The sequence below is a fragment of the Streptomyces himastatinicus ATCC 53653 genome, from assembly GCF_000158915.1.
Taxonomy (GTDB): Bacteria; Actinomycetota; Actinomycetes; order Streptomycetales; family Streptomycetaceae; genus Streptomyces; species Streptomyces himastatinicus.
On the sequence record NZ_GG657754.1, the window covers coordinates 7,100,220 to 7,156,122 of the forward strand.

Sequence of the window (55,903 nt, forward strand, 5' to 3'; positions counted from 1 at the left end):
TGCGTCCAGGGCGTGGAGGCCGGTGGCCACCAGGGCGGTTTCCGCAACGACCCGGCCGACGACGCCCCGGGCGCCGTGCTCGGGCTGCTGTCGCTGGTCGCGCTGGTGCGCGAGACCGTGCAGATCCCGATCATCGCGGCGGGCGGGCTGATGCGCGGCTCGCAGATCGCCGCGGTGCTGGCCGCGGGCGCGGCCGCGGGGCAGCTGGGCACCGCGTTCCTGGTGTGCCCCGAGTCGGGGGCGAACGGCCTGCACAAGGCGGCCATGACCGATCCGCTGTTCGGCCGGACCGAGCTGACCCGGGCGTTCTCCGGCCGCCCGGCCCGCGGCCTGGTCAACCGGTTCATCCGTGACCACGGCCCGTACGCCCCGGCCGTCTACCCCCAGCTGCACCACCTCACCTCCGGGCTGCGCAAGGCGGCGGCCAAGGAGGGCGACCCGCAGGGCATGGCGCTGTGGGCCGGGCAGGGGCACCGGCTGGCGCGCGAACTGCCCGCCGCGCGGATGGTGGAGACGCTGGCCGTCGAGCTGAGCGCGGCGGGGTCCGCGTACGGGCTCCAGGCGCCGCGAGGCGTGGTGTCGTGACCGCCCCGGTGTTCGTGGCCGACTCCCTCGCGGGAGCGGCCACCGGGGCCCGTATCGCGCTGGAGGGCCCCGAGGGGCGGCACGCGGTGTCGGTGAAGCGGCTGCGGGCCGGCGAGGCGGTGATCCTCACGGACGGCGCCGGTACGGGCGTATCGGGCACCGTGGCGGCCGTCGAGGGCAAGGACCGGCTGCTGGTCGAGGTCGACGGCGTACGCCATGAGGCGGCGCCGAGCCCGCGGATCACGGTCGTCCAGGCGCTGCCCAAGGGCGACCGCGGCGAGGTGGCCGTGGAGACCATGACCGAGACGGGCGTCGACGCGATCGTCCCGTGGACGGCCGCCCGCTGCATCACCCAGTGGAAGGGCGAGCGCGGGCAGAAGGCGCTCGGCAAGTGGCGGTCGACCGCGCGCGAGGCGGGCAAGCAGTCCCGTCGGCTGATCTTCCCCGAGGTCGCGGACGCGATGACGACCAAGGAGGTTGCTCGACTTCTCGCCGATGCCGACCTCGCGGCCGTGCTCCACGAGGAGGGCAGCGACCCCCTGGCGACGGCTCAACTGCCCCACGAGGGCCATATCGTGCTCGTCGTGGGCCCCGAAGGGGGCGTCTCGCCGGAGGAGTTGGCGGCCTTCGCCGCGGCGGGCGGGCGCCCGTACCGGCTGGGCCCGAGCGTCCTGCGCACCTCCACGGCGGGAACGGCCGCCGCCGCACTGCTGCTGGGGCGCACCGGCCGCTGGGGCTGACCCTCCTCGGGGAGCCGCGAGGTGGCCGACGATGGTCTTCCGGTTCGCCGTGGGTGATGGGAACCTGACCCCTATGGGGGTATTGAGCCATCATGTACGGCATGGAAGGCCGCTGCTGGCGGCCGTGGCCGCGGTCGCCGCGGCCTTCGCGGTGACGGGGTGTGAGCCGAGGGACGGCGGGGTCACCGCGATCGCCGTCTCGATCACCACGGACAAGGTCTCCACCTCCGCCCTGGAGCGGGGCGGCATCGGGGTGCGCTGGCTGACCTGCAACGCGGATCTGAAGACCGGCCCCACCGCCGGGGCCTCGGCCTCCCGCGCCGGTGACTCGGGCACGACGGACGCCTCCGTGGACTGCCGGGGCAGGACCGAGGACGACAAGGCCATCGGGATCCGCGGCAAGGTCACCTATGTGCGGGAGAACCACTGCGTGCGCGGCGATCTGACCGGCACGGTCGAGGGCCACAAGGTCTTCCGGGCCGATGTGATCGGCGAGTGCGACGGCGGCGACGCCACCGAGAGCCCCACGGCGGAGCGCACCCACCCCTGGGACGAGGCCACCAGCTCCCGCCACACGTACGACGCGAGGACCACCGCACCCGGGAAATAGCGTCCGCATAAGCTGTGGCCCATGTCGGACGAGTCACCGCTGATCCAGAGCCTGCGCACGGCCGTCGCCGCCGCACCGGACGATGTACCCCTGCGGCTGCACCTGGCGGGGCTGTTGCTGGACGGCGGGCGCGGGCAGGAGGCGATATCCGAGGTCGCGGCGGCGCTTCAGCGCGACCCCGGGAACGCCGAGGCGCAGGCCCTGATGGCGCGCGCCGTGGCGCCCCCTGCCCCGCCCGCCCCTGCCACCGCCCCGGCTCCGCCTGCCGCCCCTGACGCTCCCGGCCCCGCGTCCGGAGCCGGTTCGTACGATTGGCGGCGGGCCGAGGGCGAGTTGGCGGACGTCGTCCCACCGCGTTTCGTGGAGTCCCCTGACGACCCCGGGGACTCCGAGCACCGTGACGAGGGTCCGCAGCCCCACAAGCCGCTGGCCGCCGACGGCTCCGACGACCCCGGCGAGACCTCCGCGTGGGAGGTGGAGCGCACCGGTGTGCGCCTGGCCGACATCGGCGGCATGGACGAGGTCAAGGAACGCCTCGACGCCGCCTTCCTCGCCCCCATGCGCAACCCCGAGCTGCGCAAGCTCTACGGCAAGAGCCTGCGCGGCGGGCTGCTGATGTACGGGCCGCCCGGATGCGGCAAGACGTACATCGCGCGCGCCGTGGCCGGGGAGCTGGGCGCCCACTTCATGTCGGTCAGCATCAGCGACGTTCTCGACATGTGGATCGGCAATTCCGAACGGAACATGCGCGAGCTGTTCCAGACCGCCCGCCGCAGCGCCCCCTGCGTGCTCTTCCTGGACGAGCTGGACGCCCTCGGCGCCAAGCGCAGCCAGCTCCGCCACAGCGGGCTGCGCACCACCGTCAACCAGCTGCTGGCCGAGCTGGACGGGGTCGACGCGGCGGCCAACGAGGGGCTGTTCGTGCTCGCCGCCACCAACCACCCCTGGGACGTGGACGGCGCCCTGCGCCGCCCCGGCCGCCTCGACCGCACCCTGCTGGTGCTGCCGCCCGACCAGCCCGCGCGCGAGGCGATCCTCCGCCACCACCTGGCCGACCGTCCCATCGCGGGCGTCGACGTGCGCAAGCTGGCCAAGCGGACCGATGGCTTCTCCGGCGCGGACCTCAAGTACTTGTGCGAGACGGCGGCCGAGCGCGCGCTGATGGACTCCGTACGGACCGGGCAGGCCCGGATGATCGGCCAGGACGATCTGCTGGCCGCGCTGGGCCAGGTGCGGCCCTCGACCCGCCCGTGGTTCGACACCGCGCGCAATGTGGCCCAGTTCGCCAACGAGGGCGGCACGTACGACGATCTGCTGGCCTACCTCAAGAGCAAGCGGATGCTGTGAACGCCGCGAACGGGGACCGTACATGAGCGAGACAGGAACCGAGCACCCGCTGACCGCCCAGGCGGCCGCGCTGATCGAACTCGATCGGTACGACCAGGCGAAGGAGCTGCTGGCCCGCCGTCTGGCCGGTGATCCGGACGACGTCCGGGCCTGGGCGCGGCTGGCCGTCTGCCACAACCACGCCGAGGACTTCGAGGACGCGCTGCACGCGGCCCAGGAGGCGCTGCGCCGCGCCCCGGAGGACTTCGCCACGCACCGGATACGCTCGTACGCCCTGCGCCGGCTCGGACGTGCGGACGAGGCGGTCGCCGCCGCCCGTGAGGCCGTCCGCATCCTGCCGGACCACTGGGCGGGGTACGTGACGCTCTCCGAGGCGCTGATCGGGCAGCGTGAGTGGTCGCAGATGTACGAGGCGGCGGTGACCGCGGTGCGGCTCGGTCCGGAGGAGACCGAGACCCACCACGGCCTGTGGCGGGCGGCCCTGGTCACCGGGCGGCAGGACGTATGCGACCAGGCGGTGCGCGAGGTGCTGCGCCTCGACCCGTCCAACGCCTGGGCGCTACAGCAAGTCGCCACCCGTAAGGCCGCCGCGAAGGACGCCAAGCTTCCGGAGGTCGCCCAGGGCTACGCCCAGGCACTGGCCGCCGCCCCGGGCAACGAGGGGCTGCGCAAGGGCCTGGAGGGGACGCTGTTCCGGATGGTGCGCGGCACCCGCTGGCTCGCCCTGCTGTGTCTGCTGATCGCCGTGCTGACCGCCAGGGTCTTCCCCACCGAGGACGATCCGACCGCGCTGCCCGCGCCCCTCGGTACGAGGCTCTACGCGCTCGTCCTGATGGGGGTCGTCTGGGCCGTGGGCGCCTGGCGCGCGTACCGCAAGCTGCCGCAGGGCGCCAAGCTGGGCGTCTGGTCGCTGGTGCGGCGGGAGTTCTGGGTGAAGGTCTCGTTGTACGAGGCAGTGTGGAGCATGCTGTGCGCGGTGCTGATCGTGATCGTCCCGTGGACGGACCGGCTGTTCCTCCAAGTGCTCACGCACGCGGGCTGGGTGCCGCCCTTGATCACCATATGGTTCGAGCGGGCTGCCCTGAGGGAGGCCCGGTAGCATCCCGTGCGAAGGCGTTGATGATCCAGAAGTGCCGATGATCCAGCCGACGATCCGTAAGGAGCCACCGGTGGCGGGAGAACCGCAGGCCGACTGCCTGTTCTGCAAGATTGTCTCGGGGGAGGTGCCGGCGACCGTCGTCCGCGAGACGGACACCACCGTCGCGTTCCGCGACATCAACCCCCAGGCACCGACGCATGTCCTGGTGATCCCCAAGGTGCACTATCCGGACGCCGTGTCCCTGGCGGCCGCCGAGCCGCGGATCGCCGCCGACGTGCTGGTCGAGACGGGTGCGGTCGCCGCCCACGAGAAGATCGACGGCACGGGCTACCGGGTGGTGTTCAACACGGGCTCGGGCGCCGGGCAGACCGTTTTCCACACGCATGCCCACGTCCTCGGCGGCCGTGGTCTCAACTGGCCCCCCGGGTAGTTCCGTTGTCCGCACGGGAACTGGTCGTCCTCGGCACCGCGAGCCAGGTGCCCACCCGGCACCGCAACCACAACGGCTATCTGCTGCGCTGGGACGGCGAGGGCCTGCTGTTCGACCCCGGCGAGGGCACGCAGCGGCAGATGCTGCGGGCCGGGGTGGCGGCCCATGACATCAACCGGATCTGCGTCACCCACTTCCACGGGGACCACTCGCTGGGGCTGGCCGGGGTCATCCAGCGGATCAACCTCGACCGGGTCCCGCATCCGGTGACCGCGCACTACCCGGCCAGCGGACAGCGCTTCTTCGACCGGCTGCGGTACGCCACGGCCTACCGCGAGACGGTCCGGCTGACCCAGCGGCCGGTCAGCGGTGACGGCGGGGTGATCGCCCGTACCCCCGCGTACACCTTGGAGGCGGTCCGGCTCTCGCACCCGGTCGAGTCGTACGGCTACCGCCTGATCGAGCCCGACGGCCGCCGGATGCTGCCGGAGCGGCTCGCGGCCCACGGGGTGCGCGGGCCCGAGATCGGGCGGCTCCAGCGGGAGGGCGCGATCGAGCGGGACGGGCGCACGGTCACGCTGGAGGAGGTCAGCGAGGCCCGGCGCGGCCAGCGGTTCGCGTTCATCATGGACACCCGGCTGTGCGAGGGCGCGCACGCGCTGGCGGAGGGCTGCGATCTGCTGGTGATCGAGTCGACGTTCCTGGACGAGGACGAGCCGCTGGCGACCGAGCACGGCCATCTGACGGCCGGGCAGGCGGCCCGGATCGCGGCCGGGGCGGGCGTACGCCACCTGGTGCTGACGCACTTCTCGCAGCGGTACGGCGACCCGGCCGAGTTCGAGCGCCAGGCGCGCTCGGCAGGCTTCGACGGGGAGCTGACCGTCGCCCAGGACCTGATGAGCGTGGCCGTGCCGAAGCGGCGCTAGCGCCGCCGCGGGACGGGCGCCATCGGGCACACTGGCCGCATCCGCCCCAGCGGCAGCGAGGCGGAACGAAGCATCAGCAACGGAACAAACCGGTAGTAAACGAACAGAACGGTCCGACCTGGGAGCACACGGTGACGACACACGACGCTGACCAGCCCTCGGCGAGCCGCCCCCTGCTCGATCCGCTGGCGGCCGTCCGCGGCCCCGGCGACCCCGGCTGTGACGTCTATCTCACCGGCACCGTCTTCCTCGACATCATCTTCACCGGCCTCGACTCCGCGCCCGTCCGCGGCACCGAGTCCTGGGCGCGCGGCATGGGTTCGAGCCCCGGCGGCGTCGCCAACATGGCCACCGCGCTGGCCCGGCTGGGGCTGCGCACCTCGCTCGCCGCCGCCTTCGGCGACGACCACTACGGCGACTACTGCCGGGACGCGCTGGAGCGCGGCGAGGGCATCGATCTGTCGCTGTCCCGCACCATCCCCGGCTGGCACTCCCCGGTGACCGTCTCCATGGCGTATGAGGGGGAGCGCACGATGGTCTCGCACGGCCACGAGGCGCCGCCGCCCGAGGAGCCCGCGCCCAGCTGTCCGCCCCCGGCCAGGGCCGCCATCGCCTCCCTCGTTCCCGGCCGCCGGGAGGAGTGGGTCGCCGAGGCCGCCCGGCGCGGCAGCCGGATCTTCGCGGACGTCGGCTGGGACGACACCGGCCGCTGGGACCCGGCGGACCTCGCCGACCTGGAGCACTGCGAGGCGTTCCTGCCCAACGCGGCCGAGGCGATGTCCTACACCCGCACCGACTGCCCCCGGGCCGCCGCCCGCGCGCTCGCCGAGCGGGTGCCGCTCGCCGTGGTCACCCTGGGCGCGGAGGGGGCGTACGCGGTGGACGGCCGCACCGGCGAGACCGCCGAGGTGCCCGCGATCGCGGTGGAGGCCCTGGACCCGACCGGCGCCGGGGACGTGTTCGTCGCGGGCTTCGTCACCGGCACCCTCGCCGACTGGCCGCTCGCCGACCGGCTGGCGTTCGCCGGGCTGACCGCCGCGCTGTCCGTCCAGGAGTTCGGCGGGTCGCTCTCCGCGCCCGGATGGTGCGAGATCGGTGCCTGGTGGCAGCACGCCCGCTCCTACGACGACCAGTCGCCGAGCGCGCTGCGCCGCTACGCCTTCCTGGACCGCCTGCTGCCCACCGCCGCCCGCCCGAGCCTGCTGCGCCGGGCCGTCCCCACGATCGGCTTCCGCCGGGCGTGAACACCCGTGCCCGGTACCAGGCACGACGCGCCTGCGGCCCGGTGTGATGAAGGGTATGGAGTAAAAGCACTCGGGTCCTGTCGGTGGCCCGTCGTACCCTGGTATCTCAAGGTTGTCGAGCAGCGAGAACCCTTGTCGCAGGAGGTAGGAGCAGGCCGCAGAGCCGAGCCCATGACGCAACCAACCACAGCACCGCAGGCGCATGCGCAGTTCACGGTCCCGACCAAGCACCCGATGGTCATGGTCCTGGGATCGGGTGACTCGTTGCTGCGTGTGATCGAAAAGGCGTTCCCGTCGACCGATATCCATGTCCGGGGCAATGAAGTCAGCGCGACCGGGGACCCTGAGGAAGTCGCCCTGGTCCAGCGTCTGTTCGATGAGATGATGCTGGTGCTCCGCACCGGTCAACCGATGACGGAGGACGCGGTGGAGCGCTCCATCTCCATGCTGCGCGCAGCCGAGAACGGTGAGGGCGAGGCGGCGGAGACGCCCGCCGAGGTGCTCACTCAGAACATTCTCTCCAACCGCGGCCGCACCATCCGCCCCAAGACGCTCAACCAGAAGCGCTATGTCGACGCGATAGACAAGCACACCGTCGTCTTCGGCATCGGCCCCGCGGGTACCGGCAAGACCTATCTGGCCATGGCCAAGGCGGTCCAGGCCCTCCAGTCCAAGCAGGTCACCCGGATCATCCTGACCCGCCCTGCGGTCGAGGCGGGGGAGCGGCTCGGCTTCCTGCCCGGCACGCTCTACGAGAAGATCGACCCGTATCTGCGGCCTCTGTACGACGCGCTGCACGACATGCTCGACCCCGACTCCATCCCGCGCCTGATGGCCGCGGGCACGATCGAGGTCGCCCCGCTCGCGTACATGCGCGGCCGGACGCTCAACGACGCGTTCATCATCCTCGACGAGGCGCAGAACACGAACCCCGAGCAGATGAAGATGTTCCTCACCCGGCTCGGCTTCGACTCGAAGATCGTGATCACGGGTGACGTCACCCAGGTCGACCTCCCGGGCGGGACCAAGAGCGGTCTGCGCCAGGTGCGGGACATCCTGGACGGCGTCGACGACGTCCACTTCTCCCTGCTCACCAGTAAGGACGTGGTCCGGCACAAGCTGGTCGGCCGTATCGTCGACGCGTACGAGCAGTACGACAGCCGCAACGGCAAGTGACCGTCCCCGAAGAGACCCGAGAAAAGACGAACCACCCCATGGCGATCGACGTCAACAACGAATCCGGTACGGACATCGACGAGCGGGCGATCCTGGACGTCGCCCGTTACGCACTGGCCCGGATGCGTATCCACCCGCTCTCCGAGCTGTCGCTGATCGTCGTCGACGCCGACGCCATGGAGCAGCTCCACATCCAGTGGATGGACCTGCCGGGGCCGACCGATGTCATGTCCTTCCCGATGGACGAGCTGCGGCCGCCCGTCAAGGACGACGACGAGCCCCCGCAGGGCCTCCTCGGTGACATCGTGCTCTGCCCCGACGTGGCCAAGAAGCAGGGGGAGGAGGCGCCGACCGGGCACTCCATGGACGAGGAGCTCCAGCTGCTCACCGTCCACGGCGTCCTTCATCTCCTCGGCTACGACCACGAGGAGCCGGACGAGCGCGCCGAGATGTTCGGCCTCCAGGCGGCGATCATCGACGGCTGGCGGGCCGAGTACGGCCTGACCGGGCCCTCCCCGGCCCCCACCACCCGATGAACGGGCAGCTCCTCACGGCGGCCGTCCTGCTGGTGGTGGTCGCCTGGCTGGCGGCCTGCGCCGAGGCGGGCCTCGCCCGCACCACCCGGTTCCGCGCCGAGGAAGCGGTGCGGAACGGGCGGCGGGGCAGCGCCAAGCTGATGCTGGTCGCCGAGGACCCCACCCGCTACCTCAACGTGGCGCTGCTGGTGCGCGTCGCGTGCGAGGTGGCGGCGGGTGCGGTCGTCACGTACGGCTGTCTGCACGCGTTCCCGGAGACCTGGAAGGCGCTGACCGTCGCGATCGGCGTGATGGTCCTGGTGTCGTACGTGGCGGTCGGCGTCTCGCCGCGCACCATCGGTGCGCAGCATCCGCTCAACACCGCGACCGTCGCCGCCTACGTACTGCTCCCGCTGGCCCGGATCATGGGCCCCATCCCGCCGCTGCTGATCCTCCTCGGTAACGCGCTCACCCCCGGAAAGGGCTTCCGGAAGGGCCCGTTCGCCTCCGAGGCCGAGCTGCGCGCGCTGGTCGACCTCGCCGAGCAGGAGTCGCTGATCGAGGACGACGAGCGGCGCATGGTGCACTCCGTCTTCGAGCTGGGCGACACCCTGGTGCGCGAGGTGATGGTGCCGCGCACCGATCTGGTGGCCATCGAGCGCTTCAAGACGATCCGGCAGGCGCTCACCCTCGCGCTGCGTTCCGGCTTCTCCAGGATCCCGGTCACCGGGGAGAACGAGGACGACATCGTCGGGATCGTCTATCTGAAGGACCTGGTCCGCAAGACGCACATCAACCGGGAGTCCGAGTCCGAGCTGGTCTCCACCGCCATGCGGCCCGCCGCCTTCGTCCCCGACACCAAGAACGCGGGCGACCTGCTGCGCGAGATGCAGCAGCAGCGCAACCACGTGGCCGTGGTGATCGACGAGTACGGCGGCACCGCGGGCATCGTCACCATCGAGGACATCCTGGAGGAGATCGTCGGCGAGATCACCGACGAGTACGACCGCGAACTGCCGCCCGTCGAGGACCTCGGCGACGGCACCCACCGGGTCACAGCCCGGCTCGGCCTCGGCGACCTCGGCGAGCTGTACGGCACGGCCCTGGAGGACGAGGACGTCGAGACGGTCGGCGGGCTGCTCGCCAAGTCGCTGGGCCGGGTGCCGATCGCGGGCGCCACGGCCCAGGTCGACATCCCCGAGGGCGGCACCGATCCGGCCCTGAAGGCGCTGCGGCTGACCGCCGAATCTCCGGCGGGCCGCCGCAACCGCATCGTGACGGTGCTGGTGGAGCCGGTGCGGGAGACGGCTGCGGCCGAGTCGTAGGGCGTACGGGGCGCGGGGGCGCCCCGTATCACGCCCGCGCGGGGAGGCGCACGGACGCGCGGGGTCGCGCTGCGCCATACGGATGCATTCACCCTCTGCGGTCTGGCCCATCTGGCGTAGGCAGCGGCTTACTTGCAGATACCGACCGGTGGGCCGCCCATACCCCTGTCGGGGGACAGCCGACTTGTCGTTCCGACGTAGGCAGGTCGGCCGTATGGGCACCCCCACGCAGGGCGAACACGGTCTCCGCGGGCTTGCGCGCGGAGACCCGGGCGGTCCACCCCTCCCCATACCGCACCCCGGGAAGGGGCCGCTCCCATGGCTTCCTCGACCACCACGGTCACCTCCACCCCGAACCCCTCCGTCCCCGGTCAGGCCGTCACCTACACCGCGACCGTCGCCTCTGTTCCACCGGGCGCGTTCACCCCGACCGGCACGGTCGCCTTCACCCTGGACGCCGGTGCGCCGGTGACCGTCGCGGTCGACGCCGCCGGACAGGCCTCCTTCACCGACAGCTCCCTGTCCGTGGGCTCCCACACGGTGACGGCCACCTACAGCGGCGACGCCAACCTGGACCCGTCGACGGGCACCAGCATCCAGCAGGTCAACCAGGGGGCGACGACCACCACCCTGACGGCCTCGCCCAACCCCGCGGTCTGCGGCGAGGCGGTGACCCTGACGGCGACCGTGGCGGCCACCCCGCCCGCCTCGGGGGTCCCGACCGGCACGGTGACGTTCATCATCAGCGCCGACGGACCGGCCCTCACCGCGCCCCTCGACGCGACCGGCCAGGCGTCCGTCACGGTCGCCGATCTGGATGTGGGCACCCATCTGGCGGTGGCCTTCTACGGCGGGGACACCGAGTTCTCCGCGTCCAACTCGGCCCTGGTCCCGGTGACGGTGAACCAGGCGTCCTCGACCACCGCCTTCACCGCCACCCCCGACCCGTCGGTGTGCGGCGAGACGGTGACGCTGTGCGCGACGGTGACCGTGGAAGAGCCGGGGACCTGTACGCCCACCGGGACGGTGACCTTCACCGTCCCCGGAGGCCCGACCCTCACCGCCCCGCTCGACGCGACCGGCCAAGCCTGTGTGACGACCGACGAACTGCCCCTGGGCACCAACTCGGTGACCGCCACCTACTCCGGTGACACCGGTGTCGCGGGCTCCTCGAGCACCGGGACGGTCACCGTCGACCAGGCCACGTCCTCGACCGCCGTCACGGTGACGCCGGCCACGTCCGTATGCGGCGAACCGGTGACCCTCTGCGCGCAGGTGACGGTGGCTCCGCCCAGCGACTGCACCCCGATCGGCACGGTGACGTTCGTGGTCTCGGGCGGTCCGACGCTGACCGCGCCGGTGGATGCCACCGGCCAGGCGTGCGTGACCACCAGCGCCATCCCCGTCGGCACCCACACCGTGACCGCCACCTATGGGGGCGACTCCGGAATCGCGGGTTCCACGGGCACCGCGAGCGTGACGGTGAATCAGGCGGCCTCCACCACCACCGTCACCAGCCCCGCCCCCGGCGCCTGCGGCGAGTCCGTGACGCTCTGCGCCCAGGTGACGACCGTCCCGCCCGGCACCTGCCCCCCGACCGGCACGGTGACGTTCGTGGTCTCGGGCGGTCCGACGCTGACGGCCACGGTGGACGGCACGGGCATGGCGTGCGTGACCACCAGCGCCATCCCGGTCGGCACCCACACCGTGACCGCCACCTACTCCGGTGACACCGGAGTCGCGGGCTCCTCGGGCACCGGGACGGTCACCGTCAACCCGGGCACGTCCACGCTGACGGTCTCGGCCACACCGAGCCCGTCCGTCTGCGGCGAGGCGGTGACCATCTGCGCCCAGGTGACGGTGGCTCCGCCCAGCACCTGCGTCCCGACCGGCACCGTCACGTTCGTGATCACCGGCGGTCCGACGCTCACGGCGACGCTCGACGCCACCGGCCAGGCGTGCGTGACCACCACGGCGGTCCCGGTCGGCACCCACACGATCACCGCCACCTACGCGGGCGACTCCGGCGTCGGGGGCTCGACGGGCACGACCTCGGTGACGTTGAACCCGGCGTCGTCCACCACCACGGTCTCGGTCACGCCCTCCCCGACGGTCTGCGGCGAGTCCGTCCTGCTGTGTGCCCAGGTGACCACCGTGCTACCCGGCACCTGCACCCCGACCGGCACGGTGACCTTCGTGGTCTCCGGCGGCCCGACCCTCACGGCCACGGTCAACGCCAGCGGCCAGGCGTGCGTCTCCACCACCGCCATCCCGGTCGGCAGCCACACCGTGACGGCGACCTACGGCGGAGGCGGCGGCGTCGCGCCCTCGACGGGCACCGGGACGGCCAACGTCAACCAGGCCAGCTCCACGACTGCGCTGACGATCACGCCCAACCCGTCCGTGTGCAGCCAGTCGGTGACGCTCTGCGCCCAGGTGACGACCACGGCGCCGGGCACCTGCACCCCGACCGGCACCGTCACCTTCGTGATCAGCGGCGGTCCCACCCTGACCGGCACGCTCAACGCCGGCGGCCAGGCGTGCGTCACCACCAGCGCGCTGGGCGTGGGAGCACACACGGTCACGGCCACCTACGGGGGCAGCACGGGCGTCGTGGGCTCGTCGGCCACCGGTACGGCCACGGTGAACACGGCCAGTACCACCACCACGATCACCTCCACCCCCAACCCCTCCGCCCCCGGCCAGACGGTGACCTTCACCGCCACCGTGGCCCCGGTGGCGCCCGCGACCGGCACCCCGACCGGCACCGTGACGTTCGTGATCAGCGGCGGTCCGACCCTCGTCGGAACGCTCAACGCGGCCGGACAGACGACCGTGAGCACCAACGCGCTCACCACCGGCTCCCACACGGTCACCGCCACCTACAGCGGTGACAGCTGCTTCAACTCGTCGACCGCGACGCTCACCCAGACCGTGGCGGGCTCGACGACCACCACCCTGACCGCCACCCCGGCCGTCATCCGGCTGCGGATGAACGGCCAGCTCGTCATCCCCACCCTGAGCGCCACGCTCAAGAACCAGGCCAACAACCCCGTCCCCGGCCAGACGATCGTCTTCACGGCCAACACCGTGCTGGGCCCGATCGCCCTGGGCAGCGCGGTCACCAACGCCTCCGGCGTTGCGACGCTGACCAATGTCACCGTCCCGCCCTCGGTCCTGACCGCCAGTACGTACACCGCCACCTTCGCGGGTGGTCCGGGCCTCAGCCCGGCCACGGCGTCGGCCTCGCTGACGTTCCAGCCGCTGCCGCTGCTCCCGTAGCGGATTCCGTACCGCCCGCGCCGGGCCGTCGCCACTGCGGCCCGGCGCGGGTCCATGCGTACAACCGGTGTCACACCCGGTCAGTGGCCCGTCCTATGCTCATCCGTATGAGCGATGCAGCGCAGCTGGACCCCGAAGACCGCAAGATCATCACGCTGGCCCGCTCCGCGCGCGCCCGCAACGGCGTCGCGGAGGGCGCCGCGGTGCGTGACGAGACGGGCCGTACGTACGTCGCGGGCACCGTCGCCCTCGACTCGCTCCAGCTCAGCGCGGTGCGCACCGCCGTCGCGATGGCGGTCGCCAGCGGGGCGAAGTCGCTGGAGGCCGCGGCCCTGGTGACCGACGCGGAGACCGCCACCGACGAGGACCGCGCGGCCGTACGGGACCTGGGCGGGGCCGGGACCCCGATCCTGCTCGCGGGCACCGACGGCACCCTGCGCGCCTCGCTGTCCGTGTGAGCCACCGGCCGGGAAACGAAGCTGTGGACGGCTGGTCGGAGGTGTCCGGGGCATCGGGGAGAATGGTGGCCATGACTGCCGGTACCTCCCCGTCCCCGACCGAGCAGCGGGAGACCCCGCACCGCTCGGGTTTCGCCTGCTTCGTCGGCCGCCCCAACGCGGGCAAGTCGACCCTGACCAACGCGCTGGTGGGGACGAAGGTCGCGATCACCTCCAACCGCCCGCAGACCACCCGGCACACCGTGCGCGGCATCGTGCACCGTCCCGACGCCCAGCTGGTGCTCGTGGACACCCCCGGTCTGCACAAGCCGCGCACCCTGCTCGGCGAGCGGCTGAACGACGTCGTACGGACCACCTGGGCCGAGGTCGACGTCATCGGCTTCTGTCTGCCCGCCGACCAGAAGCTCGGCCCCGGCGACCGCTTCATCGCCGCCGAGCTGGCCGGGATCAAGAAGACGCCCAAGGTCGCCATCGTCACCAAGACCGACCTGGTCGAGTCCGAGCAACTGGCCCAGCAGCTCCTGGCCATCGACCGGCTCGGCAAGGACCTGGGCATCGAGTGGGCCGAGATCGTCCCGGTCTCGGCCGTCGGCGACCAGCAGGTGGGCCTGCTGGCCGATCTGCTCGTCCCGCTGCTCCCCGAGGGCCCGACCCTCTACCCCGAGGGCGACCTGACCGACGAGCCGGAGCAGGTGATGGTCGCCGAGCTGATCCGCGAGGCGGCGCTGGAGGGCGTACGGGACGAGCTGCCCCACTCCATCGCGGTGGTGGTGGAGGAGATGCTGCCGCGCGAGGACCGCCCGGCGGACAAGCCGCTGCTGGACATCCACGCCAACCTGTTCATCGAGCGCCCCAGCCAGAAGGGCATCATCATCGGCCCGAAGGGCCGCCGCCTGAAGGACGTCGGCTCCAAGTCCCGCAAGCACATTGAAGCCCTGCTCGGGACTCCGGTGTTCCTCGACCTTCACGTCAAGGTCGCCAAGGACTGGCAGCGCGATCCGAAGCAGCTGCGCAGGCTCGGTTTCTGAGCGCGGTCGCGCCCGTTACGTGCCCTCCTTCAGGACCGTCCGCACCAGCTCCCGCTGGGCGTCGCTGAGGTGCGGGTCCGCGGCGTGGACCGTGCGGCCGTCCACCGTGATCTCGTAGTGGAAGCCGTCCGGGACGCCGCGCATGGCCGCCGGGGCGCCGGACTCGACGGCCTGGTGGGCCAGGGCGGCCAGATGGGTGGCGTCGGGCCGACCGGCGGTGTCCAGATCGGCCCGGCGCTCGATTCCGGCGAATCCGCCGGAGCGGGTCACGGAGATACGCATAGGTCCATCAGTACCCGAGGGCGAGGCTCAGCGCGCGTCCAGGTCCGTGATCCCGACGCCCTCCCAGGCCCCCCGCACCGCGTCCCGCTCCTCGCCCTCGCCGAAGCGAGCCTGCGCGGCGGCCACCGTGAGCCGGGCGAAGTCGTCGAACTGCGCGTCCGGGGACAGCTCGCCGCCGGTCAGCACGTCGTACCAGACCCGCCCGGCCTTCTCCCACGCGTTGCCGCCGAGCGCCGTGGCGGCCAGGTAGAACGCGTGGTTGGGGATGCCGGAGTTGATGTGGACGCCGCCGTTGTCGCGCGAGGTGCGCACGTAGTCGTCCATCGTGCCCGGCTGCGGGTCCTTGCCGAGGACGTCGTCGTCGTACGCCGTGCCGGGGGCCTTCAGCGAGCGCAGGGCCACCCCGGTGACCCGCTCCGCCAGCAGCCCGGCCCCGATCAGCCAGTCGGCCTCGTCGGCGCTCTGGCCCAGCGCGTGCTGCTTGACGAGCGAGCCGAAGACGTCGGACATCGACTCGTTGAGCGCCCCGGACTGGCCGAAGTACTCCAGGTTGGCGGTGTACTGGGTGACGCCGTGGGTCAGTTCGTGGGCCATGACGTCGATGGGGATGGTGAAGTCGAGGAAGATCTCCCCGTCCCCGTCGCCGAAGACCATCTGCTCGCCGTTCCAGAAGGCGTTGTTGTAGTCCTGGCTGTAGTGGACGCTCGCGTCCAGCGACAGGCCCGCGTCGTCGATCGAGTGGCGGCCGTACACCTTGAGGAACAGCTCGAAGGTCGCGCCCAGACCGTTGTAGGCCCGGGTCACCGATTCGTCCGAGGTCGCCGTGTCGCCCTCACCGCGCACCTTCTTGCCCGGCAGTGAGTCCTGGTGCTGGGAGTCGTAGATCGTCCGCTTGGGCCGGTCGGAGGGCGCGCCCTCCAGGGTGGGGGCGGCGATCCCGCGGACGGTGGTGATCCGGCGGCGCGTGCGCTCCAGGGCGTCCCGCTCCAGAGTGCGGCGGGCGGGATCGGCGAGGGCGGAGTCCTCGTGCTGGGAGACCTTGTCGAGGACATGCGGCGGCACGATCGTGCAGAAGACACGGCGGCTGCGGGAGTTCGCGTTGACATCCATCCAGGCAATGTCGCACCGCGTCTATCGCTTGTCACGCCTTGCGGTCATGATTGATGAAATCGAGTGGTTGATGGTCATTCCTCCTTGCGGGATGCCCGTGGTCCGCATAGTGATACGGGGCCACGCGCCGCGCGCGTCTCGGTTACGCTGCTGGGCATCATGCGTTTCGGGCTGCTTCTTCTTAGCTGCCGCGGCGAGGGCCTGTAGTCGTAGGCCGACCCCCTCCCCGCGGAGTTCGGTGTTGCGGTGATCACGCCCCGTCGGCCGCCCCATGGACTTTCGTCCCAGCGGACACCACGAGCGGATCCCAGAGGAGCCCACGCATCATGAGCACGTCCGACAATCCCGGTCAGCGCGCCGTAGGCCGCCCCACCCCCATCACCGCCGCGACCGTCACCCAGAAGCCTTCGGGCATGCCGATCCACAAGTACGGCCCGTACGAGGCCGTCGACATCCCCGACCGCACCTGGCCGAACAACCGGATCACCGCCGCGCCGCGCTGGCTGTCCACCGACCTGCGGGACGGCAACCAGGCGCTGATCGACCCGATGTCCCCGGTGCGCAAGCGCGAGATGTTCGACCTGCTGGTCCGCATGGGCTACAAGGAGATCGAGGTCGGCTTCCCCTCCTCCGGCTCGACCGACTTCGACTTCGTACGGTCGATCATCGAAGAGGACGCGATCCCCGAGGACGTGACGATCTCCGTCCTGACCCAGGCCCGCGAAGAGCTGATCGAGCGCACCGTCGAGTCGCTGCGCGGCGCCCACCGGGCCACCGTGCACCTGTACAACGCCACAGCGCCCACCTTCCGCCGGGTCGTCTTCCGCGGCACCCGTGAGCAGGTCAAGCAGATCGCGGTGGACGGCACCCGGCTGGTGGTCGAGTACGCCGACAAGATCCTGGGCGACGACACGGTCTTCGGCTACCAGTACAGCCCCGAGATCTTCACCGACACCGAGCTGGACTTCGCACTGGAGGTCTGCGAGGGCGTCATGGACGTCTGGCAGCCCGAGGCCGGCCGCGAGATCATCCTCAACCTGCCCGCGACCGTCGAGCGCTCCACGCCCTCCACCCACGCGGACCGGTTCGAGTGGATGTCGCGGAACCTGTCCCGCCGCGAGCACATCTGCCTGTCCGTCCACCCGCACAACGACCGCGGTACGGCCGTCGCCGCCGCCGAGCTGGCGATCATGGCCGGGGCGGACCGCATCGAGGGCTGCCTGTTCGGGCAGGGCGAGCGCACCGGCAACGTCGACCTGGTGACCCTGGGCATGAACCTGTTCTCCCAGGGCGTCGACCCGCAGATCGACTTCTCGCAGATCGACGAGATCCGCCGCACCGCCGAGTACTGCAACCAGATGCAGATCCACCCGCGCCACCCCTACGCGGGCGACCTGGTCTACACCGCCTTCTCCGGCTCCCACCAGGACGCCATCAAGAAGGGGTTCGAGGCGATGGAGGCGGGTGCGGCCGAGCAGGGCAAGACGGTCGACGACATCGAGTGGGCCGTCCCGTACCTGCCCATCGACCCCAAGGACGTCGGCCGCTCCTACGAGGCCGTCATCCGGGTCAACTCGCAGTCCGGCAAGGGCGGTATCGCCTATGTCCTGCGGAACGACCACAACCTGGATCTGCCGCGCCGCATGCAGATCGAGTTCTCCAAGACGATTCAGGCCAAGACCGACGCCGACGGCGGCGAGGTCACTCCGGCCCAGATCTGGGCGACCTTCCAGGACGAGTACCTGCCGACGGACGACAACCAGTGGGGCCGGATCGCGCTGCGCACCGCCCAGACGTCCTCCACCAGCGAGGGCACCGACGCGCTCACCGTCGAGGCCGTCGTGGACGGCACCGAGACCGTCCTGACCGGCACCGGCAACGGCCCGCTGGCTGCCTTCTTCGACGCCCTGGGCGCCATCGGCATCGACGTACGGCTGCTGGACTACTCCGAGCACACCCTGAGCGAGGGCGCGGCCGCCCAGGCCGCCGCGTACATCGAATGCGCGATCGACGGGAAGGTGCTGTGGGGCGTCGGCGTCGACGCCAACATCGTGCGCGCCTCCCTCAAGGCCGTCGTCTCGGCGGTCAACCGCGCACGGCGGTAAATGCCTGCTGAGCTTGTCACCCACAAGGGGCCCCGTTCACCGTATGAGGTGGGCGGGGCCTCGGGTTTGGCCTGTTGTCTCCGTTCGGGGTACTGACGGCGCATCATGGATGTGGCTAGCATCACGTCAACGCGGCAACGTGGCCGAAGCGTTATGGAGGTGTGACGTGGTGCACGCGCGAGCCCGCCGTGACCGGGACCTGTGTGTGGTAGGCGTCCGCACTCTATGGCGGACGGTCGGCGATGGTGAGTTCTTCTGCCCCGATTGCGGAGGCGACCGCAACTACCGCCGCCGCACCGGCCGCCGCCGCATCGTGGTGCTCGGCCTGCCGCTGCTGCCCCGCGGACCGGTCGCACCCGTCGTCGAATGCGCCGCCTGCGCGGCCCGGTTCGGCACCGAGGTCCTGGACCACCCCACCACCACCCGGTTCTCCGCGATGCTGCGCGACGCCGTGCACACCGTCGCCCTCGCGGTCCTCGCCGCGGGCGGCACCGAGGCCACGGCGGTGCGTCAGGTGGCGGTCGGCGCCGTGCGCGCCGCCGGATTCGCCGACTGCGACGAGGACCAGCTCCTCGCCCTCATCGAAGCCCTCGCCGCCGACACCGGCCGCCTCCCCGGCGCCGCCACCGGCGAGCGCGACGGCCTCGACCCCTGCGGTACGGCGCTGGCCATCGAACTGCACGAGGCCCTGGAACCCCTGGCACCCCACCTCGCCCCCACCGGCCGCGAAGCGATCCTCCTCCAGGGCGCCCGTATCGCCGTCGCGGACGGCCCCTACCGCCCCGCCGAGCGCGCGGTGCTCGAAACGGTCGGCCGCGCCCTCATGATCTGTCCCGACGACACGGCCCGCCTCCTGGCCGCGACGCGCGCCGCGTTCTGACGTGATGCCCGGTTCCGTACTCCCCGGGGAGTAAGCGGCCCGGAGGCGCCACTACCGCAGTAGTGCCCATCTCCCTCGCCGGCGCGACGTTTCGGGTGCGCGGTGCCGGAAGCCTTGGGGCATGCAGACCACATCGCTACGGATACAAAGCGATCCCCGGCAGCCGGACCCGCCCAACGCGTCCGGCAGAAGGCTGCCTTGGGCGGCCATCGCCGCCTGGATCCTGGTGCTCCTGGTCGCCGTGCCCTTCGCGGGCAAGCTGAACGACGTCAAGCGCGACACCGCCGTCGACTATCTCCCGGCGGGCGCCGACTCCACCCAGGTCGCCCGGCTCCAGGAGAAGCTGCCCGGCGGTGACACGACCGACCTCGTCCTCGTCTACCACCGCGACGGCGGGCTGACCGCCGCCGACCGCCGGGCGGCCGACGGGCGGGTCGCGGAGGTGGCGGGCCGTCATGAGCTGGTCGGCGGCGGGGCGGCGCGGGCCGTGCCCTCCAAGGACGGCACCACCGTGATGTACCCGATGGCGCTCACCGGGCTGAAGGACGAGAAGGTGCGCGCCGAGGCCGTCAAGGACGTCCGTGCCGAGCTGTCGGCCCACCCCGCGGGGCTGTCCGTCCAGGTCGCCGGGCCCGGTGCGCTGGCGGCCGACTCGCAGGAGGTCTTCGCCTCCACCGACGGGACGCTGATGTTCGCGACGGCCGGGATGGTCGCCGTGCTGCTGATCCTGACCTATCGCAGCCCGTTCCTGTGGCTGGTCCCGCTGGTGGTGGTCGGGGTGGCGGCGATGGCGGCCATGGCCATCGTCTACGCCCTGGTCCAGGGCTTCGATCTCGTCGTCACCAGCATGAGTTCGTCGATCATGACAGTGCTGATCTTCGGCGCCGGTACCGACTACGCCCTGCTGATCGTCTCCCGCTACCGCGAGGAACTGCGCCGCCACCGGGCTCCGTACGACGCGATGCGCCGGGCTCTGCGCGGTTGCGGTCCCGCCGTCCTGGCCTCCAGCGGTACCGTCGCCGCCGGGCTGCTGTGTCTGCTCGCCGCCGACCTCAACAGCAGCCGTGGCCTCGGGCCGGTCGGCGCGGTCGGTGTCGTCTGCGCGCTCGCCGCGATGATGACGCTGCTGCCCGCGGTGCTGGTGCTGCTCGGGCGCCGGGTGTTCTGGCCGCTGATCCCCGCGTACGGCAGTGAACCGCGGGCCCGCCGCAGCGTGTTCGCCGCGATGGGCGGCGCGGCCGCACGGCGGCCCGGCCTCGTGCTGCTCGGCGGGACGGCCCTGCTGGGGGCCCTCGCGCTCGGCGCGCTGAACATGCCCGGTGACCTCAAGCAGCAGGACACCTTCACCGACAAGCCCGAGTCCGTGACCGCCGCCCGGACGCTCACCCGTGCCTACCCCGGGGCCGGCACCCAGCCCATCAGCGTCCTCACGCGCTCCCCGCACGCCGCCGAGGTGCTGGAGCGGGCCCGTGGCACGGACGGCGTCGAACGGGCGGTACGAGGCCGCAGCGGCGGCGGCTGGGCCGAGATCGACGTGTTCGCCGCGGACGCCCCGCAGTCGGCGGGCGAACTGGCCACGATCCACTCCCTGCGCTCCGGGCTGGAACGGATCGACGGCGCGGACGCCCTGGTCGGCGGTCCCAGCGCTCAGCAGCTCGATCTCAAGGACACCAACGCCCACGACCGGAAGATCGTCATCCCGTTCGTCCTCGTCGCCGTCCTGCTGATCCTCGCCGCCCTGCTGCGCAGCCTGATCGCACCGCTGGTCCTGGTCGCCGCCGTGATCGCGGTGTGGGGTGCGGCGATGGGTCTCGGCGGGCTCGTCTTCGAGCCGGTCTTCGGCTTCGCCGGCGTCGATCCCGGGCTGCCGCTGCTGTCCTTCGTCTTCCTGGTCGCCCTCGGTGTCGACTACGGCATCTTCCTGATGCACCGCATGCGTGAGGAGTCGCTGCGCGGCGCACCGGTCGCGGAAGCGGCGCTCACCGCTCTGCGCACCACCGGCGGTGTGATCGCCGCGGCGGGCCTGGTGCTGGCGGCGACCTTCGCGGTCCTCGCGTCGCTGCCGATGGTGATGCTGGTCGAACTGGGCTTCGTGGTCGCGGTCGGTGTCCTGCTCGACACCTTCCTCGTCCGGACGTATCTGGTGACGTCGGCGAGTCTGCTGCTGAAGCGGCGGGTCTGGTGGCCCGGCCCCCTCTCCCGCCCCGCGGCGGCGGACGCGGATGCCCCGGCCCGAACCGGTCACCCTCGCCCCCGCCGGGAAGCCCTGACCCGTACCGCGGGGAGGCGGGTGCCCGGGCCGGCCGCGCAGGGGACGGCCGGCCCGGGGCCCGCCCCGGTGAGCCCGTACGCGCCTATGGTCGGCCCGGGGCCGATCCCCGAGGATGGAGCCGTGTCCGCACACCCCGTGACCCAGAGTGTGACCCAGCGCGTGTCCCGGAGCGTGACGCGGGGGCTGGGCCGGTTCGCGCACGCCCTGCACAGCGGCCCCCGCCCCGCCGAGACCCGGGCCGCGTCCCGTGCCCGGCGGCGCACCGACGCCGTGCTCGCCGGCGCGGTGCTCGTCCTTCCAGTGCGCTGTGGCCCTGCTCAACCCCGACGGCAACGGCCACCGTCCCGACGCCCTCGGCTGGGCGCTGCTCTTCGGCAGCGCCGCCGTGCTCATCGGGCGGCGGCACAGCCCGATGGTGGTCACGGCGGCCGTCGTGTTCATCGTCGGTCCGTACCACGCCATGGGCAATGTGCATCTCGCCGTCGTCCCGGCCGGGCTCATCGCCGTCTACACGCTCGCCGTCATCGGTCCGCCGCTGCGGTCCTTCCTCACCGTCTCCCTGGTGATCACGTTCATGGTGGTGGTCATGTCCCTGGGCGGCAAACCGCACGGGGCCGCCGACATGCTGCGCAGCTCCGGCTGGGTGCTGTCGGTCGTGGTGTTCGGCGAGGCGGTGCGTATGCACCGCAAGTACATCGGCGCGATCCTGGAGCGGGCCGAGCGCGCCGAGCGCAGCCGCGAGGAGGAGGCCGCGCGCCGGGTCGCCGAGGAGCGGCTGCGGATCGCGCGCGATCTGCACGATCTGCTGGCGCACAGCATCACCCTCATCGGCGTCCAGACCTCGGTCGCGGCGCACGTCCTGATCGCCGACCCCGACCGCCTCGACCGTGCGGCCATGGCCAAGGCGCTCGACGGGATCTCCGGTACCTGCCGCGACGCCCGCGCCGAACTCCGCGCCACCCTCCAGGTGCTGCGGGCGGGCGAGGGCGACGGCGACCGCGACGACGGGGACGGTACGGGGCCGCTGCCGGGCCTGGCCGGACTCGCCGACCTGGCCGCGGCGGCGGAGGCGGCGGGCGTACGGGTGGAACTCACCGTCGACGTGGACGCGTCGGAGCCGTCCCCGGCCGTCGGCGCCGCCGCGTACCGCATCGTGCAGGAGGCGCTGACGAACGCCGTGCGGCACGCGCCCGGTACCCGCGTACGGATCAGTGTGACGCGGGACGAGCGGGGGCTGTGCGTCGCCGCCGAGGACGATGGCCCACCGGACGGGACCGCCCGTCCCGCCGAACCGGGCCGCCCCCGGGGCTACGGCCTCGTCGGCATGCGCGAGCGCGCCCGCAGCGTGGCGGGCACCCTGACCGCGGGCCCGCGGTCAGGGTGCCCCGGCTTCGCCGTCACCGCCGCGCTACCGTACGGCCGGGGCGCGGCGGCCCCCTCACGCCCCACGGAGGCCACCGCATGACCACCCCGCAGGACTCGACCCCCGGGGCCACGACCCCGATCCGCGTTCTGCTCGCCGACGACCAGACCCTGGTCCGCTCCGCCTTCGCCATGCTCGTCGCGTCCGCCCGTGACATGGAGGTGGTCGGCGAGGCGGGCACCGGCCGGCAGGCCGTCGAACTGGCCCGCACCGCCCGGGCCGATCTCGTGGTCATGGACATCCGGATGCCCGACCTCGACGGCATCGAGGCCACGCGCCGCATCGCCGCGGACGAGGACCTCGCCGGGGTCAAGATCCTGATCCTGACCACGTACGACACCGATGAGCACATCGTCGAGGCGCTGCGCGCGGGCGCGTCCGGCTTCCTGGTGAAGGACACCCGGCCGACCGAACTGCTCGACGCGATACGAACGGTGGCGGCGGGGGAGTCGCTGCTCTCACCCGGCCCGACCGCCCGTCTCATCGCCCGCGTCCTCCGCCTCCCGGCCACCCCGCCCCCCGGCACCCCGTCCCCGGCGGCCCTGTCCGCCCTCTCCGAACGCGAACGCCAGGTGCTCGCCCTCGTCGCCCGCGGTCTCAACAACACCGAGGCCGCCCAGGCCCTGGGCCTCTCACCCCTCACCACGAAGACCCACGTCAGCCGCATCATGGGCAAACTCGGCGCCCGCGACCGCGCCCAACTGGTCATCACCGCCTACGAATCGGGCCTGATCACCCCCTCCGGCCCGTGACCAGCCGCCCCAGGCGAACGGCGCGAGCCGCTCGTCCAGGGGCGCCCGGGTCATGCGGTTGGCGAACGTGGACAGGGTGTACGCGCCCACGCCCAGCACGACTTCCAGCGCGTTGCGCCGGGTGAACCCCCGCTCCAGAAAGGCGTCGAACATCTCGTCCCGTACGGCCCCGGCGTCGTCCATCACGGCGAGCGTGAACGTCCTCACGGTGTCCAGCCGTTCATCGGGCAGCGTGCGCTGTTCCCTCAGCGCGGCGATGAGTTCGCCGTCGGCGTCCAGCGCGGTGAGCTTTCCGGTGTGCATGGCGACGCACACATGGCAGGCGTTGCGCGTGGCGATGGTCATGATGACCACCTCACGGGCCAGTGGATCCAGCGTGGACGCCTCGAACAGCCCGCTGAGCCTCAGGAATCCGTCCAGCACCTCCGGCGCCTCGGCCAGCCGCCCGACGGGCGCCGGCAGGTAGCCGAGCCGCTGGGTGACGGCCTCCATGGATCTGCGTGCCCCCGGTGGCGCGGAGTCCGGCGTGTGGTCGGTGAACAGGTCGACGGGCATGGTGGATCCCCCCAGGTCTACTATCGACAACGTGGTTGTCGAAAAAGTAAACCAGGTTGTCGACCTGGGCAAGAGGTGTCGCCGCCATGGCTGACGAAACCTCCGGCTTCGAACTCCCCCTGCTGCTCTTCGCGGGCTTTCGCACCCTCATCGACCAGCTCCACGCCGAGCTGGCCCGTCAGGGCCATCCGGATGTGCGCCCGGCGTACGGCTTCGCCCTTCAGGCCATCGGGCGCGGCGGTGCCACCGCCAGCGAGCTCGGCCGCCTCCTCGGCGTCTCCAAACAGGCCGCGGGCAAGACCGTCGACCGCCTGGTGGCCCTGGGGTACGCCGAGCGGGCCGACGACCCCGCCGATGCCCGCCGTAAGGTCATCCGGCTCACCCCGCACGGCGTCGACGCCCTGGCCCGTTCGGCGGCCATCTTCGAGCAGCTGCGCGCCCAGTGGGCCACCGCCCTCGGTCCGGCCCGGCGAGCGGGCCCTCGAGGCGGATCTGAAAAAACATGGCTCCCCTCTCCGGGGCCCGGCTCGATGTGGCGGGCTGGTTCGGCGGCTGAGGGGACGTCAGCCCGTGTCCCGGGCGCCCCAGTCCTCGCGGTACGCCGTCCAGTCCGCGTCCGTGGCGGCGAAGTCCACGTACAGCGCGACCCCGAACCGCTTTCGCCGGCGGTCCTCGCGGCCGAGGCCGAGGCGGGTGCCTCGGACGGCGGCGGTGACGGTTTCGGCCCAGGCGTGGCGGCCCCAGTTGTTGGTGTGGTAGCCGGGCAGGCCCATGAGGAGGTCCGTGCCCGGCGGGGTGGCCTCGAGGGCGAGTTCGGTCTGCTGGGCCACGTAGCCGCCGTACAGGCTCTCCAGCGGCATCGACGTGTCGTACGACATGACCGCGATCTGGTCGACCCGCCGCGCCACCTGTCCGAAGAACGCCTGCGACCACCATTTGGGGTGGTTGAAGAGGAAGCCCGCCACCGAGTGCAGCGCGGGCAGCGGGTCGATCTGGTGGGCGGCGACCGAGAGCGGGGCGCGGCGGGCGCGGGTGAGGGCGTGCAGGCCGTCGAGGAGGGTGAGGTAGTCGCGGTCGCCGGAGTGCAGCGGCTCCAGGTCGAAGTGGACGCCGTCGAAGCCCGCGTCGAGCACCTGGCGGGCGGAGCGCACCACTTGGGCCCGGCTGCGCGGGTCGGTGAGCCGCAGCCCGGTCGGGCCCTCGGTGGCCAGGACGTCGCCGAGCCACGCCTGGACCCGTACGCCGGGCAGCTCGCGGTGGACGGCCTTCAGCAGCCACCCGGCGCGCGGGTAGCGCTTCGCGGACAGGGTGCCGTCGTGGTCCAGCGGGCCCGTGTGGACGTACAGGTCGCGGATGCCGGTGCCGCGTATCCGCCGGGCCAGGGCGGCGAGTTCGGCGTCGCCCTTGCGACCGTCCACCCAGGCGTGGCCGAGCCACACGGCGTCCCGGCCCCGGGTGCGGGTGCCGGGCTCCGGATCGCCCGCGTAGTTCAGCCGCAGCGTGATCCCGGCGGCGAGCAGGGAGAGCACCAGGCACCCCACGAGGGTCGCCACCACGCGCTTGGGCCACTTCAGCCGGGGATGCGACCAGCAGCGGGCGACGGCGGAGCGGACCCGGCGGAGCCGGGTGCGGGCGGCGGCCAGGGCCTGGGATATCGGGGATTCGGTCACGTACGGGAGAGTAGCGAGCGCCGTACGGACGCCTTCGGCCGTACGGCGCGGCTACCGCACCGAACCTGCCCCTCCGGGCCTACGACTTGTCGGTCGGGATCTCCTTGACCTCGGCCGTGGGCGCGTTCTTCTTGACCGACTCCACGCCTTTCTGGGCCGCGGACTTGGAGTCGTACGACTCGCCGACCGCGATGATCTCGCCGTTGCCCGCTTTCAGGCGGAAGCGGTGCTTGCCGCGCTTGTCCTCATAGATCTCGAACTTGCCCGCCATGTGATGCCACCTCCACGGGTCGTCGCAGCCCCTCGAACCACCGTAAATCGGGCCCCGCGGCCTCGCATCAGGGACGCTCAGGGGCGGGTGCTGGCGCGCCGAACATCTCCCGGCACGGCTCCAGCCCCCGCACCTCGACGGGGACGGTGCGCCGCTCCTCCCAGGCCGCGCGGTCCAGCCGCAGTCGCTGGAGCGTCCGCGTCTCGCCCCGTACGGCGACCGTCTTCAGGCCGTCGGGGCGGTAGCCGAGGCGGCGTGAGACGCCGAGCGAGCGCCCGTTCTCCATGAACGCGGCCGACGTCAGGCTGAGCGCCCCGACCCCGGCGAACGCCAGATGCGCCACGGCCGCGCGCATCTCCGTGCCGAAGCCCTGCCCCTGGTGGGCGATGCCCAGCCAGGAGCCGGTCTGTGCCTCGCGTGTCACGGCGAAGTCGGTGGCGCACAGGTCCTGCCGTCCGATCACCGTGCCCTCGTGCAGTACGGCGAGGCTCAGCACCCAGTCTTCGGGCCGCCACTCGGCGATCGTGCGCAGGACGTGCTGGAACGTCGCGCGGCCGCGTTCCTCCGGGGCGACGTCGGTCCACGGCACGCTGAACGGCATCTCCGCCGGGTCGTGCACCCTGCCCGCGGCGACCGCGGCCAGCTCGTCGGTCCGGGCGGTGTCGGGAAGGCGCAGCTCAAGGCGTGGGGTGTGGAGGCGGAGCCCGTAGAGGGGCCAGTGATGGGGGTCCATGGCGAGAGGTTGCCGGAGCCGCGGAGTCCGCGTCGAACCAATTACCGCCGCAGGTTGTCAATAAAGGTTGACGCCCGGGCGCTCGTCAACTTACATTGACAGCATGACCGAAGCAACGGATCTCGCCGAGCGCGCCGGCGACCGGGACCCCCGGGTCGGACTGCGCGCCGTCGCCGCGCTGCGCCGGCTGCTGGAGCAGCTGGAGGCCGTACAGGTGCGCAGCGCCCGCGCCAAGGGCTGGTCGTGGCAGGAGATCGCGGCCGAGCTGGGCGTCAGCCGTCAGGCCGTTCACAAGAAGCACGGGAGGCGTTGATGTTCGAGAGGTTCACCACCAGTGCCCGCGAGGTCGTCCGCGGGGCCGTCCGGCAGGCGGACGAGACGGGCGGCGCCACGGTCGGCGAGCCCGAGCTGCTGCTCGCGCTCCTGGACCGTACGAACACCCCCGCCGCCCACGTCCTGACCACCCTGGGCGCCACCGCGCGGCGCGCCTCGATCGAACGTGCCCTGGCCGACGTCCGCCGCCGCGGCGGCATCTCGCCCGCGGACGCGGAGGCGCTGGCGGGGCTCGGCATCGACGTGGACGCGGTCGTCTCCCGCGTGGAGGAGGAGCACGGCGTCGGCGCCCTGGCCGCCACCCCGCGCCGCCGCCGCTCCCGCGGCCGCTTCGACCCCGAGGCCAAGTCGGTCCTCGAACGGTCGCTGCGGATCGCGCTCGGCCGCGGCGACAGGCACATCGGCGACGAACACCTCCTGCTCGCGCTCCTCGCCCGCCCCGGTGTCGCGGCGAACGTCCTCGCCGACCACGACGTGACGTACGTCCAGGCCGAACGGGCCCTCGCCACCCGCGCGCGCTCCGCGTAACGGCCCCGCCGGGGCTCCGTACCGCACAAATAGGTTGCCGCGGGCACGATCCGCCGCGCATCCTGTGCCGATGCTGATCCGACGAGAAACCCGCTCCGACCTCGCCGGCGTACGCGACGTCACGGCGGCAGCGTTCGGCAAGTCGGAGGCCGCGGTCCCGGTCGAGGTCACCCTCCTCGATGAACTCCGCACCTGCGACGCCTGGTTACCGGCCCTGTCGTTCGTCGCGGCCGACGACCGCGGCGACGTGATCGGCCATGTGGTGTGCACCCGCGGCCACGTCGGCCCCGACCTCGCCCTCGGGCTCGGCCCCCTCAGCGTCCACCCCACCCACCAGCGGCGGGACTTGGGCCTGGCGACTGATGGCACAGGATCCTGGGCGCAGCGGAACGCGTTCGCCGAGTCCCTAGTCGCGCTCCTCGGCAGCCCCGCCTACTACGGCCGCTTCGGCTTCCGCCCGGCGGCCGCGTACGGCATCACGGCCCCCGACCCGGCCTGGGGCGACTACTTCCAGGCCCGCCCCCTGACCGCGTATCAACCCACCCTCAAGGGCCCCTTCGCCTACGCCGAGCCGTTCGACCGCGTCTGAGGCCGCGGCCCGACCGCGGCGAGGGGGCTGCCCCCACCCCCGGGCGGTGGCTCGCCGGATGGGCCGCGGCTCCGCGTGCGGCGATCGTGGCGTCATGACACACCACGAAGGAAGAACGGCTCACGCGGAGCGCGCTCTCGCACGTCGCACGCTGCTGCTGACCGGCGGGGCGGCAACCGGTGCGGGGCTGGCGTGGGGCACCGCGGGGCGGGCCACAGCGCACGGAGGGACGCGGGGAGTGGCGCAGGGGGCGGTGGGCGCCGAGGTGGCGCGGCTGGAGCGCGAGCTGATCGCGCTGCGGCGGGACCTCCACCGGCACCCCGAGACGCCGGGGCAGGAGCGGCGCACCGCCGGTGTGGTGGCGCGGGAGCTGCGGGCGGCCGGGCTGACCGTGGCCACGGGGGTGGGCGGCCACGGCGTGGTCGGTGTCCTGCGGGGCGTACGTCCGGGCCGGACGGTGGCGTACCGGGCCGACATGGACGCGGTGCCGCCCAAGGACATCATCGGCGGCGGCCTGGCGGCGGCCCACCTCTGTGGGCATGACGTCCACACCACGGTGTCCCTGGGCGTCGCGCGGGTCCTGGCGCGCCTGCGCACGCGACTGAGCGGCACGGTGGTGTTCGTCTTCCAGCCCGCCGAGGAGGCCCTGTCCGGCGCCCGCGCGCTGATCGACGCGGGGGTGCTGGAGCGCACCGGCGTCGAGGAGATCCACGCGCTGCACTGCGGGCCGTTTCCCGTCGGCCGGTTCGCCGTGACGCCGGGCTACGGGCTGCCGGGCCAGGACAAGGGGGAAGTGACGCTCCCGGGGCCGGACGCGGACGGGGCCGCCGGACGCCTGGCCGCCGAGATCGCCGCGCTCGCCACGGTGGCCCAGCCGCGGACCCCGGCCGACCTGGAGCGGCTGATCGCCGACGCCCAGGTGCCGGGCGGGCCGCTGGCCCGGTTCGTGGCTCTCCGGGCGAGCGCCCAGGACGGCAAGGTGAACGTGTCCTACCGCTGCTGGCCGCAGGAGCGGTACCGGGAGGTCCGCGCGGACATCCGCCGACTGGCCGCCGCGTACCCGGGGGCGAGCGTGAGCTTTCCCGCCGACCCGTTCCCCGCCATGGTCTGCCCGGAGCCCGACGGCCGCAGGCTCGCCCGCCATCTGCGCCGCACGGTGGGCCGGGACGCGGTGGTCGAGCTGCACGCCGCCTTCCCGCCCTTCAGCGGCGAGGACTTCGCCCTCTACCTGGACCGCGTCCCCGGTACGTACACCTTCCTCGGCGTCCGTGCCCCCGGCGCACCCGTCACCACCGCCTATCCGCACTTCCCCGACTTCGCCCCGGACGAGCGCGCCATCGGCCTCGGCGTACGGGCGATGGCGGGCTGGATCGCGGAGCGGGCCTCGGCCGCTGTGACGGGTCCCTAGTCCCGGAACGAGCCATCCGCCCTGCGCGCGTGCCGGGACAGCAGGTGCTTGCACTGCGGACAGTGCCGCCTGAAGCCCTTCTTGATCAGATAGCTGATGCCGAGCGTGCACAGGTGCATCAGCCCGACGGCCGCGTTCTGAAGCGTCCGCCCCAGCCATGACCTCGTACACGTCCCGCAGTCCCGGCAACCAGCCGCCATGACGCACCTCCGGTGTCGCGTCTCCGCAGGTCAGCCAGGCGCTGACCCGCTCCGTGGAGTCCAGTGTGCGCAGCCCGCCCGCCCTGCCGCCCCCAACTCTCGCCCCGGGAACGGGTTGTGACCGGACCAGGCCTGGCCCAGCACAGGGCTGTGACATCGGCCAAGGGGGGGCAATCGGGGGTGGCGGATGAGAGGGACCGGCCCGTACGCGACCGGCGTGCCCGCGCATACCGTCGGGTAGTGGTCACCAGCGGTCGATACGGGGCCCGGAGCGAGGCGAGTGTGACCAGCGCCACAAGATCACCCCGATGGCGGGCGCTTCCGCCTCGCAGTCGCGTCAACTCGCCGCACACAGCGCCGCAGTCGGCCGTACGGAGGCCCTTCGCCGACCTTCCGTGCCACCCTCCCGGCCCCGCGGGTGGGCACCGTCACATGGAGAAGGATCGGCCGTCGCGCCGCCTGTGCGTAGCGTCGTGCCATGCACGACTCGATCACCCCCTCGCACCATCGTGTCCTCGCGCAGAGCGGTGCCGGAAACTGGATGTTCCTCCTGGAGGCGGCCCGGGATATACGCACCACCGGGGCGCTCGCCCCCAGTGGCCGGGCGCTGGCCCATGCGCTGACCGAGCCGGTGCGCGCACAGGCGGGGCGGCGGCTGAACGTCCTGGAGGCCGGTGCCGGTACCGGCTCGGTCACCCGCTCCCTCATCCCCCAGCTCCCGGCGGGCAGCCGCCTGGACATCGTCGAGGCCAATCCCCGCTTCACCGACCGGCTGCGCCACCTCGTCCGCACCCACCCCGGCCTGAGCGGACAGCCCGGCCAGGCCCGGGTGCACCACGCCTATGTGGAGGAGCTGGACACAGGCCAGCGCTACGACGCGATCATCTCGGGCCTGCCCTTCGCCAACTTCGACCCCCACCAGGTGGAAGCGATCATGGGCCGGTATCTGGAGCTGCTGCGCCCCGGCGGCCTGCTGACCTACTTCGCCTACCGCGGCACCCGGCAGGCCCGCACCCTGCTGTCCCTGGCCTCCCGCGCCCAGGCGCGGCGGCAGCGGGCCTCCGAAGAGGTGCTGGCCGACTACCAGCGCCACTACGCCACGGGCCGCAGCGCGGTGTGGGCCAACCTGCCCCCGGCCCACGTCTGGCAGCTCCAGCGCCCCGCGGAGCGGGGCCCGGGGGCGAGCCCGACGTCCGCCGGAGCCGTGGTCGCCGGGTGACCGCGATCGCGGTCGGTGCGCGCCGACCCCGTCTCCTCCGCCCGCGGTGTCCGACGTAGTCTTCGCCCAAGTCGTCCGCCGGCGCCTGGAGTTGCCCCATGACGCTCACCGAGCCGGAGCGGCGACTCCACGAAGCGTTCGCGACCGGCGCCAAGGTCGACGTCCGGGACGCCGCGACGGCGGACGAGCCGGAGGAGGACGGTTCCGGCTGGGGTCCCCGGCGCACCGTACGGGCGGAGGTCATCCGTTCCCTGCTGCTCGGCGGCGCCGACACCCGGCCGGGCGAGACCCCGGTCGTCCACCTCGTCGGAGCCCGGGTGACGGGGCGGCTGAAGCTGGTCTTCTCTCAGGCGTGCTGCGTACTGCGGCTGGAGAAGTGCTGGTTCGAGGAGCCGCCCCAGCTGTACGGGGCCACGCTGCACGTCACCGGTTTCGGCGGTTCGTATCTGCCCGGACTCGCCCTCAGCACCGTGACGGTCGCGGGCTTCCAAGACCTGATGGAGACCGCATCCCGGGGCAAGGTCAACCCTGACGGGCCGCCCGTATTGGAGGGCAGTTTGGTTCCTTCCAGGGCGCGCACCTGTCCCACCCCGGCGGGGGTGGCCCTCGACGGCTCGCGGAAGGGGGGTCCGGAAGCGGCATCGTCGGCCGGGAGGGGTTCCGCGCCGAGGGCGGGATACGGCTGCACGAGGCGCGGGTGGGGGAGGCGCTGCGGTTGGAGGGGGCGCACCTCCACCACCCCGCCGGCGACGCCCTGTGCGCCGAGAGCATCCAGGTCGGCTCCCGTATCGACTGCGGCGAGGGCTTCCGCGCCGAGGGCGCGGTCGTGCTGACGAGCGCCACCGCCGGCCGTGCCGTCAGCTTCCGGGGCGCCACGCTCCTGCACCCCACCGGGCACGCCGTGGACGCCCGGCACCTCCAGACCGGGGAACTGGACCTGCGGACCGCGCGGGCGGAGGGCACCGTCGATCTGCGCCACGGCCGCCTCGACGTATGGCACCTCCCGACCGGCACGCCTCCCGCCCCCGTCCACCTCGACGGGCTCACCTACCGGGCGCTGGAGCCGCAGCTGCCCGTCGACCGCTGTCTGGCGTTCGTCGCGCGCGACCCCGACGGATACCGCCCACAGCCGTACCAGCAGCTCGCCGCCACCTACCAGGCCATCGGCCACGACGACGACGCGCGCGCCGTCCTGCTGGCCAGGCAGCGCCACCGCCGCGCCACACAGCGCCCCCTCGGCCGGGTCTGGGGTCATCTCCTCGACGCGACGGTCGGCTACGGCTACCGCCCCTGGCTCGCCGGACTCTGGCTCACCGCCCTCACCCTGCTCGGTACGGCGGTCTTCCGCGCCGCCCACCCGAAACCGGTCAAACCGGGGGAGGGCGCCCCGTTCAGCCCGCTCGTCTACACCCTGGACCTGCTGATCCCCATCGGTGGCCTGGGTCAGCGCAACGCCTGGTACTGGCCGTCGGACTACGTCCAATGGCTCGCCTACGCGCTCGTCGCGGCGGGCTGGCTGCTGACGACGGCGGTCGTCGCGGGCGTCACGCGGGTGCTGAACCGCAGCTGACGGACGGACCGTCGGCAGGGCGGCCGGTCGGCAGGGCGGCCCGTTCGGGCGGACCGCCCCATTTTGGCCGGTATAGGTATCCACTCCGAGGAATGTTCCACGGCAGAATTCATGATGAACCAACGCAATAGGACACATGACCGGAGATGACCGCCGGTCGGTCCACGAACGGGGAGCATGCGCATGAAGACGATCACGGCACTGCTGGTCGCGGGCGCCGCGACGGCGGCGGTCCTGACGGCGGCCCCGGCCGCACAAGCCGACGCCGCCGCGGGCCAACTGCTGCTGGGAAGGGACCAGAGCCTCACGGGGACGGTGTGGGCCCACCGGAACAGCATCGCCAACCTCGGCTCCTCGGAAGGCGACAAGGCGAGTTCGGCCAAGAACGAGGACTCCGTCGCGTGGGTGCTCTACGACGACAAGAACTACAAGGACCGCCGCTACTGCCTCACCCCCGGCCGCTACATCCGCGATCTGCACGGCGGGTCATGGAACTTCGGCGACAAGATCTCCTCGGTGTACCGCCTGAGCACGGCAAGCTGCGCCGGCTACCCCACCTTCTGACGGCGCCGACCGGTAGGGTCGCGGCGCCGCGCCGCGGCCCTGCCGGGCTGTGACGCCCGTGTGCCAGGCTGGGTCGGGCCGGTTCGACCACCTGTCCCCTTGAGGGACAATGAGGCGCATGAGTCTGTTCCGCGACGACGGCATCGTGCTGCGCACCCAGAAGCTGGGTGAAGCGGACCGGATCATCACCCTGCTCACCCGCAACCACGGCCGCGTCCGCGCCGTGGCCCGCGGGGTGCGCCGTACGAAGTCGAAGTTCGGCGCGCGTCTCGAACCGTTCTCCCATGTGGACGTGCAGTTCTTCGCCCGCGGCGGCGAGCTGATCGGCCGCGGGCTGCCGCTGTGCACACAGAGCGAGACGATCGCTCCGTACGGTGGCGGAATCGTCACCGACTACGCCCGCTACACCGCCGGTACGGCGATGCTGGAGACCGCTGAGCGGTTCACCGACCATGAGGGCGAGCCCGCCGTGCAGCAGTATCTGCTCCTCGTCGGCGGGCTGCGTACGCTGGCCTCCGGGGAGCACGAGCCGCATCTCATCCTGGACGCGTTCCTGCTCCGCTCACTCGCCGTGAACGGCTACGCGCCCAGCTTCGACGACTGCGCGAAGTGCGGGATGCCCGGTCCGAACCGGTTCTTCTCGGTCGGCGCGGGCGGGGCCATCTGCGGAGAGTGCCGGGTGCCCGGAAGCGTCGTACCCTCTGCGGAGTCCCTGACGCTGCTGGGCGCGCTGCTGACCGGCGACTGGGAGACGGCGGACGCCTGTGAGCTGCGCCATGCCCGGGAGGGCAGCGGGCTCGTCGCGGCGTACCTGCACTGGCACCTGGAGCGGGGCCTGAGATCGCTCCGGTACGTAGAGAAATAACACCAAGCACACAGCACACCGCATACGAGGAGACGCGAAAGCCATGGCACGACGCGGGATTCTGGGCCGACAGCGGCGCGAGTACCGGGCCCCGGACCCGCACCCGTCCGGCGCCCGCCCGCCGAAGATCCCCGGCGAGCTGGTGCCGAACCACGTGGCCTGTGTGATGGACGGCAACGGCCGCTGGGCCAAGGACCGCGGGCTGCCGCGTACGGAGGGCCACAAGGTCGGCGAGGGCGTCGTGCTGGACGTGCTCAAGGGCTGCCTGGAACTCGGCGTCAAGAACCTCTCCCTCTACGCCTTCTCCACCGAGAACTGGAAGCGCTCGCCCGACGAGGTGCGCTTCCTCATGAACTTCAACCGTGACGTCATCCGCCGCCGCCGCGACGAGATGGACGAGCTGGGCATCCGCATCCGCTGGGCGGGCCGGATGCCGAAGCTGTGGAAGTCGGTGGCCCAGGAGCTCCAGGTCGCGCAGGAGCAGACCAAGGACAACGACGCCATGACGATGTACTTCTGCATGAACTACGGCGGCCGCGCCGAGATCGCGGACGCGGCGAAGGCGCTGGCCGAGGACGTGCGCGCGGGCAAGCTCGACCCGTCGAAGGTGAACGAGAAGACGCTCGCCAAGTACCTCTACTACCCCGACATGCCGGATGTGGACCTCTTCCTGCGCCCGTCGGGCGAGCAGCGCACCTCGAACTACCTGATCTGGCAGAGCGCGTACGCCGAGATGGTCTACCAGGACGTCCTGTGGCCGGATTTCGACCGCCGCGACCTGTGGCGCGCCTGCCTCGAATACGCTTCCCGCGACCGCCGCTTCGGCGGGGCGATCCCGAACGAGGACCAGCTGAAGAAGGAGGACGGCCCCCAGTCGGCCTGAGGGCCTTTCAGCAGGTCCGGGTCGGGGCCGCTCTGTTCAGCCCCTGGTCCGGGCGCTAGTGTGGCTGCCCAGTAGCGGGTCGATTTCGCTCCGTGTCGCGCGACAGGATGCCCTGTGGCTCTTCCCCCACCACGGACCACGAGGCCTGGCCGGAATGAGCACTGCTGTCGTACCAAGGACAACGAACATGCAATTCCCCCCGTCCGAGTTGGCATCCCTGGCCGTTGAGCCGCTGATGACCCGGGATTTCGAGACCCGGCCCGGGTCGGTCTACGCACGGTTGCGGGGGAGGTACGGGCCAGTGGCGCCCGTGGACCTGTACGGCGTCCCGGTGTGGCTGGTTCTCGGCTACCGCGAGGTGTGGGAGGTCCTGCGGGACGAGAGCAAGTGGAAGAAGAACGTCCAGCACTGGCGGTTGATGCGTGAGGGCGGGGTGCCGTCCGACTGGCCGTATCTGGCCGGCTATCAGGTCGGCCATCTGCTGCTGAGCGACGATCAGGAGCGCAAGGCGACGCGCGCCGCCGTGGACGACGCGCTCGGTCCCTTCCAGGACACTCGGGCGCCCCAGTCCTGGGATATGCAAAAGGCCATCTCCCGGCACGCCGACGAGCTGATCACGTTCTTCGCGGACGGCAGCGACAGCGGATGGGTGGACCTGGGCGCACAGTTCGCGCGTCCGCTGCCGCTGATGGTCGTCAACCGGCTGTTCGGCTTCCCGGTCGACCAGGGTGACGACGTCTTCATGGACTCGTGGCGGATGGTGGACGGTGGCCCGGACGCCGGTGCGGCCGTCGGGCGGCTGGTGGCGGCGACGACCGAGCTGGCCGCGTACAAGCGGGAGAACCCGGGCGACGACCTGACCACCCGGCTGCTCGCCGCCGACCCTCCACTGACAGTGGAACAGATCGGCGTCGAGCTGTACGCGATCCTCGTCATCATGTCCGAGCTGGTCAGCCACGCCGTCACCAACAGTGTGCTGGAGGTGCTGGACGGAGAGGCGGGGGCGCAGGCGGCCCTCATGGCGGGCCCCACCGAGGAGCTGGTCAACCGCGTGCACATCGCCTCGCCCCCGTGGTTCAACCTCACCGCCCGCTACCCGGTGGCCGACACCGATCTGGGGGACTTCCGGCTCGCCGCGGGCGACATGGTCATGCCCTCGATCGCCGCCGCGCACGGCGACCCGCTGTTCATGACGACCAACAGCTATGAGCGGTCGACCAGCTCGCGCGCCCATCTGGCCTGGGGCACGGGGCCGCACCAGTGCCCGGGGCGGGAACTCGCGGACATGATCGTGACCACGGCGGTGGGCAGGTTGTTCGAGCGGTGCGACTTCGAACTGGGGCTGCCCGCCGACCAGTTGCCGTGGCGCTCGTCGGCGTTCGTACGCGGCCTGAAGTCCTTCCCGGTCCGGTTCCGGATGCGCGCGCGGCAGGCCCCGGTGCCACCGTCCCCCGGTCTCCCCGTGCCCGCGTCCGCTCCGACCCCCGGGCCGACCGCCCCGGCCCCCGGGCCCGCGGCCGCGCCCACCCGGCCGGCCCGCCCCCGCTCCGCGCTCTGGCGGTTCCTGGCGAGCCTGCGCCGGGGGTAGGGCGGGCCGCAGCCCGCGTAAGACGACGAGACGGGGGACGCATGGGGGAACAGCGCGCGGTGGAACTGGTCTACCGGACCACCGTGGACGACATGACGGAGGCCCTGAGGGCCAGGGCGCGGCACACCACCCAGGGCCGTGTTGCCCGGGTGGCGCCGGTCTTCGGAGCGGTGGTCCTGGGGATCGGGATCGCGACCGCGATCCTCACGCGCGGTGGCGAGAGGACACCGTGGCTGCTGCTCCTGGCCGGGGCGATGGTGATGTTCGCCTCGCACCGGCAGCCGGTGGTGCAGGCCAAACAGTTTCGGGAACTGTTCGACGAGCAGGGGGAGTCCCGGGTCGTCGTCAGCGAGACCGGAATCGAGATGGTGACGGCGAACAGCACCACCACCCTGGGCTGGCACATGTATCCGCGCTACCTGGAGACCCAGGGCTTGTTCGTGCTGCTGAGCGCGGACAAGGGCGCCACGGGCCTCGCGGTCCTGCCGAAGCGGGGCGTCACCGGGGGCCCGTACGAGGTCGACCGGCTCCGCAACGTTTTCGACCAGCGCCTGACCCGGCTCGCCTGAACCACCTGGGGCACAGCGGCGTCCACAGCTTCATACGGAACATGGAACCTACGTGCGATCATGCGCGCTGGGGATGGTCCGTCAGTGGCACCAGTGAAACGGGGGAAGAATGTCATTGCGCGATCTGGTCCGTGCGGAGGCGGCCGCGTCGATGTCCGATGCGGAGCGGTTGGCGGCGATGCGGCAGTGGCGTCTGTACTTCCAGCGGCCGGAGGAGCCGGGCTTTTTGGTCTCCGAGACCGAAGAGGGCCCGGTGGTGCCGGTCTTCACGTCCTGGGAAGGCTTGGCGCTGTTCGCGGGGGCGTGTGGGTGGGCGTCGACGACGGTGGCGGATCTGGTGGAGCTGTTGCCCGAGGGTGTGCGTGCGGTGGTGGATCCGCTGGGCCCCAGGGCGTTCGTGCTCGATACCGAAGCGCTGAAGGCCGCGGACGACCAGGGGGAACGCGATGGCGGAGCATGACGGCGGGGCGGCGAGTTCTGGTGGCGCCGGCGACCCGAAGCCGGGCGACGGCTACAAGATCGAGATCGCCTCGGTGCGCAAGGTGCTGACTCCGCTGGAGGAGTCCGTGGTCGCCGCGCGAAAGATCAAGGGCGACTGGAAGAACCTGTCCGAACACATTCAGAACTCGGCCGACTTCGACATCTACGACTCGAGCGAGAAGATGCTCTCGGCCTGGGGTTTTGGCATGGGCCGGGTGGCGGAGCACACGAACACGGTGGTGGAGACGCTGCGGCAGGTGATCGCCGCGTACATGCTGGCTGATCTGCTGCGTATCAAGGATTTCGCGCCGACCGAGGACAACATGGCCAAACTCCCCTTCGGTGAGGCCGGTATGAAGGCGTGGGAGGCAGGCTCGCGGCCGAAGTTCGATCCGCCGCCGGAGATCTACCAGGAGCCGTGGCTCGACGATGGCGGCGGCAGCGACAGCGGGGGCACGGGCGGGACGTATGAGCCGCCCAAGAATCCCCGTCAGCTCTACGACGGGGGATGGGTGGATGACGGCGGGTCGAAGGGGACGATCGCATGACGCAGCGTGATGCGACCGAGGGCGGGACGGCCGAGCGGATACCGCCGCATGCGAAGCCGTCGGACGTCATTCCCGGCACGCCGTCGGACATCGAGGACCTGGCCGTCAAGCTGCGCGCGTATGCGGGGGCGTTCAAGGACGGATACGACAAGCTGGATGTCTTGTCGTTGATGGACTGGACCGGTGCCGCCTCGGACGGCTTCAAGGACGCGACGAAGAAGCTGCCCAGGGAGCTGGAGTCGGCACAGACCTACTTCAAGGCGGCGGCGAACGCGCTGGATTCGTACGCGGACAAGCTGCGGTCGGTGCAGAAGCGGGTCAAGCCGATCATCGAGGACGCGGACGACGCGCGCGCGAAGTCCAAGAGCTACTGGAACAAGGTCACCGACTACAACGCGGCGGTGGACCGCAAGGACGAGACGCTGCCGGACCGTCCGCCGGAGGACGATCCGGGGATGTCCGCGCTGGAGGGCTGCTACAAACGGCTGGACAAACTCGAGGGCGAGCTGAAGCTGGTCGTCGACGCGGCCAAACGGAAAATCGACAAGGCTGCGGAGAAAGCCCCCAACAAGCCCCCGGGCCCCAGCGGCATGCAGAGGTTCAAGGACTTCCTCGGCGGCACGGGCGACACCCTGGGCAGCTGGTACGAGGGCTTCGACGACATGGTCCACGACGGGCCCGACGGCGTCGGGCTGCGGCTGGCGGGCACCGTCGACGGTGCCGTCTACGCCGCCCAGCACCCCAAGGAGTTCGCCAAGGCCGCCGTCAACTGGGACGAATGGCAGAAGAACCCCGCCCGCGCCGCCGGCCAGCTCACCCCCGACCTCCTCCTGGCCCTGGCCACCGGCGGCACCGGAACCGCACGCCGCGGTGCCAGCGTGGCCAAGAGCGCCGCCCAGCGCCTCGCCGGCCGCGAACGCGGACTGCGCCGCGACGGCAGCGCCCGCGAGCACGCCGAAGCGGACCCGAAGAAGAACTCCATCTCGGACGGCGAGAAGAAGTGCGATGGCGATCCGATCGACGTCGCGACCGGCGAGATGGTCATGTCCGCCACCGACGTCACCCTGCCGGGTGCGCTGCCCCTGGTGCTGGAGCGGCACTATGTCTCGGGCCACCCGTGCGGTGGCTGGTTCGGCCGCACCTGGGCCGGCACGCTCGATCAGCGCTTGGAGCTCGATGACAAGGGCGTCGTCTACATCGCCGACGACGGCATGCTGCTCACCTACCCGGTGCCGAAGCCGGATGTCCCCGTGCTGCCCACCCACGGGCCGCGCTGGCCGTTGCACTGGGACGGCAAACCGGACGGCACGTTCACCGTCACCGCCCCCGAACGCAACCGCACCCTGCACTTCGCGCCCCTCCCGGCAGGCGGCCGGGAACTGGCCCTGACCGCGATCACCGACCGCACCGGGACCGGCGACCGCATCGACATCGCCTACGACACCCACGGCGCGCCCACGCAGGTCACCCACTCCGGCGGCTACCGCATCGCCGTAGACACCGACCCGCAGCTCCTGCGCGTCACCGCTCTGCGGCTGCTGCACGGCCGGGAGCATGAGCAGAGCACGACGCTGATCTCCTTCGGCTACAACCAGGCCGGAGACCTGACCGAGGTCAACAACTCCACCGGGCTGCCGCTGCGGTACCAGTACGACGACGAGCACCGCATCACCTCCTGGACCGACCGCAACGGCACCTGCTTCGCCTACGTCTACGACCACCGCGGCCGGGTCCTGCGCACCATCGGCCCCGACGGCAACATGTCCGGCCGTCTCCACTACGACACAGCCGCCCGCACCACCCGCTACACCGACTCCCAGGGCAACACCACCACCTACGTCTGCAACGAGGCGTACAAGGTGATCGCGGAGACGGACCCGCTGGGCAACACCACCCGCACCGAGTGGGATCCCGGCAACCGCCACCCCGTCGCCGTCACCGACCCGTTGGGCCACACCACCCGCTACCGCTACGACGACGATGAACGGCTCATCGCCGTCGAGCGCCCCGACGGCACGGTGGCCGAAGCCGTCTACGACGCCTGGGGCCTGCCGCTGGAAATCCGCGAGCCGAGCGGCTCGACCTGGCGCCACACCTACGACGACCGCGGGGCCCGCACCGCCACCACCGACCCCACCGGCGCCACCACCCACTACGCCTACAACGCGCGCGGACACCTCACCGCCATCACCGACGCCCTGGGCCACACCACCGAGGTCATCCCCAACCCGGCGGGTCTACCGGTCGCGGTCACCGACCCGCTGGGCCAGACCACCGAGGTCCGCCGGGGTCCACACGGCCGCATCACCGCCGTCACCGACCCCCTGGGACATACGACCCGCCACGGCTGGACCATCGAAGGCAAACCCGCATGGCGCGAGGCCCCCGACGGCACCCGGGAGGCATGGCAGTGGGACACCGAGGGCAACCTCGTCACCCACACCGACGCCGCGGGCCACACCACCACCCATACCCACACGCACTTCGACCTCCCCGCCACCCGCACCGACCCCGACGGCGCCCACTACGCCTTCACCTACGACACCGAGCTACGCCTCACCACCGTCACCAACCCCCAGGGCCTGACCTGGGACTACACCTACGACGCGGCGGGCCGCCTCACCGCCGAGACCGACTTCAACGGCCGTACGCTCGCGTACACCCACGACGCGGCCGGAAACCTGCTGTCCCGCACCAACGGCGCCGGTGAAACCCTGCACTTCACCCGCGACGACCTCGGCCGCACCGTCGAACAACGCACAGACACCGGCGAGACCACCACCTTCGCCTGCAACCCCGCAGGCCAACTGCTGCAAGCGGCCAACGCGGACGCGGAGCTGACCATCGAGCGGGACGCCCTGGGCCGCGTCCTGTCGGAAACGGTCAACGGCCGCAGCGTGTCCTACGCGTACGACGCGACAGGTCGCCGCACCCAGCGCACCACCCCTAGCGGCCTTCGGACTCAGTGGACCTACGACCCCGCAGGCCGCCCCACCCACCTCGACAACGGCTCAGGTGCCCTGTCCTTCACTTACGACGCGGCGGGCCGTGAAACGGAACGCCGTCTGGGCGACGGCGTCACCCTCACCCAGACCTGGGACACCTCCGACCGCCTCACCACCCAGACCCTCACCCGCGCCCCGCAGGCCGCCGACAGCCTCCTCCAGCACCGCTCGTACGCGTACCGCGCGGACGGCTACCTCACCGAGATCCGCGAACTCACCTCCGGTACGCGCCGCTTCGACCTCGACCCGGCCGGCCGCGTGACCGCCGTCCACGCCCACGGCTGGACCGAGACCTACGCCTACGACACGGCGGGCAACCTCACCCACGCCACGGCCCCGGACCACGAAACCCCTGGCGACCGGAGCTTCACCGGCACGATCATCCACCGCGCGGGCCGCACCACCTACGAACACGACGCCCAGGGCCGCCTGACCCGCCGCACCCGCAAACTCCTCAATGGCCAGACCCGCACCTGGACCTACACCTGGAACGCTGAAGACCGCCTGGTCAAAGCCACCACCCCCGATGGCCCCGAGTGGGCATACGCCTACGACCCCCTGGGCCGCCGCATATCCAAACACCGCCTCACCGAGGACGGCACCGCGGCCGACGCCCTGCACTTCACCTGGGAAGACACCCGCCTGGCGGAACAGTCCACCCCGGACGGGGTCCACACCACCTGGGACTACACCCCGGGCACCCACCGCCCCCTCACCCAGACCAACCGTGACCTGGGCACGTCCCGCTTCCACGCCGTCATCACGGACCTGGTGGGCACCCCCACCGAACTGGTCACCCCCGATGGCCACCTCGCCCGGCAAACCCGCACCACCCTCTGGGGCACCCCCCTCCCCGCCCCACCATCCGCCACGGACTGCCCCCTCCGCTTCCCCGGCCAATACGCCGACCCCGAAACGGGCCTGTACTACAACTACTTCCGCCACTACGACCCCGAAACGGCCCGCTACGCTACCCCGGACCCTCTTGGCCTAGAGCCGTACCCCAACCACCACTCCTACACCCCCAATCCATACACCTGGCTTGATCCTCTCGGTCTGGCTTGCAAGAAAAAGCCAACCAGCGAACTAAACTGGAATACCAAGAGCCGCCCGACATTCGGTCATAGCTTCAGCGAACACGGCGCCGGCGCGAAGAATACGCAAAGCTTGACGGATCGTGCCCGCAGTACTGAGAATCCTCAGGGGCAGTGGCTGGACAATGACAAGGCCCTGGACCTTCTTAAGTCCCACCATGACCCTAATGCCGGAGTGCGCGAGGTGGAGATTCCGAAGGGGATGGGGCAAGTTATCATGCCTGACGGCAGGATAGTAGAAGCAACCCACGCTAGGTTGGTCCCCAAGCCGGATGGGACCTATAAGACTGCATTTCCGATCGTGAAGTGAGTGTGTCGATGAAACTTCAGATGTCTGTGACGCCTCCGTCGAACTCTGTCAGGCTGACCCCAGACTTCGAACTTGACGAAGACTATGAATCTCTGGTTATGGACGTTTGCCAACTCCTGTCGCAGACAGACTGTCGATTTCATGTGTCTGGCTTTGGTCAAGACTCGTGGCCGGTGGATATTTCCTACGACCTTTCATCGGCCATCGAGCAGCTACCAGAAGCGCTGGAATCTCTGCAGCGCGGCCTTCCTGCAAAGATTGACTTCTATGGGCAGGGAATTGAGCGACTTGTCACGTTCACTCCTGGCAGGAAGTCGGTGATCATCAAGTGCACCTCCAATACTGCGTGGGCCCCTGACCCGGATACAGAAGAGGTATCTCTAGGAAAGGTAGAAGGCATGCTCGTCGCGTTCGCGCGCGACTTTAAAATCTCCTTGGAGCGAGCATGCCCAGACGTTGCAGCTCTAGATTTCTTCGCTGGCTGGTGAACAATCTAGGCGCTGTTGGCAGGTGTCGGCCCAGGATTGGTCACGGCGAAGGATTAAAGCTGCGGCACTCGCATTGGGGCATCTGGCCAGGAATCATGGTTGTGTCGGCGATGCAGCCGTGGCTGCGGTGGAGGCCCTCACGGACGACGCGGCCCTGTCCGGTGCCCCAGGATGCACGTGAAGACGTCGAGATCTTCACACGCCCGAAGTGAGCGCAATCCCCGTGCGGGCGTACCGGCCCGGGGCCACCCCCACGACCCGCTTGAAGTGGCGCGTCAGGTGGGACTGGTCGTAGAGGCCCACCGCGGTCGCCACCTCGCCCGGCGGCCGGCCGTCGAGGAGGAGGCGACGGGCGAGGTCGATGCGGCGGGAGGTGACGTACTGGTGCGGGGCGATGCCGTACGCGGTGCTGAAGGCGCGTACGAGGTGGGTGGGGTGGGCGTGGAGGAGGCGGGCGGCCTCTTCCAGGGTGGGGGCTTCGACGTAGCGCTCGTCGAGGAGGTCCCGCAGGTTCTGGGCGATGCCGCGGTCGGGCACCGCGCCCGCGACGGTCAGCCCGGGGCGCAGGTGTTCGCGGAGGCGCTGGCTGATGAGGGCGAGGCGGCTCTCCGCCTCGAGTTCGTCCCCCGGGGTGGCGAGGGCGGCGTGCAGCTGGGCGATGCGTCGGCGCAGGAGGGGATCGGTGAGGTCCGGGCCGTCGACCGCCGGTCCGATGTAGCTCGCGTCCAGCTGGGTCAGGTCGAGGTAGATCACGCGCTTGCGGAAGCCGTGGGCGGTGGCGGGTGAGCCGTTGTGGGGGACCTGCGGCGGCAGCAGGCTGACGGTGTCGTTGGGGGTGCCGCGTTCATGGCGGTCCAGGTCGTAGCGGACCGCACCGTCGTCGACGATCAGCAGGGTCCAGGCGTCGTGGACGTGCATGGGGTACGCGTGCTCGGTGAAATGGGCGTGGAAGACCTCGCTGACGCCCGGGACCGACGGGCGCCAGGCAGAGATTTCCTGTCGGGACGCCATGCAAAGAACGTACAAGACGACGGAGGCCGGCAGCCGTCAGTCTCGAAGCATGAGAACGAGTGAGGAGAACGGGGCGGAGAGCGCTCCCGTTCGGTTCGACACGAAGATCGCCGTACTGCTGCGCGACGACCTGGAGACCTGGCAGCGGCTGAATGTGACCGCGTTCCTCGTCAGCGGGCTAGGCACCGCGGCCCCCGAGGTGATCGGCGACCCGTACGCGGATGCCGACGGGACCGCGTATCTGTCGATGTTCCGCCAGCCCGTGCTGGTCTTCGAGGGGACGAAGGAGACGCTGACCACGGCGCACGGTCGGGCGCTGTCCCGCGCGCTGCCGAGGGCCGTGTTCACCTCGGATCTGTTCAGCACGGGCAACGACCGGGACAACCGGGCGGCCGTACGGGCGGTGGGCACCGACCAGCTCGACCTGGTGGGGCTGGCGGTCTACGGGCCGCGCAACGCGGTGGACAAGGTTCTCAAGGGCGCGCGGATGCACCACTGAGCAGGCCGACCGTGAGGCCGGCCGGCCTGCCTCTCGCTACGTGAACTTCGCGGTGACGGCGCGGACGAGTTCGGGAGTCACCTTGTCGCGCCAGTCGAAGGGTGCCGCGTCCGGCATACCTTCGAACGTCGCGGTGGTCTGCCCGCCGACCGTGAACAGGAGCGGGCCCTTGCGGCACGTCCAGTTCTGGTCGATGGCGAAGGCCATGACGCACTTGTCCGCCCCGTCCGTACCCTCACTGGAGTTGGTTCCCGGCGCGCCACGCTCGAAGTAGTCGGCTATCAGTTTGGGGTCGGCCACGGCGTCGATGCGGACCCAGGCCTGGGTCGCGCTGTACGTCTCGCCCGGTAGCCGCATGACGTAGTCGCACTCGCCGTAAGGGGCCCGGTTGCTCTCCTTCCATGAGGAGTCCGCGCGGAAGTCCTTGATCGGGAGGGCGGCGACCGGGCGACCGGCCTGCTGGATCTCTTCGGCGTCCGGAAGGATCGCCGCGATGTCCTCTTGGGTCACCAAGGAGCAGGCGTCCGGCCACTCGTCGGCAGGCAGGATCTTTCCGTCCTTCAGCGTGGGCACGTTGGCGGCCGTGCCCCGCGACGGGGCCTTCCCGACGGATGTCTCCTCGGCAGCAGGGGAGATCAGGAGGGTCGTCAGAACGGAGGCGGAGGCCACCAGGACGCCGAAGAGGGTGAACTGGCCGATGCGCTTTTTCTTCACGAGGCCGTCCTGCCCCACGGGCCCGGACCGAAGCGTGTTCGTGGCGATCTTCCCAGAGGCTTCACGCCGGGCGTGCATGGCGGCCGACGAGCCGCCGGGCCCAGTCCGGCGAGCGGGGGCCGGCCGGGAGGGCGCGCCGACGCCGCGGTCATGGCGGACACGACGCGATGTCTCACCATGATCAGCAATCAGGGGACAGCCGCTTAGCCTGAGGATCATGGAATTCGCGAGGGCTGATTGGGACCCGGAACTGCATGGGTTCCGGGTCGATCCGTCCGCCTATCTGGCGGAGCTGCCGCGGCTGCGGGCGGCTCTGCCGCCCGGCGCGTGGGCGTTCGCTTCCGACGAGGGGCACTATCGCCTCGGGAGCGGCACCAGGTGTGTGAAGGACCTGGGGCTGGCCGGGGTCGACATCCCCGGGGGCAAGGACAGCGGGCTGACGCTCGCTTTCGTGCCGAGCAAGTGGAAGCACGACGCGGGGCTGCGCATCCGCTACACCGGAGTGCGGCACTTCTCGATCACGTACAAGCACGCCATCGACTGGATGGAGACGGATACGGTCCTGCTCGACGAGATCCTTCCGCATGACGCCGGATGCAGCCATGAGATCGTCCTGACCGATGCGGTGATCATCGTCCACTGCCGGGATCTGGCAGCCGTCTGGGGCGGCGTGGGATCCTCTGGGCGTGAATCTGGATGACCTGGTCCGGTTGCGGCGGGCGCGGGACCGGATGGACCGGGACTACGCGCAGCCGCTCGACGTCCCGGCGCTGGCCCGCGGGGCGCTGATGTCGACGGGGCACTTCGCGCGGAGCTTCCGGGACGCGTTCGGGGAGACGCCGTACAGCTACCTGATGACGCGCAGGATCGAGCGGGCCAAGGCGTTGCTGCGGCGGGGGGACCTGTCGGTGACGGAGGTCTGCTTCGCGGTCGGGTGTACGTCGCTGGGGTCGTTCAGCTCGCGGTTCACGGAGCTGGTGGGGGAGAGCCCGAGTGCGTACCGGGCGCGCGATCATGAGCACGGTGCGGAGATTCCGGCGTGTGTCGCCAAGGTCTTCACCAGACCGGTCAGGGATCCGGTCAGGAATGGAGAAGCGAAGCCCGCTTCCCGGCCGTAGCGTGACAGACATGAACACCAACATCACGCTTTCGACCTGCTTCATCGCCGTCGACGACCATGACAAGGCGCTCGAGTTCTACCGCGACATCCTGGGCCTGGAGGTGCGCCAGGACGTCGGTTTCGAGGGGATGCGCTGGGTGACCGTGGGCTCGCCGTCGCAGCCGGACGTCAACATCGTCCTCGAACCGCCCGCCGCGAACCCCAACGCCTCGCCCGCCGACAAGCAGGCCATGGCGGAACTGCTCGCCAAGGGCATGCTGCGCGGGGTCCTCTTCGCCACCGACGACGTCGACGCCACGTTCGAGCACATCCGGGCGGCGGGCGGCGAGGTGTTGCAGGAGCCGATCGACCAGCCGTACGGCGTGCGGGACTGCGCTTTCCGCGATCCGGCGGGGAACCTGCTGCGGTTCAACCAGCCGAAGCGCTAGCGGACAGCAAGGACAGCCAGGCCCCCGGTGGGGTAGCGGTCAGCCGGTCGCCGGGGCCGCGCAGTCGCCGCAGGTGCCGAAGATCTCGATCGTGTGGGCGACGTCCACGAAGCCGTGCTCGGCGGCGATCGCGTCGGCCCACTTCTCGACCGCCGGCCCCTCGACCTCGACCGCCTTGCCGCAGGAGCGGCAGACGAGGTGGTGGTGGTGCTCCTCGCTGTTGCAGCGGCGGTAGACGGCCTCGCCCTCGGTGGTGCGCAGGACGTCGACCTCGCCGGCGTCGGCGAGGGACTGGAGGGTGCGGTAGACGGTGGTCAGGCCGACCGAGTCGCCCCGGTGCTTGAGCATGTCGTGAAGCTCCTGCGCACTGCGGAACTCGTCCACCTCGTCCAGCGCCGCCGCCACCGCCGCGCGCTGCCTGGTGGACCGGCCGCGTACTGGGGGACCCGCGGTCGCCACAGCTGCCTCCTCAACCTCACTTGCCCGTAGCGCTCTGTCTGCCGCTCTGTCTGCTTGGCCATTGTGCCAGCTAACGGATCCGCTACGGACTAGCTGTGGATGACTCCGTGCTACACGAGCACATCGTCCTTCAGGGTGCACCGCCCCTCGGCCGCCGCGGCGGTGCGCCCGGCGCGTTGGGTGGCCCGGCGTTTGGCCAGGGGCGCGGCGAGCGCGGTGATGACGGCGAAGACGCCGATGGCGAGGACGACGATGCTCGCCCCGGGCGGCACGTTCTTGTAGAAGGAGAAGACCGTGCCGGACAGGGTGACCACGACGCCGATGCCGACCGCCAGCGCCAGCGTCATCGCGAAGCCGCGGGTGGCCTGCTGGGCGGCGGCGACCGGAACCACCATGAGGGCGCTGACCAGCAGCAGGCCGACGACGCGCATCGCGACGGTGACCGTGACGGCCGCCGTGATGGCCAGCAGCAGGTTGAGCGTACGGACCGGCAGCCCGGTGACCCGGGCGAACTCCTCGTCCTGGCAGACCGCGAACAGCTGCCGCCGCAGCCCGAGCGTGATCAGTACGACGAAGGCGGCGAGCAGGCTGATCACGACCACGTCCTGCTCCGACACGGTGGTGATCGAGCCGAAGAGATACGTGGTGAGGTTGGCGTTGGAGCCGGTCGGCGAGAGATTGATCAGCAGGACGCCGCCCGCCATGCCCCCGTAGAAGAGCATCGCGAGCGCGAGGTCGCCGCGGGTCTTGCCGTACCAGCGGATCAGCTCCATCAGGACGGCGCCGAGGGCAGAGACGAGGACGGCGGTCCAGACCGGGTTGGTGCCGGTCAGGAAGCCGAGCGCGACCCCGGTGAGCGCGACGTGGCCGATGCCGTCGCCCATGATCGCCTGGCGGCGCTGGACGAGGTAGATGCCGACGGCGGGGGCGGTGATGCCGACGAGGACGGCGGCGAGCAGGGCCCGCTGCATAAAGGCGTAGTCGAGGACTTCCAGCATGTCAGGTCAGCAACCCTGTCCGGATCGGTTCGGCGTCGGGCGCCGCATGGGGATGGACGTGATCATGGCCGGGCAGCGCATGCTGGCCGACGGCCTTGGGCGGCGGGCCGTCGTGGACGACACAGCCGTCGCGGAGCACCACCGCGCGGTCGATCAGCGGCTCCAGCGGGCCCAGCTCATGGAGGACGAGGAGGACGGTGGTCCCCGCGGCGACCTGTTCGCGCAGCGTCCCGGCGAGGATCTCCTGGCTGGCCAGGTCGACCCCGGCCATCGGCTCGTCCATGATCAGCAGTTCGGGTTCACCGGCCAGCGCGCGGGCGATCAGCACCCGCTGGTGCTGGCCGCCGGAGAGCGCGCCGACCGGGTCGCGGGCGCGGTCGGCCATGCCGACCAGCTCCAGGGCGCGGCGGACGGCCGCCCGGTCCGCCTTGCGCGGCGGCCCGAACCGGCGGCGGGCCAGCCGCCCGGCCGAGACGACCTCGCGGACGGTGGCGGGGACGCCGCTGGCCGCGGTCGTCCGCTGCGGTACGTAGCCGACGCGGGCCCAGTCGCGGAAGCGGCGGCCGGGGGTGCCGAACAGCGCCAGCTCGCCGCCGGTCAGCGGCACCTGGCCGACGACGGCGCGTACGGCGGTGGACTTGCCCGAGCCGTTCGCGCCGAGCAGCGCGACGACCTCGCCGCGGCCCACGGCCAGGTCGACGCCGCGCAGGATCGGGCGGCCGCCGAGCGAGGCGGTGGCGCCGCGCAGGGATATGACCGGGTCGGCGTCGGCCGCTGCCGAGGCGTGCTCGGTCGCCGCCCCGCGCTGGGTCGCTGTGTCGCGTTGCGACGCCGGTTCGTCGGGCCGTGCGCTGCCGTCGGGTTCCTTGGGCATGGATTCCTCCGTCGTATCGCGCGTCTCAGGTGTATCGCGCGTATCGGGCGTCTCGCGCGTCATCCCGCGCCGAGCGCCTTGCGCAGGGCCGTCAGGTTGGACCGCATGACCTCCAAGTAGTCGCGGCCCTTGGACTTGTTCCCGATCCCCTCGATGGGGTCGAGGACGTCCGTCTTCAGATGGAGATCGCCCGCCAGGGTCTTCGCCGTCTTGTCGCTCACCAGCGTCTCGAAGAAGACGGTGTTGACCTTGTCCTTCTTGGCGGTCGTGTGCAGCGCCCGCATCCGCGCCGGGCTCGGCTCGGATTCCGGGTCGAGCCCGGAGATGGCCTCCTGGCGCAGCCCGTAGCGTTCGGAGAGGTAGCCGAACGCGGCGTGGGTGGTGATGAAGGTATCCGTGCCGCGGTCCTTCAACCCGGTCTTGAAGTCGTCATTGAGGGCGCCGAGCTGCTTCACCAGGGCGGCGGTGTTCTTCTTGTACGCGGCGGCGTGGTCCGGGTCCGCCTTCTGGAGCGCCTTGCCGACGCCCTCGGCGACCTGGGCGTAGCGCACCGGGTCGAGCCAGATGTGCGGATCGGCGGAGGCGTCGCCCTCGTGGGCCTCGTGCGCCTCGTGCCCGTGCTCGCCGGACTCGCCGTGCCCGTGGCCTTCCTCGCCCTCCACCTCTGTCCCGTGGTCCTCCAGGGAGGTGTACGAGGCGGCGTCGGCGACGTGCCGCGGCTCGGCCTGACCGATGGCGCGGTCGACGGACGGCTGGAGCCCCTTGAGGTAGACCACCAGCCCGGCCTTGCTGAGGTCGGCCGTCTGCCGGGGGCTGATCTCCAGGTCGTGCGGTTCGACGCCCGGCTTGGTCAGGGTGGAGACATTCACATGGCTCCCCCCGATGCGCTGCGCGAGAAACTGCATCGGGTAGAACGACGCCACCACATCGAGCTTGCCGTCCGTCCTTCCGTCGCTGGAGTTGGAGGAGCAGGCTGTGAGGGTGGTCAAGCCCATCGCGGCGGCCCCGACGAGGGCTGCTGCGGGGGAGAGGCGGCGTATGTTCATGACTCTCATTTTCAACAAAAATGGAAACGGTTGTCAACAAGGGTCTTGTTCTTGATCAGTTCCGGTATCGATTTGATCCGGGGGGTGCCGCCGCCGGTAACCTGAAGCATTCGCTTCGCGTCCTCCAATGTCGTCATCAATGAAGAGAGCACCGTGGCCGCCGACAAGATCGACACCATCGTCAGCCTGAGCAAGCGCCGTGGCTTCGTCTATCCGTGCAGCGAGATCTACGGCGGCCAGCGCGCCGCCTGGGACTACGGACCGCTCGGCGTGGAGCTGAAGGAGAACATCAAGCGCCAGTGGTGGCGTTCCATGGTCACCTCGCGTGACGACGTCGTCGGACTCGACTCGTCCGTGATCCTCGCCCGTGAGGTCTGGGAGGCGTCCGGCCACGTCGCCACCTTCACGGATCCGCTGACCGAGTGCACCTCCTGCCACAAGCGGTTCCGCGCGGACCACCTGGAGGAGGCCTACGAGGCCAAGCACGGCAAGCTGCCCGAGAACGGCATGGCCGACCTCAATTGCCCGCACTGCGGCAACAAGGGCAGCTTCACCGAGCCCAAGCAGTTCTCCGGCCTGCTCTCCACCCACCTCGGCCCGACCCAGGACTCCGGCTCGGTCGCGTACCTGCGCCCCGAGACCGCCCAGGGCATCTTCACCAACTTCCTGGCCGTGCAGCAGACCTCGCGCCGCAAGCCGCCGTTCGGCATCGCGCAGCTCGGCAAGTCGTTCCGGAACGAGATCACGCCGGGCAACTTCATCTTCCGCACCCGCGAGTTCGAGCAGATGGAGATGGAGTTCTTCGTCAAGCCGGGCGAGGACGAGCAGTGGCACGAATACTGGATGGAGCAGCGCTACAACTGGTACCGGGACCTCGGCATCCAGGAAAGCAACATCCGCTGGTTCGAGCACCCGAAGGAGAAGCTCTCCCACTACTCGAAGCGCACCGCCGACATCGAGTACCGCTTCAGCTTCGGCGGCTCCGAGTGGGGTGAGCTGGAGGGCGTGGCCAACCGCACCGACTACGACCTCAAGGCGCACTCCGCGGCGTCCGGCCAGGACCTGTCGTACTTCGACCAGGAGGCCGGCGAGCGCTGGACCCCGTACGTCATCGAGCCGGCGGCGGGCGTCGGCCGCGCCATGCTGGCCTTCATGCTCGACGCGTACATCGAGGACGAGGCGCCCAACGCCAAGGGCAAGCTGGAGAAGCGCACCGTGATGCAGCTCGACCCGCGGCTCGCCCCGGTCAAGGTCGCGGTGCTGCCGCTGTCCCGCAACCCGCAGCTGTCCCCCAAGGCCAAGGGGCTCGCGGCGGACCTGCGCAAGCACTGGAACATCGAGTTCGACGACGCGGGCGCCATCGGCCGCCGCTACCGCCGTCAGGACGAGATCGGCACGCCCTTCTGCGTCACCGTCGACTTCGACACGCTCGACGACAACGCGGTGACCGTGCGCGAACGCGACACGATGAAGCAGGAGCGGGTCTCCCTCGACCAGATCCAGTCGTACCTGGGCGGCCGACTGATCGGCTGCTGACCAGCGCGTACGACAGGGCGCACAGCACGAGGACGGGCTCCGGCACCGCGGATAGAATGAAGCGGCGCCGGAGCCCGTCGTCGGCTTGGCAGGTTCGGTTCGGCAGGGGTTCGGCAGGAACGGGGGTTCACCAACCATGCGCAGCGTGACGCACCACATCACCGCCACCAGCGAGGACGGCACCGTCTTCGAGGTCAGCTATGGCTACGGCCGGGGACAGCGGCGGCTCCTCGGCTGCCTGCACTGTGACTGGCAGGAACAGATCACCTACGGCGGTGCCCGCCACAAGGGCCTCGACCACCTCGCCCAGGCCCACGGCGCCCTCGGATCCCCTCGCATGACCGCCGACGCGGCCGCCCGCCGCCAAGCCCTGCTGATCATGTTCGCGTGCTTCGCGGTGGCCGCGGTGATGCTGTGGTGGGCGGCGACCAAGGGGTGACCCGCGGGGTGCTCCGGGGCGAGGCGCCCTGTGGAGCGCCGCCCAGCGCGAGCGCCGCGCACACCGCGGCCAGCGGCAGCTCCGCGCCCAGCGCCATCGCCACGGCACCAGCCAGCTCTCCGCCCGAAGCGGCCGTCACCGTGTCGAACCACGCGTCCACCACCAGCAGCGCCCCGGTGGCGGCCGCGGTGAGGCGGTGACGGTCGTCCCCGCGCATCCGCAGGACGGCGGTGGAGAGCAGCCCGAGCGACTCGAGCGCGTCCAGGCCCACCCAAGCCGCGTTCCAGTGCGCTACGCGGGCGGTGGAGGGGAGCGTCCGCGCCAGTACGTACAGCCAGGGGACCAGCGCCAGTCCCGAGGCGAGCAACACCGGCTCGGGGCGTACCCGGGTGATCCGGTTGATCCACGTCAGGCGGGGCCGGGCGGGGGCGTACAGGGCGGCCATGGGGCGGGTCTCCTTCCGGACGGCCCGGGGATCGGGCCTGTCCGAAAGCCTGGTCGGCGCCACCGCCCGTGTCGCTCATGGCAGTTGCCGAGATGGGGTGGCACTAGTTGCACCCCGATTTCGGGCCTGAGCTCCAGCGCGCGGCCGCCCCGAGCCGCTCTAGAGTCGCCGTATGAGACTCCCGACCGTGCCGCGGTCCGCACGCGAACGCCTGCACCGGCTGCGGCGCGACCTCGCGTTCGGCGCCGTCGGCGCGGCGGTGCAGTTCGTGGCCTGGGCGATGCCGATGGCCATACCGTGGCTGATCTACGAGGACACGGCGAACTTGGTCGGGATCATGGTCGCGCTCACCGTCCCCCTCATCGTTCCGGCCGTGGCCACTCCGCTGCTGACGCGTGTCCAGCGGCGGCGGTTCAGGGCGCTGCCCGGCATCGAGATCACCGGTCCCGGCAGGGCCTGGCGGCAGCTCTGGTACCACCTCCTCGCGGGCCCGGCGGTCGCCTTCGGCGGGGTGCTGGCCGTCACGATGGGCCTCGTGGGTCTCGCTGCCGCCACCGTGTACATCTGGGTATGGGGGCTCCCGCTCTCCTGGCGGCTCGCCCACGTCGGCTACTCGACCCAGGCCGCGTATGTGACGGTCGCCGGGCTGATCGTGCTGACCCTCGCCTACGCGCTCGTCGGCGCCCTCGTACGGCTCGACGCGCGCGCCGCGACCGCGCTGCTGGGCCCCCTGCCGACCGAGGAACTGGAGCGCCGGGTCGAGGATCTGACCGAGAGCCGCGCGGGCGCGGTCGACGCGGCCGACGCCGAGCGCCGTCGCATCGAACGCGATCTGCACGACGGCGCCCAGCAGCGGTTGGTCTCCATGGCGGTCAACCTGGGCCTGGCCAAGGCCACCCTGACCGATCTGCCGGACGAGGCCCGGCAGGTGATCGAGGAGGCGCACCGGGAGGCCAAGGGGGCCATCGAGGAGCTGAGCAGCCTGGTGCGCGGGCTGCACCCGGCCGTCCTCGACGAACTCGGTCTGGACGCCGCCCTCTCCGGCATCGCGGCGCGCGCACCGCTGCCGGTACGGTTGCACGTCCATGTGCCGGAACGGGCCGCCCCGACCGTCGAGGCCGTCGCGTACTTCGTCGTCTCCGAGGCCCTCGCCAACGTCGCCAAGCACGCACGGGCCGAGCGGGCCGACGTCACGGTCGTCCGCGCCGGGGGCACGCTGCGGATCGTCGTCGAGGACGACGGGCAGGGCGGGGCCGACGCCGCCCGGGGCACCGGTCTCACCGGGCTCGCCAAACGCGCGGGCTCGGTGGACGGCACGTTCGGGATCAGCAGCCCCCGCGGGGGTCCGACCGTCATCACCGTGGAGCTGCCGTGCGTGCTGTGATCGCCGAGGACTCGGTCCTGCTGCGGATCGGCCTGGTCAAAGTGCTCCAGATGGCGGGCTTCGAGGTGACGGCGGAGGCGGCGGACGCGGAGGGGCTGCTGACGGCGGTGGAGGAGCACCGACCGGACATCGCCGTGGTGGACGTGCGGATGCCGCCGGGCTTCACGGACGAGGGTGTACGGGCCGCCCTGCTCATCCGGCAGCAGTGGCCGGACACGGCGGTGCTGCTGCTCTCGCAGTACGTGGAGGAGCGCTACGCGACCGATCTGCTCACCGCGCACACGAGCGGGATCGGCTATCTGCTGAAGCAACGCGTCGCGGACGTGGAGGAGTTCATCGACGCGCTGCGGCGGGTCGCGGGTGGTGGCACCGCGCTGGACCCGCAGGTCGTCTCCCAGCTCCTCGTCCGCCGCCACAGCGACCCGCTGGACCGGCTGACGCGCCGGGAGCGGGACGTGCTGGAGCTGATGGCGGGCGGCAGGTCGAACGCGGGGATCGCCGCGGCGCTGGTGGTCAGCGAGTCCGCGGTGGCGAAGCACATCAACAGCATCTTCGCGAAGCTGGATCTGCCGGTCGCCGATGCGGACCACCGCCGGGTGCTGGCGGTGCTGCGGTTCCTGGGGGTGAGCTGACCCCGGCCGCCGGGTGGCCCGGGGCCGGGGGGTCTCGCCTTCGGATAGGGCCTACGCCCGCAGGCCGTTCAGCAGCAGGTCGAAGAGGTCGGCGAAGGCCAGCTCCGCGCCGGGGTCCGACCACTCCTCGGCGTAGACCGGGTCGTGGAAGTGGGCCGTCGCGGACCACAGGGCCTGGGCCGTCTTGCGGGGGTTGCGCGTGGTGAACTCGCCGCTCGCGAGGCCGCTTTCGACGATCTTCGTGAGGTCGCCGACCATCGTCTCGACGTGCCGGGCGACGGTGCCGCTGTTCTCGTCGGCCAGGGACAGATAGGTGGCGAACAGCTCCGGATCGCCGCCCGCCTTGCGCCGCTTGGCGGCGAAGAGGGTGGCCAGCCACTCCCGGAGCCGCTCGGCCGCCGGGCCCTTGGCGCGGGCGATGGCGGCCAGTTCGTCGTGTGCCTGGTCGAGCCACCGCTCGGTGACCGCCTCGCGCAGGGCCGCCTTGGTACGGAAGTGACGGTAGACACTGCCGTGGCTGACCCCGAGCGCGCGGGCGACGTCCACGACCGTGGCCTTGGCCGGGCCGAAGCGGCGCAGCACGTCCTCGGTGGCTTCGAGGACGCGGTCGGGGGTCAGGGGTGTCTCGGGCGGCGGCATCGGGTCCCTACTTCTTCTCGCTGTCGAGGTCGGGCATCCGGCCCTGCGGATAGCGGTCGCCCGCTGCGGCGTCGGCCGGAACGGCCTCCTCGATCGCGGCCAGGTCGTCGGCGTCGAGCGTAGCGCCCAGGGAGCCGAGAGCCTCCGTCAGCTGCGCACGTGTGCGGGAACCGATCAACGGCACGATGGCCGTGGCGTGCTTGGGGCCCTGGGCGAGCACCCAAGCGATGGCGGTCTGCGCGACGCTGATGCCCTTGTCGTCGGCGACCTTGCGCAGGGCCTCGACCAGGCCGAGGTTGTGGTCGACGTTCTCGCTGCCGAAGCGCGGGCTGAAGCTGCGGAAGTCGCCCTCCGCGAGCTTGCGGTCCCGGCTCCAGTGGCCGCTGATCAGCCCGCGGGAGAGCACGCCGTACGCGGTGATGCCGACGCCCAGCTCACGGCAGACCGGCAGGATCTCGTCCTCGATGCCGCGGGAGATCAGCGAGTACTCGATCTGGAGGTCGCAGATGGGGGCGACGGCGGCGGCCCGGCGTATGGTCTCCGCGCCCGTCTCGGAGAGCCCGATGTTCCGTACGTACCCGGCCTCGACCAGCTCGGCGATGGCGCCCACGGTCTCCTCG

The 55,903-nt window shown here is 71.3% G+C and carries 58 protein-coding genes and 2 pseudogenes (1 of these 60 running past the window's edge); 44 read left to right on the forward strand and 16 right to left on the reverse strand.

Features of this window, described 5'->3' with window-relative positions; genetic code table 11:
• The 14 genes from SSOG_RS29840 to era all read left to right on the forward strand — a co-directional run.
• The coding region (locus SSOG_RS29840; protein WP_039939018.1) for a nitronate monooxygenase at positions 1-585 on the forward strand (585 nt) is incomplete at its 5' end.
• The gene (locus tag SSOG_RS29845; RefSeq protein WP_039939021.1) at positions 582-1,325 is read left to right on the forward strand and encodes a 16S rRNA (uracil(1498)-N(3))-methyltransferase; all 744 of its coding nucleotides are present in this window, start codon (positions 582-584) and stop codon (positions 1,323-1,325) included. The genes SSOG_RS29840 and SSOG_RS29845, both read left to right, overlap by 4 nt.
• Before the next feature lie 73 nt (positions 1,326-1,398).
• On the forward strand, positions 1,399-1,935 hold the full coding sequence (locus SSOG_RS29850; protein WP_167542522.1) for a hypothetical protein: 537 nt from the start codon (positions 1,399-1,401) through the stop codon (positions 1,933-1,935).
• Positions 1,936-1,956: 21 nt separating this feature from the next.
• Entirely contained in the window at positions 1,957-3,282 is a 1,326-nt protein-coding gene (locus SSOG_RS29855) for an ATP-binding protein (RefSeq protein ID WP_009717985.1), read from the forward strand.
• Between the two features lie 22 nt (positions 3,283-3,304).
• Complete coding sequence (locus SSOG_RS29860) at positions 3,305-4,381, forward strand: tetratricopeptide repeat protein (RefSeq protein WP_039939023.1); 1,077 nt, start codon at positions 3,305-3,307, stop codon at positions 4,379-4,381.
• A 70-nt stretch (positions 4,382-4,451) separates the two neighbouring features.
• Positions 4,452-4,811: a histidine triad nucleotide-binding protein gene (locus SSOG_RS29865; protein ID WP_009717987.1), complete on the forward strand. Its 360-nt coding sequence runs from the start codon at positions 4,452-4,454 to the stop codon at positions 4,809-4,811.
• Between the two features lie 5 nt (positions 4,812-4,816).
• Positions 4,817-5,737: a ribonuclease Z gene (locus SSOG_RS29870; RefSeq protein WP_009717988.1), complete on the forward strand. Its 921-nt coding sequence runs from the start codon at positions 4,817-4,819 to the stop codon at positions 5,735-5,737.
• Between the two features lie 131 nt (positions 5,738-5,868).
• Positions 5,869-6,981 carry a PfkB family carbohydrate kinase gene (locus SSOG_RS29875; RefSeq protein ID WP_009717989.1) on the forward strand — a complete coding sequence of 371 codons (1,113 nt, stop codon included), beginning with the start codon at positions 5,869-5,871 and terminating at the stop codon, positions 6,979-6,981.
• A 171-nt stretch (positions 6,982-7,152) separates the two neighbouring features.
• Positions 7,153-8,157 carry a PhoH family protein gene (locus SSOG_RS29880; protein ID WP_039939027.1) on the forward strand — a complete coding sequence of 335 codons (1,005 nt, stop codon included), beginning with the start codon at positions 7,153-7,155 and terminating at the stop codon, positions 8,155-8,157.
• Between the two features lie 38 nt (positions 8,158-8,195).
• A complete protein-coding gene (gene ybeY, locus SSOG_RS29885; RefSeq protein ID WP_009717991.1) occupies positions 8,196-8,693 on the forward strand; it encodes an rRNA maturation RNase YbeY in 498 nt (165 codons plus the stop codon).
• Positions 8,690-9,997: a hemolysin family protein gene (locus tag SSOG_RS29890; RefSeq protein ID WP_009717992.1), complete on the forward strand. Its 1,308-nt coding sequence runs from the start codon at positions 8,690-8,692 to the stop codon at positions 9,995-9,997. The genes ybeY and SSOG_RS29890 overlap by 4 nt, the downstream gene beginning before the upstream one ends.
• Positions 9,998-10,315: 318 nt before the next feature.
• The gene (locus tag SSOG_RS29895; protein ID WP_009717993.1) at positions 10,316-13,279 is read left to right on the forward strand and encodes a beta strand repeat-containing protein; all 2,964 of its coding nucleotides are present in this window, start codon (positions 10,316-10,318) and stop codon (positions 13,277-13,279) included.
• Between the two features lie 95 nt (positions 13,280-13,374).
• On the forward strand, positions 13,375-13,737 hold the full coding sequence (locus tag SSOG_RS29900) for a cytidine deaminase (protein ID WP_208867562.1): 363 nt from the start codon (positions 13,375-13,377) through the stop codon (positions 13,735-13,737).
• A gap of 71 nt (positions 13,738-13,808) precedes the next feature.
• A complete protein-coding gene (era, locus tag SSOG_RS29905) occupies positions 13,809-14,765 on the forward strand; it encodes a GTPase Era (RefSeq protein WP_086015816.1) in 957 nt (318 codons plus the stop codon).
• 15 nt (positions 14,766-14,780) lie between these two features.
• Here era and SSOG_RS29910 read toward each other — a convergent pair whose 3' ends face one another.
• Both SSOG_RS29910 and SSOG_RS29915 read right to left on the reverse strand, forming a co-directional pair.
• The gene (locus SSOG_RS29910; protein WP_009717996.1) at positions 14,781-15,047 is read right to left on the reverse strand and encodes a protealysin inhibitor emfourin; all 267 of its coding nucleotides are present in this window, start codon (positions 15,045-15,047) and stop codon (positions 14,781-14,783) included.
• 27 nt (positions 15,048-15,074) lie between these two features.
• Positions 15,075-16,157 (reverse strand): M4 family metallopeptidase, encoded by a 1,083-nt coding sequence (locus tag SSOG_RS29915; protein ID WP_009717997.1) that lies wholly within the window; start codon positions 16,155-16,157, stop codon positions 15,075-15,077.
• A 326-nt stretch (positions 16,158-16,483) separates the two neighbouring features.
• Between SSOG_RS29915 and leuA the strand changes: the two genes are divergently transcribed.
• From leuA to SSOG_RS56500, 5 genes and pseudogenes are all read left to right on the forward strand, one after another.
• Entirely contained in the window at positions 16,484-18,262 is a 1,779-nt protein-coding gene (leuA, locus tag SSOG_RS29920) for a 2-isopropylmalate synthase (RefSeq protein WP_009717998.1), read from the forward strand.
• Positions 18,263-18,428: 166 nt separating this feature from the next.
• The gene (locus SSOG_RS29925; RefSeq protein ID WP_039939029.1) at positions 18,429-19,142 is read left to right on the forward strand and encodes a TerB family tellurite resistance protein; all 714 of its coding nucleotides are present in this window, start codon (positions 18,429-18,431) and stop codon (positions 19,140-19,142) included.
• A 121-nt stretch (positions 19,143-19,263) separates the two neighbouring features.
• Positions 19,264-21,378, forward strand: a pseudogene (locus tag SSOG_RS49130) (MMPL family transporter); the annotation flags it as partial.
• A gap of 343 nt (positions 21,379-21,721) precedes the next feature.
• Positions 21,722-22,879, forward strand: a complete 1,158-nt coding sequence (locus SSOG_RS29930) for a sensor histidine kinase (RefSeq protein ID WP_245606644.1) — start codon at positions 21,722-21,724, stop codon at positions 22,877-22,879.
• A complete protein-coding gene (locus SSOG_RS56500) occupies positions 22,876-23,589 on the forward strand; it encodes a response regulator transcription factor (protein WP_009718002.1) in 714 nt (237 codons plus the stop codon). Before SSOG_RS29930 ends, SSOG_RS56500 begins: the two co-directional genes overlap by 4 nt.
• Here SSOG_RS56500 and SSOG_RS29940 read toward each other — a convergent pair.
• Complete coding sequence (locus SSOG_RS29940) at positions 23,470-24,144, reverse strand: carboxymuconolactone decarboxylase family protein (protein WP_009718003.1); 675 nt, start codon at positions 24,142-24,144, stop codon at positions 23,470-23,472. The two genes, SSOG_RS56500 and SSOG_RS29940, sit on opposite strands and share 120 nt — an antisense overlap.
• An 86-nt stretch (positions 24,145-24,230) precedes the next feature.
• Here SSOG_RS29940 and SSOG_RS58545 point away from each other — a divergent pair.
• Positions 24,231-24,449, forward strand: a pseudogene (locus tag SSOG_RS58545) (MarR family transcriptional regulator); the annotation flags it as partial.
• Positions 24,450-24,707: 258 nt separating this feature from the next.
• Here the strand turns inward: SSOG_RS58545 and SSOG_RS29945 are convergent.
• From SSOG_RS29945 to SSOG_RS29955, 3 genes are all read right to left on the reverse strand, one after another.
• Positions 24,708-25,814 carry a glycoside hydrolase family 18 protein gene (locus SSOG_RS29945; protein ID WP_009718005.1) on the reverse strand — a complete coding sequence of 369 codons (1,107 nt, stop codon included), beginning with the start codon at positions 25,812-25,814 and terminating at the stop codon, positions 24,708-24,710.
• A gap of 79 nt (positions 25,815-25,893) precedes the next feature.
• A complete protein-coding gene (locus SSOG_RS29950; RefSeq protein WP_009718006.1) occupies positions 25,894-26,085 on the reverse strand; it encodes a YegP family protein in 192 nt (63 codons plus the stop codon).
• 67 nt (positions 26,086-26,152) lie between these two features.
• Complete coding sequence (locus SSOG_RS29955) at positions 26,153-26,818, reverse strand: GNAT family N-acetyltransferase (RefSeq protein ID WP_009718007.1); 666 nt, start codon at positions 26,816-26,818, stop codon at positions 26,153-26,155.
• Positions 26,819-26,921: 103 nt separating this feature from the next.
• Here SSOG_RS29955 and SSOG_RS29960 point away from each other — a divergent pair, with 103 nt between their 5' ends.
• From SSOG_RS29960 to SSOG_RS29975, 4 genes are all read left to right on the forward strand, one after another.
• Positions 26,922-27,131, forward strand: coding sequence for a helix-turn-helix domain-containing protein (locus tag SSOG_RS29960; RefSeq protein WP_009718008.1), 210 nt, complete (start codon positions 26,922-26,924; stop codon positions 27,129-27,131).
• Complete coding sequence (locus SSOG_RS29965) at positions 27,131-27,679, forward strand: Clp protease N-terminal domain-containing protein (protein WP_009718009.1); 549 nt, start codon at positions 27,131-27,133, stop codon at positions 27,677-27,679. The genes SSOG_RS29960 and SSOG_RS29965 overlap by 1 nt, the downstream gene beginning before the upstream one ends.
• A gap of 70 nt (positions 27,680-27,749) precedes the next feature.
• Positions 27,750-28,268 carry a GNAT family N-acetyltransferase gene (locus SSOG_RS52630; protein WP_009718010.1) on the forward strand — a complete coding sequence of 173 codons (519 nt, stop codon included), beginning with the start codon at positions 27,750-27,752 and terminating at the stop codon, positions 28,266-28,268.
• 94 nt (positions 28,269-28,362) lie between these two features.
• On the forward strand, positions 28,363-29,676 hold the full coding sequence (locus SSOG_RS29975) for a M20 metallopeptidase family protein (RefSeq protein WP_050800008.1): 1,314 nt from the start codon (positions 28,363-28,365) through the stop codon (positions 29,674-29,676).
• Here SSOG_RS29975 and SSOG_RS57590 read toward each other — a convergent pair.
• Positions 29,673-29,795: a hypothetical protein gene (locus SSOG_RS57590; RefSeq protein WP_281048131.1), complete on the reverse strand. Its 123-nt coding sequence runs from the start codon at positions 29,793-29,795 to the stop codon at positions 29,673-29,675. The two genes, SSOG_RS29975 and SSOG_RS57590, sit on opposite strands and share 4 nt — an antisense overlap.
• Before the next feature lie 559 nt (positions 29,796-30,354).
• Here SSOG_RS57590 and SSOG_RS29985 point away from each other — a divergent pair.
• The 12 genes from SSOG_RS29985 to SSOG_RS52635 all read left to right on the forward strand — a co-directional run bounded on the left by SSOG_RS29985 (position 30,355) and on the right by SSOG_RS52635 (position 43,059).
• On the forward strand, positions 30,355-31,095 hold the full coding sequence (locus SSOG_RS29985; protein WP_009718013.1) for a class I SAM-dependent methyltransferase: 741 nt from the start codon (positions 30,355-30,357) through the stop codon (positions 31,093-31,095).
• Positions 31,096-31,193: 98 nt separating this feature from the next.
• Complete coding sequence (locus SSOG_RS55015) at positions 31,194-31,928, forward strand: hypothetical protein (RefSeq protein ID WP_208867381.1); 735 nt, start codon at positions 31,194-31,196, stop codon at positions 31,926-31,928.
• Positions 31,811-32,665, forward strand: a complete 855-nt coding sequence (locus SSOG_RS55020; RefSeq protein WP_050800009.1) for a hypothetical protein — start codon at positions 31,811-31,813, stop codon at positions 32,663-32,665. The genes SSOG_RS55015 and SSOG_RS55020 overlap by 118 nt, the downstream gene beginning before the upstream one ends.
• Positions 32,666-32,848: 183 nt before the next feature.
• The gene (locus SSOG_RS29995) at positions 32,849-33,229 is read left to right on the forward strand and encodes a peptidase inhibitor family I36 protein (RefSeq protein WP_039939033.1); all 381 of its coding nucleotides are present in this window, start codon (positions 32,849-32,851) and stop codon (positions 33,227-33,229) included.
• 118 nt (positions 33,230-33,347) lie between these two features.
• On the forward strand, positions 33,348-34,094 hold the full coding sequence (recO, locus tag SSOG_RS30000) for a DNA repair protein RecO (RefSeq protein ID WP_009718016.1): 747 nt from the start codon (positions 33,348-33,350) through the stop codon (positions 34,092-34,094).
• A gap of 43 nt (positions 34,095-34,137) precedes the next feature.
• A complete protein-coding gene (locus tag SSOG_RS30005; protein WP_009718017.1) occupies positions 34,138-34,977 on the forward strand; it encodes an isoprenyl transferase in 840 nt (279 codons plus the stop codon).
• A gap of 187 nt (positions 34,978-35,164) precedes the next feature.
• Positions 35,165-36,565, forward strand: coding sequence for a cytochrome P450 (locus SSOG_RS30010; RefSeq protein WP_039939034.1), 1,401 nt, complete (start codon positions 35,165-35,167; stop codon positions 36,563-36,565).
• A 41-nt stretch (positions 36,566-36,606) separates the two neighbouring features.
• Positions 36,607-37,134, forward strand: a complete 528-nt coding sequence (locus tag SSOG_RS30015) for a YcxB family protein (protein WP_039939035.1) — start codon at positions 36,607-36,609, stop codon at positions 37,132-37,134.
• Positions 37,135-37,243: 109 nt separating this feature from the next.
• Positions 37,244-37,594, forward strand: a complete 351-nt coding sequence (locus SSOG_RS30020) for an SseB family protein (protein WP_009718020.1) — start codon at positions 37,244-37,246, stop codon at positions 37,592-37,594.
• A complete protein-coding gene (locus tag SSOG_RS30025) occupies positions 37,581-38,162 on the forward strand; it encodes a hypothetical protein (protein WP_009718021.1) in 582 nt (193 codons plus the stop codon). The genes SSOG_RS30020 and SSOG_RS30025 overlap by 14 nt, the downstream gene beginning before the upstream one ends.
• Positions 38,159-42,571: a DUF6531 domain-containing protein gene (locus SSOG_RS30030; protein ID WP_078510438.1), complete on the forward strand. Its 4,413-nt coding sequence runs from the start codon at positions 38,159-38,161 to the stop codon at positions 42,569-42,571. The genes SSOG_RS30025 and SSOG_RS30030 overlap by 4 nt, the downstream gene beginning before the upstream one ends.
• 8 nt (positions 42,572-42,579) lie before the next feature.
• Entirely contained in the window at positions 42,580-43,059 is a 480-nt protein-coding gene (locus SSOG_RS52635; protein ID WP_154685996.1) for a hypothetical protein, read from the forward strand.
• 195 nt (positions 43,060-43,254) lie between these two features.
• Here SSOG_RS52635 and SSOG_RS30035 read toward each other — a convergent pair whose 3' ends face one another.
• Positions 43,255-44,070, reverse strand: a complete 816-nt coding sequence (locus SSOG_RS30035; protein WP_039939036.1) for a helix-turn-helix transcriptional regulator — start codon at positions 44,068-44,070, stop codon at positions 43,255-43,257.
• Between the two features lie 49 nt (positions 44,071-44,119).
• On the opposite strand from SSOG_RS30035, the gene SSOG_RS30040 reads away from it, so the two are divergent.
• A complete protein-coding gene (locus SSOG_RS30040; RefSeq protein ID WP_009718024.1) occupies positions 44,120-44,569 on the forward strand; it encodes a DUF2000 domain-containing protein in 450 nt (149 codons plus the stop codon).
• A 36-nt stretch (positions 44,570-44,605) separates the two neighbouring features.
• On the opposite strand, the gene SSOG_RS30045 is transcribed toward SSOG_RS30040, so the two are convergent.
• Positions 44,606-45,283, reverse strand: coding sequence for a hypothetical protein (locus SSOG_RS30045; protein ID WP_154685997.1), 678 nt, complete (start codon positions 45,281-45,283; stop codon positions 44,606-44,608).
• Positions 45,284-45,500: 217 nt separating this feature from the next.
• Here SSOG_RS30045 and SSOG_RS30050 point away from each other — a divergent pair, with 217 nt between their 5' ends.
• From SSOG_RS30050 to SSOG_RS30060, 3 genes are read left to right on the forward strand one after another with little or no spacing between them, the layout of a single operon-like run.
• Entirely contained in the window at positions 45,501-45,983 is a 483-nt protein-coding gene (locus SSOG_RS30050; RefSeq protein WP_009718025.1) for a hypothetical protein, read from the forward strand.
• Complete coding sequence (locus tag SSOG_RS30055; RefSeq protein WP_039939039.1) at positions 45,970-46,401, forward strand: helix-turn-helix transcriptional regulator; 432 nt, start codon at positions 45,970-45,972, stop codon at positions 46,399-46,401. Before SSOG_RS30050 ends, SSOG_RS30055 begins: the two co-directional genes overlap by 14 nt.
• A gap of 10 nt (positions 46,402-46,411) precedes the next feature.
• Positions 46,412-46,831 carry a VOC family protein gene (locus tag SSOG_RS30060; RefSeq protein ID WP_009718028.1) on the forward strand — a complete coding sequence of 140 codons (420 nt, stop codon included), beginning with the start codon at positions 46,412-46,414 and terminating at the stop codon, positions 46,829-46,831.
• 39 nt (positions 46,832-46,870) lie between these two features.
• Here the strand turns inward: SSOG_RS30060 and SSOG_RS30065 are convergent, their stop codons facing one another.
• The 4 genes from SSOG_RS30065 to SSOG_RS30080 form a co-directional block, all read right to left on the reverse strand.
• Positions 46,871-47,290, reverse strand: a complete 420-nt coding sequence (locus tag SSOG_RS30065; protein ID WP_009718029.1) for a Fur family transcriptional regulator — start codon at positions 47,288-47,290, stop codon at positions 46,871-46,873.
• Between the two features lie 110 nt (positions 47,291-47,400).
• Entirely contained in the window at positions 47,401-48,288 is an 888-nt protein-coding gene (locus SSOG_RS30070; RefSeq protein ID WP_009718030.1) for a metal ABC transporter permease, read from the reverse strand.
• A 1-nt stretch (position 48,289) separates the two neighbouring features.
• On the reverse strand, positions 48,290-49,162 hold the full coding sequence (locus SSOG_RS30075) for a metal ABC transporter ATP-binding protein (RefSeq protein ID WP_009718031.1): 873 nt from the start codon (positions 49,160-49,162) through the stop codon (positions 48,290-48,292).
• A 59-nt stretch (positions 49,163-49,221) separates the two neighbouring features.
• On the reverse strand, positions 49,222-50,208 hold the full coding sequence (locus SSOG_RS30080) for a metal ABC transporter substrate-binding protein (RefSeq protein ID WP_039939041.1): 987 nt from the start codon (positions 50,206-50,208) through the stop codon (positions 49,222-49,224).
• Between the two features lie 153 nt (positions 50,209-50,361).
• Between SSOG_RS30080 and SSOG_RS30085 the strand changes: the two genes are divergently transcribed.
• Positions 50,362-51,744, forward strand: coding sequence for a glycine--tRNA ligase (locus SSOG_RS30085; protein WP_009718033.1), 1,383 nt, complete (start codon positions 50,362-50,364; stop codon positions 51,742-51,744).
• A 136-nt stretch (positions 51,745-51,880) separates the two neighbouring features.
• A complete protein-coding gene (locus SSOG_RS30090; protein WP_009718035.1) occupies positions 51,881-52,183 on the forward strand; it encodes a hypothetical protein in 303 nt (100 codons plus the stop codon).
• Here SSOG_RS30090 and SSOG_RS55025 read toward each other — a convergent pair.
• Complete coding sequence (locus SSOG_RS55025; protein ID WP_208867382.1) at positions 52,122-52,628, reverse strand: hypothetical protein; 507 nt, start codon at positions 52,626-52,628, stop codon at positions 52,122-52,124. The two genes, SSOG_RS30090 and SSOG_RS55025, sit on opposite strands and share 62 nt — an antisense overlap.
• Before the next feature lie 172 nt (positions 52,629-52,800).
• Here SSOG_RS55025 and SSOG_RS30100 point away from each other — a divergent pair, with 172 nt between their 5' ends.
• Both SSOG_RS30100 and SSOG_RS30105 read left to right on the forward strand, forming a co-directional pair.
• Entirely contained in the window at positions 52,801-54,012 is a 1,212-nt protein-coding gene (locus tag SSOG_RS30100; RefSeq protein ID WP_039939042.1) for a sensor histidine kinase, read from the forward strand.
• On the forward strand, positions 54,000-54,644 hold the full coding sequence (locus tag SSOG_RS30105; protein ID WP_009718038.1) for a response regulator transcription factor: 645 nt from the start codon (positions 54,000-54,002) through the stop codon (positions 54,642-54,644). Before SSOG_RS30100 ends, SSOG_RS30105 begins: the two co-directional genes overlap by 13 nt.
• 51 nt (positions 54,645-54,695) lie before the next feature.
• Here SSOG_RS30105 and SSOG_RS30110 read toward each other — a convergent pair whose 3' ends face one another.
• Together SSOG_RS30110 and SSOG_RS30115 are read right to left on the reverse strand one after the other, a co-directional pair.
• Positions 54,696-55,283: a TetR/AcrR family transcriptional regulator gene (locus tag SSOG_RS30110; RefSeq protein WP_009718039.1), complete on the reverse strand. Its 588-nt coding sequence runs from the start codon at positions 55,281-55,283 to the stop codon at positions 54,696-54,698.
• Between the two features lie 7 nt (positions 55,284-55,290).
• A protein-coding gene (locus tag SSOG_RS30115) for an aldo/keto reductase (protein ID WP_009718040.1) crosses the window boundary here: on the reverse strand, positions 55,291-55,903 show its 3' portion. Its footprint extends 407 nt past the window's final position; 613 of the gene's 1,020 nt are visible here — the last part of the coding sequence; the start codon falls outside the window, past its right edge; it ends in the stop codon at positions 55,291-55,293.

Coding starts and splice junctions, on each gene's coding strand:
- ybeY (WP_009717991.1), top strand. CDS start 8,196: ATGGCGATCGACGTCAACAACGAATCCGGTACGGACATCGACGAGCGG.
- SSOG_RS29860 (WP_039939023.1), top strand. CDS start 3,305: ATGAGCGAGACAGGAACCGAGCACCCGCTGACCGCCCAGGCGGCCGCG.
- SSOG_RS29895 (WP_009717993.1), top strand. CDS start 10,316: ATGGCTTCCTCGACCACCACGGTCACCTCCACCCCGAACCCCTCCGTC.
- SSOG_RS30010 (WP_039939034.1), top strand. CDS start 35,165: ATGCAATTCCCCCCGTCCGAGTTGGCATCCCTGGCCGTTGAGCCGCTG.
- SSOG_RS29880 (WP_039939027.1), top strand. CDS start 7,153: ATGACGCAACCAACCACAGCACCGCAGGCGCATGCGCAGTTCACGGTC.
- SSOG_RS30025 (WP_009718021.1), top strand. CDS start 37,581: ATGGCGGAGCATGACGGCGGGGCGGCGAGTTCTGGTGGCGCCGGCGAC.
- SSOG_RS29955 (WP_009718007.1), bottom strand. CDS start 26,818: ATGGACCCCCATCACTGGCCCCTCTACGGGCTCCGCCTCCACACCCCA.
- SSOG_RS30075 (WP_009718031.1), bottom strand. CDS start 49,162: ATGCCCAAGGAACCCGACGGCAGCGCACGGCCCGACGAACCGGCGTCG.
- SSOG_RS30070 (WP_009718030.1), bottom strand. CDS start 48,288: ATGCTGGAAGTCCTCGACTACGCCTTTATGCAGCGGGCCCTGCTCGCC.
- SSOG_RS29950 (WP_009718006.1), bottom strand. CDS start 26,085: ATGGCGGGCAAGTTCGAGATCTATGAGGACAAGCGCGGCAAGCACCGC.
- era (WP_086015816.1), top strand. CDS start 13,809: ATGACTGCCGGTACCTCCCCGTCCCCGACCGAGCAGCGGGAGACCCCG.
- SSOG_RS29985 (WP_009718013.1), top strand. CDS start 30,355: ATGCACGACTCGATCACCCCCTCGCACCATCGTGTCCTCGCGCAGAGC.
- SSOG_RS30110 (WP_009718039.1), bottom strand. CDS start 55,283: ATGCCGCCGCCCGAGACACCCCTGACCCCCGACCGCGTCCTCGAAGCC.
- SSOG_RS29995 (WP_039939033.1), top strand. CDS start 32,849: ATGAAGACGATCACGGCACTGCTGGTCGCGGGCGCCGCGACGGCGGCG.
- SSOG_RS30015 (WP_039939035.1), top strand. CDS start 36,607: ATGGGGGAACAGCGCGCGGTGGAACTGGTCTACCGGACCACCGTGGAC.
- SSOG_RS57590 (WP_281048131.1), bottom strand. CDS start 29,795: ATGCACCTGTGCACGCTCGGCATCAGCTATCTGATCAAGAAGGGCTTC.
- SSOG_RS55015 (WP_208867381.1), top strand. CDS start 31,194: ATGACGCTCACCGAGCCGGAGCGGCGACTCCACGAAGCGTTCGCGACC.
- SSOG_RS30060 (WP_009718028.1), top strand. CDS start 46,412: ATGAACACCAACATCACGCTTTCGACCTGCTTCATCGCCGTCGACGAC.
- SSOG_RS29910 (WP_009717996.1), bottom strand. CDS start 15,047: ATGCGTATCTCCGTGACCCGCTCCGGCGGATTCGCCGGAATCGAGCGC.
- SSOG_RS52630 (WP_009718010.1), top strand. CDS start 27,750: ATGCTGATCCGACGAGAAACCCGCTCCGACCTCGCCGGCGTACGCGAC.
- SSOG_RS56500 (WP_009718002.1), top strand. CDS start 22,876: ATGACCACCCCGCAGGACTCGACCCCCGGGGCCACGACCCCGATCCGC.
- recO (WP_009718016.1), top strand. CDS start 33,348: ATGAGTCTGTTCCGCGACGACGGCATCGTGCTGCGCACCCAGAAGCTG.
- SSOG_RS55025 (WP_208867382.1), bottom strand. CDS start 52,628: ATGGCCGCCCTGTACGCCCCCGCCCGGCCCCGCCTGACGTGGATCAAC.
- SSOG_RS30035 (WP_039939036.1), bottom strand. CDS start 44,070: ATGGCGTCCCGACAGGAAATCTCTGCCTGGCGCCCGTCGGTCCCGGGC.
- SSOG_RS30050 (WP_009718025.1), top strand. CDS start 45,501: ATGGAATTCGCGAGGGCTGATTGGGACCCGGAACTGCATGGGTTCCGG.
- SSOG_RS52635 (WP_154685996.1), top strand. CDS start 42,580: ATGAAACTTCAGATGTCTGTGACGCCTCCGTCGAACTCTGTCAGGCTG.
- SSOG_RS30040 (WP_009718024.1), top strand. CDS start 44,120: ATGAGAACGAGTGAGGAGAACGGGGCGGAGAGCGCTCCCGTTCGGTTC.
- SSOG_RS30100 (WP_039939042.1), top strand. CDS start 52,801: ATGAGACTCCCGACCGTGCCGCGGTCCGCACGCGAACGCCTGCACCGG.
- SSOG_RS29940 (WP_009718003.1), bottom strand. CDS start 24,144: ATGCCCGTCGACCTGTTCACCGACCACACGCCGGACTCCGCGCCACCG.
- SSOG_RS29850 (WP_167542522.1), top strand. CDS start 1,399: ATGGGGGTATTGAGCCATCATGTACGGCATGGAAGGCCGCTGCTGGCG.
- SSOG_RS29975 (WP_050800008.1), top strand. CDS start 28,363: ATGACACACCACGAAGGAAGAACGGCTCACGCGGAGCGCGCTCTCGCA.
- SSOG_RS29960 (WP_009718008.1), top strand. CDS start 26,922: ATGACCGAAGCAACGGATCTCGCCGAGCGCGCCGGCGACCGGGACCCC.
- SSOG_RS30090 (WP_009718035.1), top strand. CDS start 51,881: ATGCGCAGCGTGACGCACCACATCACCGCCACCAGCGAGGACGGCACC.
- SSOG_RS29900 (WP_208867562.1), top strand. CDS start 13,375: ATGCTCATCCGTATGAGCGATGCAGCGCAGCTGGACCCCGAAGACCGC.
- SSOG_RS29890 (WP_009717992.1), top strand. CDS start 8,690: ATGAACGGGCAGCTCCTCACGGCGGCCGTCCTGCTGGTGGTGGTCGCC.
- leuA (WP_009717998.1), top strand. CDS start 16,484: ATGAGCACGTCCGACAATCCCGGTCAGCGCGCCGTAGGCCGCCCCACC.
- SSOG_RS29855 (WP_009717985.1), top strand. CDS start 1,957: ATGTCGGACGAGTCACCGCTGATCCAGAGCCTGCGCACGGCCGTCGCC.
- SSOG_RS29965 (WP_009718009.1), top strand. CDS start 27,131: ATGTTCGAGAGGTTCACCACCAGTGCCCGCGAGGTCGTCCGCGGGGCC.
- SSOG_RS30080 (WP_039939041.1), bottom strand. CDS start 50,208: ATGAACATACGCCGCCTCTCCCCCGCAGCAGCCCTCGTCGGGGCCGCC.
- SSOG_RS30005 (WP_009718017.1), top strand. CDS start 34,138: ATGGCACGACGCGGGATTCTGGGCCGACAGCGGCGCGAGTACCGGGCC.
- SSOG_RS30020 (WP_009718020.1), top strand. CDS start 37,244: ATGTCATTGCGCGATCTGGTCCGTGCGGAGGCGGCCGCGTCGATGTCC.
- SSOG_RS30030 (WP_078510438.1), top strand. CDS start 38,159: ATGACGCAGCGTGATGCGACCGAGGGCGGGACGGCCGAGCGGATACCG.
- SSOG_RS29915 (WP_009717997.1), bottom strand. CDS start 16,157: ATGGATGTCAACGCGAACTCCCGCAGCCGCCGTGTCTTCTGCACGATC.